General features: G+C 71.5%; 50 protein-coding genes and 1 pseudogene (1 of these 51 only partly in view). 13 read left to right on the top strand and 38 right to left on the bottom strand.

Annotation, left to right across the window (positions count from 1 at the left end):
* The 4 genes from ABIA35_RS39830 to ABIA35_RS39815 form a co-directional block, all read right to left on the bottom strand.
* On the bottom strand, window positions 1-160 hold the 5' end (the start) of the coding sequence (locus ABIA35_RS39830; RefSeq protein WP_370361376.1) for a carbohydrate ABC transporter permease. The gene continues 803 nt to the left of window position 1, outside the view; 160 of the gene's 963 nt are visible here — the first part of the coding sequence; the start codon lies at window positions 158-160; its stop codon lies off the left edge, out of view.
* A 3-nt stretch (window positions 161-163) separates the two neighbouring features.
* The gene (locus ABIA35_RS39825; protein ID WP_370334720.1) at window positions 164-1,084 is read right to left on the bottom strand and encodes a carbohydrate ABC transporter permease; all 921 of its coding nucleotides are present in this window, start codon (window positions 1,082-1,084) and stop codon (window positions 164-166) included.
* Between the two features lie 60 nt (window positions 1,085-1,144).
* Window positions 1,145-2,335: an ROK family protein gene (locus tag ABIA35_RS39820; protein ID WP_370361375.1), complete on the bottom strand. Its 1,191-nt coding sequence runs from the start codon at window positions 2,333-2,335 to the stop codon at window positions 1,145-1,147.
* Window positions 2,336-2,518: 183 nt separating this feature from the next.
* On the bottom strand, window positions 2,519-3,562 hold the full coding sequence (locus tag ABIA35_RS39815; RefSeq protein ID WP_370361374.1) for a LacI family DNA-binding transcriptional regulator: 1,044 nt from the start codon (window positions 3,560-3,562) through the stop codon (window positions 2,519-2,521).
* Between the two features lie 135 nt (window positions 3,563-3,697).
* On the opposite strand from ABIA35_RS39815, the gene ABIA35_RS39810 reads away from it, so the two are divergent.
* Both ABIA35_RS39810 and ABIA35_RS39805 read left to right on the top strand, forming a co-directional pair.
* A complete protein-coding gene (locus ABIA35_RS39810; protein ID WP_370361373.1) occupies window positions 3,698-5,146 on the top strand; it encodes an endo-1,4-beta-xylanase in 1,449 nt (482 codons plus the stop codon).
* A 28-nt stretch (window positions 5,147-5,174) separates the two neighbouring features.
* Entirely contained in the window at window positions 5,175-8,105 is a 2,931-nt protein-coding gene (locus ABIA35_RS39805; RefSeq protein ID WP_370361372.1) for a DUF4132 domain-containing protein, read from the top strand.
* Between the two features lie 205 nt (window positions 8,106-8,310).
* Here the strand turns inward: ABIA35_RS39805 and polX are convergent, their stop codons facing one another.
* Genes polX through ABIA35_RS39790 form a run of 3 tightly spaced genes read right to left on the bottom strand, consistent with a single transcriptional unit; the run spans window position 8,311 to window position 12,328 of the window.
* Window positions 8,311-10,050, bottom strand: a complete 1,740-nt coding sequence (gene polX / locus ABIA35_RS39800) for a DNA polymerase/3'-5' exonuclease PolX (RefSeq protein WP_370361371.1) — start codon at window positions 10,048-10,050, stop codon at window positions 8,311-8,313.
* 35 nt (window positions 10,051-10,085) lie between these two features.
* Entirely contained in the window at window positions 10,086-11,042 is a 957-nt protein-coding gene (locus ABIA35_RS39795; RefSeq protein WP_370361369.1) for an NAD-dependent epimerase/dehydratase family protein, read from the bottom strand.
* Entirely contained in the window at window positions 11,039-12,328 is a 1,290-nt protein-coding gene (locus tag ABIA35_RS39790; RefSeq protein ID WP_370361368.1) for an enolase C-terminal domain-like protein, read from the bottom strand. The genes ABIA35_RS39795 and ABIA35_RS39790 overlap by 4 nt, the downstream gene beginning before the upstream one ends.
* A 150-nt stretch (window positions 12,329-12,478) precedes the next feature.
* Here ABIA35_RS39790 and ABIA35_RS39785 point away from each other — a divergent pair, with 150 nt between their 5' ends.
* A complete protein-coding gene (locus tag ABIA35_RS39785) occupies window positions 12,479-13,495 on the top strand; it encodes a LacI family DNA-binding transcriptional regulator (RefSeq protein WP_370361367.1) in 1,017 nt (338 codons plus the stop codon).
* Window positions 13,496-13,549: 54 nt separating this feature from the next.
* Here ABIA35_RS39785 and ABIA35_RS39780 read toward each other — a convergent pair whose 3' ends face one another.
* The gene (locus ABIA35_RS39780; protein ID WP_370361366.1) at window positions 13,550-13,699 is read right to left on the bottom strand and encodes a hypothetical protein; all 150 of its coding nucleotides are present in this window, start codon (window positions 13,697-13,699) and stop codon (window positions 13,550-13,552) included.
* 258 nt (window positions 13,700-13,957) lie between these two features.
* Window positions 13,958-16,168 (bottom strand): MMPL family transporter, encoded by a 2,211-nt coding sequence (locus ABIA35_RS39775; RefSeq protein ID WP_370361365.1) that lies wholly within the window; start codon window positions 16,166-16,168, stop codon window positions 13,958-13,960.
* Window positions 16,169-16,431: 263 nt separating this feature from the next.
* Between ABIA35_RS39775 and ABIA35_RS39770 the strand changes: the two genes are divergently transcribed.
* Window positions 16,432-17,886 carry a histidine kinase gene (locus ABIA35_RS39770; protein WP_370361364.1) on the top strand — a complete coding sequence of 485 codons (1,455 nt, stop codon included), beginning with the start codon at window positions 16,432-16,434 and terminating at the stop codon, window positions 17,884-17,886.
* 8 nt (window positions 17,887-17,894) lie between these two features.
* A complete protein-coding gene (locus tag ABIA35_RS39765; RefSeq protein WP_370361363.1) occupies window positions 17,895-18,569 on the top strand; it encodes a response regulator in 675 nt (224 codons plus the stop codon).
* Window positions 18,570-18,628: 59 nt separating this feature from the next.
* Here ABIA35_RS39765 and ABIA35_RS39760 read toward each other — a convergent pair whose 3' ends face one another.
* The 3 genes from ABIA35_RS39760 to ABIA35_RS39750 form a co-directional block, all read right to left on the bottom strand.
* Window positions 18,629-19,795, bottom strand: coding sequence for an alpha-hydroxy-acid oxidizing protein (locus ABIA35_RS39760; RefSeq protein ID WP_370334746.1), 1,167 nt, complete (start codon window positions 19,793-19,795; stop codon window positions 18,629-18,631).
* A 166-nt stretch (window positions 19,796-19,961) separates the two neighbouring features.
* Window positions 19,962-20,708, bottom strand: a complete 747-nt coding sequence (locus ABIA35_RS39755) for an SDR family NAD(P)-dependent oxidoreductase (RefSeq protein ID WP_370361362.1) — start codon at window positions 20,706-20,708, stop codon at window positions 19,962-19,964.
* A gap of 47 nt (window positions 20,709-20,755) precedes the next feature.
* Window positions 20,756-21,634: an SDR family NAD(P)-dependent oxidoreductase gene (locus tag ABIA35_RS39750; RefSeq protein ID WP_370361361.1), complete on the bottom strand. Its 879-nt coding sequence runs from the start codon at window positions 21,632-21,634 to the stop codon at window positions 20,756-20,758.
* Window positions 21,635-21,741: 107 nt separating this feature from the next.
* On the opposite strand from ABIA35_RS39750, the gene ABIA35_RS39745 reads away from it, so the two are divergent.
* The gene (locus ABIA35_RS39745) at window positions 21,742-22,407 is read left to right on the top strand and encodes a TetR/AcrR family transcriptional regulator (RefSeq protein ID WP_370334752.1); all 666 of its coding nucleotides are present in this window, start codon (window positions 21,742-21,744) and stop codon (window positions 22,405-22,407) included.
* A 1-nt stretch (window position 22,408) separates the two neighbouring features.
* Here the strand turns inward: ABIA35_RS39745 and ABIA35_RS39740 are convergent, their stop codons facing one another.
* Both ABIA35_RS39740 and ABIA35_RS39735 read right to left on the bottom strand, forming a co-directional pair.
* Window positions 22,409-22,645, bottom strand: coding sequence for a hypothetical protein (locus tag ABIA35_RS39740; protein WP_370334754.1), 237 nt, complete (start codon window positions 22,643-22,645; stop codon window positions 22,409-22,411).
* Between the two features lie 202 nt (window positions 22,646-22,847).
* A pseudogene (locus tag ABIA35_RS39735) lies at window positions 22,848-23,411 on the bottom strand (AAA family ATPase); the annotation flags it as partial.
* On the opposite strand from ABIA35_RS39735, the gene ABIA35_RS39730 reads away from it, so the two are divergent.
* The gene (locus ABIA35_RS39730; protein ID WP_370361404.1) at window positions 23,373-24,017 is read left to right on the top strand and encodes a MarR family transcriptional regulator; all 645 of its coding nucleotides are present in this window, start codon (window positions 23,373-23,375) and stop codon (window positions 24,015-24,017) included. The pseudogene ABIA35_RS39735 and the gene ABIA35_RS39730 overlap by 39 nt on opposite strands.
* Before the next feature lie 343 nt (window positions 24,018-24,360).
* Window positions 24,361-24,600 (top strand): hypothetical protein, encoded by a 240-nt coding sequence (locus ABIA35_RS39725; RefSeq protein ID WP_370361360.1) that lies wholly within the window; start codon window positions 24,361-24,363, stop codon window positions 24,598-24,600.
* Window positions 24,601-24,729: 129 nt separating this feature from the next.
* Here the strand turns inward: ABIA35_RS39725 and ABIA35_RS39720 are convergent, their stop codons facing one another.
* Window positions 24,730-25,128, bottom strand: a complete 399-nt coding sequence (locus ABIA35_RS39720; RefSeq protein WP_370334758.1) for a VOC family protein — start codon at window positions 25,126-25,128, stop codon at window positions 24,730-24,732.
* Window positions 25,129-25,139: 11 nt separating this feature from the next.
* Complete coding sequence (locus ABIA35_RS39715) at window positions 25,140-25,661, bottom strand: hypothetical protein (RefSeq protein WP_370334760.1); 522 nt, start codon at window positions 25,659-25,661, stop codon at window positions 25,140-25,142.
* A gap of 49 nt (window positions 25,662-25,710) precedes the next feature.
* Here ABIA35_RS39715 and ABIA35_RS39710 point away from each other — a divergent pair, with 49 nt between their 5' ends.
* Window positions 25,711-26,823 carry an AI-2E family transporter gene (locus tag ABIA35_RS39710; RefSeq protein WP_370361359.1) on the top strand — a complete coding sequence of 371 codons (1,113 nt, stop codon included), beginning with the start codon at window positions 25,711-25,713 and terminating at the stop codon, window positions 26,821-26,823.
* Window positions 26,824-26,841: 18 nt separating this feature from the next.
* Here ABIA35_RS39710 and ABIA35_RS39705 read toward each other — a convergent pair whose 3' ends face one another.
* Window positions 26,842-28,545 carry an NAD-dependent malic enzyme gene (locus ABIA35_RS39705; RefSeq protein WP_370361358.1) on the bottom strand — a complete coding sequence of 568 codons (1,704 nt, stop codon included), beginning with the start codon at window positions 28,543-28,545 and terminating at the stop codon, window positions 26,842-26,844.
* Window positions 28,546-28,647: 102 nt separating this feature from the next.
* Here ABIA35_RS39705 and ABIA35_RS39700 point away from each other — a divergent pair, with 102 nt between their 5' ends.
* A complete protein-coding gene (locus ABIA35_RS39700; RefSeq protein WP_370361357.1) occupies window positions 28,648-30,141 on the top strand; it encodes an NAD-dependent succinate-semialdehyde dehydrogenase in 1,494 nt (497 codons plus the stop codon).
* Between the two features lie 45 nt (window positions 30,142-30,186).
* Here ABIA35_RS39700 and ABIA35_RS39695 read toward each other — a convergent pair whose 3' ends face one another.
* The 15 genes from ABIA35_RS39695 to ABIA35_RS39625 form a co-directional block, all read right to left on the bottom strand.
* Window positions 30,187-30,741: a CGNR zinc finger domain-containing protein gene (locus ABIA35_RS39695; RefSeq protein ID WP_370334769.1), complete on the bottom strand. Its 555-nt coding sequence runs from the start codon at window positions 30,739-30,741 to the stop codon at window positions 30,187-30,189.
* A 21-nt stretch (window positions 30,742-30,762) separates the two neighbouring features.
* Window positions 30,763-31,062 carry an adhesin gene (locus ABIA35_RS39690; protein WP_370334771.1) on the bottom strand — a complete coding sequence of 100 codons (300 nt, stop codon included), beginning with the start codon at window positions 31,060-31,062 and terminating at the stop codon, window positions 30,763-30,765.
* Window positions 31,063-31,201: 139 nt separating this feature from the next.
* Complete coding sequence (locus ABIA35_RS39685) at window positions 31,202-32,743, bottom strand: FAD-dependent oxidoreductase (protein WP_370361356.1); 1,542 nt, start codon at window positions 32,741-32,743, stop codon at window positions 31,202-31,204.
* Window positions 32,744-32,847: 104 nt separating this feature from the next.
* Window positions 32,848-32,973: a hypothetical protein gene (locus ABIA35_RS39680; protein ID WP_370334775.1), complete on the bottom strand. Its 126-nt coding sequence runs from the start codon at window positions 32,971-32,973 to the stop codon at window positions 32,848-32,850.
* 162 nt (window positions 32,974-33,135) lie between these two features.
* Window positions 33,136-35,178, bottom strand: coding sequence for an ATP-binding protein (locus tag ABIA35_RS39675; protein ID WP_370361355.1), 2,043 nt, complete (start codon window positions 35,176-35,178; stop codon window positions 33,136-33,138).
* Window positions 35,175-35,801: a DUF4255 domain-containing protein gene (locus ABIA35_RS39670; protein ID WP_370361354.1), complete on the bottom strand. Its 627-nt coding sequence runs from the start codon at window positions 35,799-35,801 to the stop codon at window positions 35,175-35,177. Before ABIA35_RS39670 ends, ABIA35_RS39675 begins: the two co-directional genes overlap by 4 nt.
* Window positions 35,802-35,940: 139 nt before the next feature.
* Window positions 35,941-36,567 (bottom strand): LuxR C-terminal-related transcriptional regulator, encoded by a 627-nt coding sequence (locus ABIA35_RS39665; RefSeq protein WP_370334781.1) that lies wholly within the window; start codon window positions 36,565-36,567, stop codon window positions 35,941-35,943.
* A 306-nt stretch (window positions 36,568-36,873) separates the two neighbouring features.
* Entirely contained in the window at window positions 36,874-38,205 is a 1,332-nt protein-coding gene (locus ABIA35_RS39660) for a hypothetical protein (RefSeq protein WP_370361353.1), read from the bottom strand.
* A gap of 19 nt (window positions 38,206-38,224) precedes the next feature.
* A complete protein-coding gene (locus ABIA35_RS39655; RefSeq protein ID WP_370334785.1) occupies window positions 38,225-38,764 on the bottom strand; it encodes a phage tail protein in 540 nt (179 codons plus the stop codon).
* Window positions 38,761-40,731 carry a putative baseplate assembly protein gene (locus ABIA35_RS39650; protein WP_370334786.1) on the bottom strand — a complete coding sequence of 657 codons (1,971 nt, stop codon included), beginning with the start codon at window positions 40,729-40,731 and terminating at the stop codon, window positions 38,761-38,763. The genes ABIA35_RS39655 and ABIA35_RS39650 overlap by 4 nt, the downstream gene beginning before the upstream one ends.
* Window position 40,732: 1 nt before the next feature.
* Window positions 40,733-41,170, bottom strand: coding sequence for a GPW/gp25 family protein (locus ABIA35_RS39645; protein ID WP_370334788.1), 438 nt, complete (start codon window positions 41,168-41,170; stop codon window positions 40,733-40,735).
* Window positions 41,171-41,220: 50 nt separating this feature from the next.
* Window positions 41,221-43,170, bottom strand: a complete 1,950-nt coding sequence (locus ABIA35_RS39640; RefSeq protein WP_370361352.1) for a VgrG-related protein — start codon at window positions 43,168-43,170, stop codon at window positions 41,221-41,223.
* Window positions 43,171-43,174: 4 nt separating this feature from the next.
* The gene (locus tag ABIA35_RS39635; RefSeq protein ID WP_370334792.1) at window positions 43,175-43,888 is read right to left on the bottom strand and encodes a LysM peptidoglycan-binding domain-containing protein; all 714 of its coding nucleotides are present in this window, start codon (window positions 43,886-43,888) and stop codon (window positions 43,175-43,177) included.
* 6 nt (window positions 43,889-43,894) lie between these two features.
* Window positions 43,895-44,332 carry a phage tail protein gene (locus ABIA35_RS39630; protein ID WP_370334794.1) on the bottom strand — a complete coding sequence of 146 codons (438 nt, stop codon included), beginning with the start codon at window positions 44,330-44,332 and terminating at the stop codon, window positions 43,895-43,897.
* A gap of 80 nt (window positions 44,333-44,412) precedes the next feature.
* Entirely contained in the window at window positions 44,413-45,417 is a 1,005-nt protein-coding gene (locus ABIA35_RS39625) for a hypothetical protein (RefSeq protein ID WP_370361351.1), read from the bottom strand.
* 631 nt (window positions 45,418-46,048) lie between these two features.
* Between ABIA35_RS39625 and ABIA35_RS39620 the strand changes: the two genes are divergently transcribed.
* Window positions 46,049-46,777, top strand: coding sequence for a hypothetical protein (locus ABIA35_RS39620; RefSeq protein ID WP_370361350.1), 729 nt, complete (start codon window positions 46,049-46,051; stop codon window positions 46,775-46,777).
* Between the two features lie 941 nt (window positions 46,778-47,718).
* On the opposite strand, the gene ABIA35_RS39615 is transcribed toward ABIA35_RS39620, so the two are convergent.
* The 4 genes from ABIA35_RS39615 to ABIA35_RS39600 all read right to left on the bottom strand — a co-directional run bounded on the left by ABIA35_RS39615 (window position 47,719) and on the right by ABIA35_RS39600 (window position 50,608).
* Window positions 47,719-47,874, bottom strand: coding sequence for a DUF6760 family protein (locus ABIA35_RS39615; RefSeq protein ID WP_370334800.1), 156 nt, complete (start codon window positions 47,872-47,874; stop codon window positions 47,719-47,721).
* Window positions 47,871-48,416 carry a hypothetical protein gene (locus ABIA35_RS39610; protein WP_370361349.1) on the bottom strand — a complete coding sequence of 182 codons (546 nt, stop codon included), beginning with the start codon at window positions 48,414-48,416 and terminating at the stop codon, window positions 47,871-47,873. Before ABIA35_RS39610 ends, ABIA35_RS39615 begins: the two co-directional genes overlap by 4 nt.
* A complete protein-coding gene (locus tag ABIA35_RS39605) occupies window positions 48,416-48,859 on the bottom strand; it encodes a phage tail protein (protein WP_370334804.1) in 444 nt (147 codons plus the stop codon). The genes ABIA35_RS39610 and ABIA35_RS39605 overlap by 1 nt, the downstream gene beginning before the upstream one ends.
* A 117-nt stretch (window positions 48,860-48,976) precedes the next feature.
* Window positions 48,977-50,608: a phage tail sheath family protein gene (locus tag ABIA35_RS39600; protein ID WP_370334806.1), complete on the bottom strand. Its 1,632-nt coding sequence runs from the start codon at window positions 50,606-50,608 to the stop codon at window positions 48,977-48,979.
* Between the two features lie 292 nt (window positions 50,609-50,900).
* Between ABIA35_RS39600 and ABIA35_RS39595 the strand changes: the two genes are divergently transcribed.
* Window positions 50,901-52,334 (top strand): hypothetical protein, encoded by a 1,434-nt coding sequence (locus ABIA35_RS39595; protein WP_370361348.1) that lies wholly within the window; start codon window positions 50,901-50,903, stop codon window positions 52,332-52,334.
* A gap of 121 nt (window positions 52,335-52,455) precedes the next feature.
* On the opposite strand, the gene ABIA35_RS39590 is transcribed toward ABIA35_RS39595, so the two are convergent.
* Together ABIA35_RS39590 and ABIA35_RS39585 are read right to left on the bottom strand one after the other, a co-directional pair.
* Complete coding sequence (locus ABIA35_RS39590; RefSeq protein ID WP_370361347.1) at window positions 52,456-54,138, bottom strand: MFS transporter; 1,683 nt, start codon at window positions 54,136-54,138, stop codon at window positions 52,456-52,458.
* Entirely contained in the window at window positions 54,135-55,655 is a 1,521-nt protein-coding gene (locus tag ABIA35_RS39585) for a long-chain fatty acid--CoA ligase (protein ID WP_370361346.1), read from the bottom strand. Before ABIA35_RS39585 ends, ABIA35_RS39590 begins: the two co-directional genes overlap by 4 nt.
* 112 nt (window positions 55,656-55,767) lie before the next feature.
* Here ABIA35_RS39585 and ABIA35_RS39580 point away from each other — a divergent pair, with 112 nt between their 5' ends.
* Window positions 55,768-56,370 carry a TetR/AcrR family transcriptional regulator gene (locus ABIA35_RS39580; protein ID WP_370361345.1) on the top strand — a complete coding sequence of 201 codons (603 nt, stop codon included), beginning with the start codon at window positions 55,768-55,770 and terminating at the stop codon, window positions 56,368-56,370.
* Window positions 56,371-56,610 lie beyond the last annotated feature (240 nt).

Here is a 56,610-nt window from a genome sequence, read left to right as displayed (position 1 = left end):
CGCACAGCACGGTCAGCGTGAGGCTCTTGCGGCGCAGATGCGGCGCGCGCCGGGCCTTGGCCCGCAGCGGCGGCGTGGCGTTGTGGGGACTTCCCCACTTAGCGGTCCGCGTTGTCGCCCGCGCTGTTTCCCGTGCTGTGCTCAGGGGCTCTGTGGTCACGGCTCAGACCGCCTTTCGCATGCCGCGCAGCTGGACGGCGTAGGCGACGATCATCGTGGCCACGCCCATGACGATGGCGATGGTCGCGGAGTAGTTGAATTGCTGGCCGTCGAAGGAAAGCGAGTACGCGTAGTAGTTCGGTGTGTAGAACGTGGTGATCGCGTTCGGCGCCAGGTGCTTGAGGATGCTGGGCTCGTTGAACAGCTGGAAGCTGCCGATGATCGAGAAGATGGTGGCGATGACCAGCGCGGGGCGCAGGGCCGGGAGCTTGATCGACCAGATGATCCGGAACTGGCCGGCGCCCTCGATGGCCGCCGCCTCGTACAGCGAGGGGTTCACCACTCGCAGCGCCGAGTACAGGATCAGCATGTTGTAGCCGACCCACTCCCAGGTCACGATGTTGCCGATGGACGCCAGGATCAGGTGCGGGGACAACGGATCGGGCAGCGTGACGCCGAAGTGCTTGTCGATGTCGCGGACCAGGCCGAACTGGGTGCCGTACATGAAGCTCCACATGAGCGTGGCGACCACGGCGGGGACGGCGTAGGGCAGGAACACCGATATCCGGAAGAAGGCCGCCCCGTACAGCCGTCCGCTGTCGATGGCCAGGGCCAGTAGCAGCGCCAGCCCGAGCATGAGCGGCACCTGCACGACCAGGAACAGCGCGACCCGGGCGAACGAGGTCCAGAACTGGGAGTCCTGGAGGGCGTCGCTGTAGTTCTGCAGGCCGACGTACTGCGTGCCGCCGATCAGCTTGGTCTTGTACAGGCTCAGGTAGATCGAGTAGCCGATCGGGGCGAGGAAGACCAGCGCGAACAGGGCCATGAAGGGGCTGACGAACCGCCAGCCGACCAGGGACCGCCGGCGCCGCGCGGGTCGGCGCGGGCGGCCCGGGCGGGCGAGGTCCAGGGGTGGGGACGCCATGGTCTGTCTTCGCTCCTTGCTTCGCTGTGTACTAAGTACCGGAGGTAGTACGGGGACGTACTACGGCAGGACGAACGTCTCGAAGGCCAGCACCGCCATGCCCAGGGACACCGGGTTGTCGGCGATGCGGGAGGCGGCCAGGGTGACCGCGTCGTAGGGGACGGCCAGGGAGTACTGCTTGACCACCGGCTCGACCGCGGCCAGCAGCGGCGCGCCGAAGGCGGCGCTGACCCAGCCGCCGACGACCAGCAGTTCGGGGTTGAGCATGTTGACGGCGTTGGCCAGCGCCATGCCCAGCGGCCGGGCGAACCGCTCCAGGGTGGCCACGGCGACCGGGTCGGCGCGTCCGGCCGCCTCGGCCAGCCGGGCCACGGTCGCGGCCTGGTCGCCGGGGACCAGCAGCGGGCTGTCCGGTTCCACCTCCGTGAGGAGTTCCAGTAGCGCGGCGGCGCCGACGTAGGCCTCGACGCATCCGCGGCTGCCGCAGTGGCACGGCAGGCCGTCGGCGACCAGCACGGTGTGGCCCCACTCCCCCGCGGTGTTGGTCCGGCCGCGCAGCAGCCGGCCCTCGGCCACCACGCCGAGACCGACGCCGGTACCGAGGTTCACCACCACGGCGTCGTCGTGGTCCCCGGCCTCGCCGAACATCATCTCGGCCAGCGTTATCGCCTTCAGCGGGTTGTCCAGCAGCACCGGCAGGTCGCAGCGCTTCTGGAACAGGGAGGTGAACGGGACGCCGTGCCAGCCCCAGTTCGGGGCGTGGACCGAGACCCCGCCCTCGCGGTCGACCTGGCCGGGCAGGCTGACCCCGACCCCGGCGACGTCGGCGGCGCTGACCCCGTCCAGGGCGGCGATGACGCCCTGGACGCTGTCCACGACGTGCCCGACCACGGAGTCCGGGTCGTTGTCCGTCGGCGACACGGGCGTCTGGAAGTGCCCGACCCGGGTCATCGCCTGATCGAAGATCTCGGCGATGACGTAGGTCTCGGCGAGGTCGACACCGACCAGGTAGGGAGCCGAGGCCCGCATCGTCAGCTGGCTGGCCGGACGCCCGCCGCCGGAGCGCGTGCTCTGCGTCTCCGCCAGCAGCCCGGCCGCGGTCAGCTCCCCGATGATCGTCCCGGCGGTGGCGACCGACACGCCGAGCTGAGCGGCGACGTCGCCGCGGGTCAGCGTCCGGCCGCCGTAAAAGCTCCGCATGACTTCCACGCGGTTGGCACGGCGCAGGTCGCCGGACAGGCGGGGTCGCATCTCGGTGGGCTCCTAGCGATTCTCAAGGGCGTCTCACCGAGCCGCCGGGGCTCGGTGAGGCTTGAGATTACGCAGACGTGTCCCCTTCGTAAACCCCTTAGCGAAACCGTTATTAAAAGGGTTATCAAATCGAGGCGGAGCGCGGACGCCGTGTAAAGGACCGCGCAGACGGCCTGCGAACTGTCAGAGTCCCGCGTCGCGCCCTGCTGTGGAGAGCTCTGCCGTGGAAGCCCTGACCACCAGGCGGGTCGGGAGCATGATGTGGGTCCCCTCCGGTGCGGACTCCCCGCGGATCAGCCCGATCAGCAGTTCCACCGCGCGCCGCCCCATCTCCCGGATCGGCTGCTCGACCGTGGTGAGCAACGGGGTGCAGCGCGTCGCCTCGGGGATGTCGTCGAACCCGACCACCGACAGGTCCTCGGGCACCCGCAGGCCCATCCGCTGCGCGACCTCGATGGTGGCGATCGCCGACAGGTCGTTGGCGGCGAACACCGCCGTCGGCCGGCCGGAGCCGGCGAGCAGCTTGGCGGCCTGCTCGGCGGCGGTATCCGGGTCGTAGGAACCGAGCCGGATCAGGTCCGGATCGACCGCGGCGCCCGCGGCGGCCATCGCCTGCCGGAAGCCCTCTTCGCGCAGCTGCGCCGAGAGCAGATCCGGGCGGCCGGTCAGCATCGCGATCCGGCGGTGGCCCAGGCCCAGCAGGTGCTCGGCCGCGGCGCGCGCGCCGCGCAGGTTGTCCGAGTCCACGGTCGGCCGTCCGCCGGGGCCGGTGTGCGGATCGACCGCGACCACCGGCGCGCCGTACCGCAGGTCCACCACGGTCGGGGTGACCAGGACGGCCCCGTCCACCAGCGTCCCGGACAGCCGCGACAGGTAACGGCGCTCCCAGCCCACCTGGTCGCGGGCCCGGCCGCCGGCGGAGTAGACGACGAGCTCGAAACCCGATCCGCGGATCGCGTCGCCGGCGCCCTTGAGCAGTTCGGCGCTGAAAGGTTCAAGGTCGGCCACCAGGATCCCGATGACGTTGGTCTGGTGGTTGCGCAGGCTCTGCGCCACCAGGCTCGCCTCGTATCCGAGCTCGTCTATAACGGCCTTGACACGGGCCGTGGTGTCCGCGGACACGCCGTAGCGGTCGTTGAGGACCTTGGAGACCGTCGCGACCGAGACACCGGCCTGCCGGGCGACATCGCGGATGGTCACGCGCGGGGGAATCGGATCGATCGGCACGCGGCCCAGGATACCGGCCGTCGAAAACGATATCGATAACGATTGACACGAGGTTTCGGCGGACGCAGACTCGGACCGTTTCGCAGCACTCTGCGGAGGCAGCCCGGTATCACTCCCCCGGAAGGAGCACGCCCCATGCACCTCACGCACAACCGCAGACTGGCCGCCGCGTTGGCGGTCGTCGCCAGCGCCGCGTTGGCCGGCAGCCTGGCCCTGGTCAGACCGGCATCGGCGGACACCTCGCTCAAGCAGCTGGCCGAGGCCAAGAGCAAGTACTTCGGCACCGCGCTGGTCCAGTCGAACCTGAGCAACTCCGCGCTGGTCGGGGTCGCCACGTCGCAGTTCGACATGATGACGCCCGGCAACGAGATGAAGTGGGACACCACCGAGCCCTCGAACGGGACGTTCAACTTCGGCCCCGGCGACGCGCTGGTCGCCTTCGCGCAGGCGCACTCGATGCGGGTGCGCGGGCACAACCTCGTCTGGCACAGCCAGCTGCCCTCCTGGGTGTCCAGCCTGCCGGCCAACCAGGTGCAGGCGGCGATGGAGACCCACATCACCACCGAGGCCACGCACTACAAGGGCGAGGTCTACTCCTGGGACGTGGTCAACGAGCCCTTCAACGACGACGGCACGCTGCGCCAGGACGCCTTCTACAACGCCATGGGCACCGGGTACATCGCCGACGCCCTGCGCACGGCCCACGCCGCCGACCCGAACGCCAAGCTCTACCTGAACGACTACAACATCGAGGGCGAGAACACCAAGAGCAACGCGATGTACTCCCTGGTGCAGTCGCTGCTGTCCCAGGGCGTGCCGATCAACGGGATCGGCCTGGAGAGCCACTTCATCCTGGGCCAGGTGCCCTCCACGATGCAGGCGAACATGGCCAGGTTCGCCGCGCTCGGTCTGGACGTGGCGGTGACAGAGCTCGACGACCGGATCCAGCTGCCGGCCAGCAGCGCGAACCTGGCCCAGCAGGCGAGCGACTACTCGACAGTCGTTTCGGACTGCCTGGCCGTCACGCGCTGCGTCGGGGTGTCGCAGTGGGGCGTGGGCGACGCGGACTCCTGGATCCCCGGCACCTTCTCCGGCTACGGCGCCGCGACGATGTACGACCAGAACTACCAGCCCAAGCCGGCGTACAACGCGGCGGTCAGCGCGCTGGGCGGGGGTGTGACCTCGAGTTCGTCCTCGCCGACCACACCGGCTTCGTCCACCTCACCCACTTCGCCGACATCGTCGAGCTCCTCGCCGGGCGGCGGTGCGGCGTGCAAGGTGAGCGACACCGTGGACGCCTGGAACACCGGACTGACGGAGAACATCACCATCAGCAACACCGGATCGGCGGCGGTCAACGGCTGGAACCTGGCGTTCACCCTCGCATCGGGACAGAGCGTCACCAACGCCTGGAACGCGACGATCAGCCCGTCCTCCGGCTCGGTGACGGCCACGAATCTGAGCTATGACGCGGCGATCGCGCCGGGTGGTTCGGTGAGTTTCGGCTTGCAGGCCACGCATACCGGGAACGCGTCCGCGCCGCCCTCGTTCAGTCTCAACGGTCAGGCCTGCGCCACCGGCTGAGCCGCGCCGCACTCGTTAGGCTCGGGGCATGAGCATCGATCCCGAAGACCGGTTCGAACTGCCTCGCAAGTTCCAGCACGGAGTCATCCGCCGGGACCGCTGCGACCGGGCCGATCTCGAGCCGTTCTCGGCGACCGGCTCGGTGGATCCTCAGGGCTTTGCGACGTGGCGCAGCATCGACCGCATCGTCGCGGCGGACGGTCCCGCCGCGGCGGTGCGCTCGTTCGCCGCGTCCAGCGCCGAGGACAAGAACTTCTCCGGCCACAACTGGGGCCGGAGAAGCTTCTACGACAGCCACCTGCCCGACCGCCGCTGGCCTTTGCTGCTGCGGCTGCTGGACCTGGTGCGCTCGGCCACGGACGAGGAGTACTTCGAGGCCGTCGCCGTGGCGGAGAAGATGCGCGACGAGTACCCGGTCCCGGCCTCCCGCGCCGCGATGGCGGTGCTCGCCCCGGAGCGGCCGGAGTGGTGTTCGGCGGACATCGCCGACTACGCCGCGCAGACCGACGTGGACAACTACGTCGCCAGGCTCCTGATGCTCGCCTGCACGACCCGGGAGCAGGCGCGGGAACTGGGCCGGAAGATCAAGGACTGGAACTGGGTCAACGACGACCGGCGCGCCGAGGGCACGTTCCTGGCCGCGATCGACGCCGGCGCCGACGAGTTCCTCATCGGCTGCCTGGAGCGCGACCGCTGGCACGCGCTCAACCTGCTGCCGAAGCTGCCCAGCGACCTGGCCGTCAGCACCCTGATCGGCGAGCTGGGCCCGAAGGACGCACAGGCCGCCCTGCTCGAGGCCGCGAAGCGCTTCCCCCGCCGGGTGCTGCGGCTGCTGGCCGAGGCCGAGCCGGCCACGCAGGTGGACTACGTACTGCGGCTCCATGTCGCGGCCGGGCCCGAAGTCGCACGGGAGCAACTGCTGCGGCTCTCGGAGGTCGGACGGGAGCGAGTGCAGGCCCTGCTGAATCGCATCGACGGATCCGGCAGCGGCGCCCCGAGCGGCGAGGACCCGATCTCCATCGCCGCGGAGGCCGACCTGCCGCACGTCCTGGTGGTACCTCCGTGGGCGGATCGCAAGGCGGGCAAACCGATCGCGCTGAAGAACCTGCCGGCGCCGGCTCCCTTCTTCCGCTGGCCGGCCCAGGAGACGTCCGGCCCGGCCGCCATCCCCGAGCCGGCACCCACGCCGGCCGAAGCCGGGAACCAGAACAAGATCGTGCAGACCATGGCGGAGTGGCTGCACTCGGAGTACGCGCCGTACGCCGAGGCCGCCGACGTCTTCTTCCGGCGCTATCCCGAGGAGGCGGTGCGTCAGCTGCTGGTCTGCGCTCTCGGGCCGGCCGGCCCCGAGCGCCGGACGGCCGAGGCCGTGGTGCGGTTCGCGGCGCGCGAGGGCTTGGCGGACGTCGTGGCGCTGGCTGGCGAGACCAGCCCGGAGGCGGCGGTCGCGACGCAGGCGGTGCTGGATCGGCGCGGGCTGGACACGTTCCCCAAGTCCATGCCGGCAGTGCCGTTGTGGGCCGATCCGGCGTCGCTGCCGAGGATTCTGCTGGCCGGCAGCACCGCGGTGCTGCCGACGTCCGCGGTGCGGTTCGTCGTCCAGATGCTGACCATCTCATCGCACCGGGACGTCGGTCCGTACGGCGGGATCGAGATCGTGCAAGAGGCCTGCGACACCGACTCGCTCGCGGAGTTCGCCTGGGGCCTGTTCGAGAACTGGGCCGGGGCGGGGTACCCGACCAAGAAGCTGGGCTGGGCCTTCGACACCCTGCTGTGGTTCGGCAACGAGGAGACCGCGCGACGGCTCGCGCCGCTGGTGCGCGCCTGGCCCGGCGAGGGCGGCTCGGCCCGGGCGGCTGCCGGTCTGGACGTGCTGATCGCCGTGGGCGGCGAGGCGGGGCTGCGCGAGGTCTACGACATATCGCAGCGCTCTCCTTTCACCGCCCTGCGCGCCGAGGCCTCCCGGCGGGTGGCCAAGGCGGCCGGGGCCCGGGGGCTGAGCGCGGACCAGTTGGAGGACCGACTCGTCCTGGACCTGGGCGCCGGGCCGGATGGCACGCTGACGCTGGAGTACGGCGCGCGCCGCTTCGTCGTCGGGTTCGACGAGTACTTGGCGCCGTATGTCGCCGACGGGACCGGCAAGCGCCGCGCCGCACTGCCGAAACCGACGGCCAAGGACGACGGGACACTGGCAGCCGAGGCGCAGCGGCGCTTCACCGCGCTGAAGAAGGACGCGAAGACGTTCGCGGTGCGGCAGGCGGCGCGGTTGGAGCAGGCGATGGTGTCCGGGCGCCGGTGGTCGGAAGACGAGTTCCGGTCGGTGTTCGTCGAGCACCCGTTGCTGCGGTTGGTGGGGCGGCGTGTGGTCTGGGGCGAGTTCGACGGGGACGGGGCGCTGCGTGCGGCGTTCCGGATCGCGGAGGACGGGACGTTCGCGGACGTCGCCGACGAGTGTCACGTGCTCGGCTCGGGGGCCATCGGCGTGGTGCACCCGGTGCATCTGGCCGCCGAGCTCACACGGTGGGCCGAGATCTGCCACGACTACGAGATCATCCAGCCCTTCCCGCAAGTGGGCCGGCCCACCTTCGCCCTGACCTCGACCGAATGCGAGGCCACCCGCCTGGACCGCTTCTGCGACGCGCAACTGCCCACGGACCGCTTCCTGGCTCTGCATCGCACGCCTGGCTGGGGCGGCGCGGCTCTGTGGGACTCCGGCAGCACCGTGGCGACCGGCCGGCGGCTTCCGGGACACCGGATCCTGATCGTGCGCGTCAACCCGGGCTACCGCGAAGGGCGCCTGGCCGACACGCCGCAGCAGACCATCACCGACATCTGGCTCAGTCCCACCGACAGCCACGGCCGGCGCGGGGCGCGCAGCGAGGCGCTGCGGCTGGGCGGGATCGAGGCGGTGGCGGCCAGCGAGATTCTCGCGGATCTGGCGGCCGCGGTGGGGGGTTGAGGGCGGGCGCCGGTCGCTGCCGCTGTCGTTGCTGCCGCTGTCGTTGCTGACGCTGGCGCTGCTGACGCTGGCGCTGCGTTGCTGGCGCTGCGTTGCTGGCGCTGCGTTGCTGGCGCTGCGTTGCTGGCGCTGCGTTGCTGGCGCTGCGTTGCTGCCGCAGCCGCAGCCGCAGCCGCAGCCGCAGCCATCGTCGTCGTCGCAGCCGTCAGCCGGTTGTCCCGCGCACCGCGGTCTTCCGGAGGAAGCTGCGGAGCCGCGTCAGGCTCCAGGTGTTGATCACGTCGTCCTTCGTCAGCCAGCCCCGCTGTGCGGTCGCTATGCCGAAGCGCTGATTCTCCAACGCCGGGGTGGAGTGGGCGTCGCTGTCGATCGCGAACTTCACTCCGTGGCGCTTGGCGGCCATGACCTGCTCGTCGTTCAGGTCAAGGCGCTGCGGAGAGGCGTTGATCTCCATGGCGGTGCCGGTGCGCGCGGCCGCGGCGAAGACGGCGTCCAGGTCGACGTCGATGGCCGGGCGGCGGTCCAGCAGGCGGGTCGTGGGGTGGCCGATGATGTTCACGTAAGGGTTCTCGCAGGCGCGGATCAGGCGTTTGGTCTGTGCTGCCCGGTCCAGGCCGAAGGAGGAGTGGATCGAGGCCACGCACAGGTCGAAGCCGGCCAGGAAGTCGGCGGGCCAGTCCACGTCGCCGGCGGCGTCGATGTTGAGTTCGGTGCCGTGCAGGACGCGCATGCCGTTGTAGGCGCGGTCCAGTTCTCTGGCCCGGGCGCGCTGGGCGAGCATCTTGTCGTCGGTCATGCGCTGCATCACCAGGTCGGGCGCGTGGTCGGTGACGGCGTAGTAGGCGTAGCCGAGGCCGGCGGCGGTCTGGAGCATCACCTCCAGCGGGGCCAGGCCGTCGGTCAGGTCGGTGTGGGTGTGCAGGTCGCCGCGCAGGTCCTTGAGCTGGACCAGGTCCGGCAGCGTACCGTCGGCGGCAGCCTCGATCTCGCCGCGGTCCTCGCGCAGCGTCGGCGGGATCCACGGCAGGCCCAGGGCCTTGTAGACCTCCTTCTCGGTGCGCGAGGCGAGCTTCTTCCCGGACTCGACATCGAAGAGCCCGTATTCGGAGAGCTTCAGCCCGTCCTTCACCGCGCGTCCGCGCAGCTTGATGTTGTGCGCACGCGAGCCGGTGAAGTAGACCAGCGCGGCGCCCCAGTCCGCGGGCGGGACGACGCGCAGGTCCACCTGTAGGCCCTTATCGGTGCGGATGGAGGTCTTGGTCGTCCCGCTGCCGATCACCTGCGCGACCTCCGGCCGGGCGACCAGCGCGGCCATCAAGGGGGCGGAGTCGGTCGCGGTGGCCAGGATGTCGATGTCGCCGACGGTCTCGCGCATCCGGCGCAGCGATCCGGCGTAGTCGCACTTCTTGCACCCGGGCACCGCGCCGATCGCGGCGACCAGGTCCTCGGCCAGGTCCAGGGCGACGTTCAGCAGGGTGCGGCCGGAGGTCTGGCTCAGTTGCTCGATGCCCAGCCGGATGTTCTCGACGGTCTTCGCCCCGAGCCCGGGCAGGCCCTTGAGCTTGCCCGCGTCGACGGCTTCGCGCAGCTCGTCGACGGACTTGATGCCGAGCTTCTGATAGAGCAGCACGGCCGTCTTGGGCCCGACGCCGGGAATGTGCGTGACCTCGCGGACGCCGCCCGGGATCTTGGCGCGCAGCTTCTCCAGCGCCTCGATGCGGCCGGTGGCCAGGTACTCGCTGATCTTCTCGGCGGTCGAGTCGCCGACCGCGGGGATCTCCCGCAGCCCGGCCTCGTCCAGATGCGCGAGGTCCCCCGGATAGCCCCCGACGGAGCGCGCCGCCTTCTCGTAGGAACGTGCCCGGAAAGCGTTGCCGCCACTGAGCAGGATGAGGTCGGCGTACTCCCGGAGCAGCGCGCCGACTTCGTCGTTGAGACGCGCCATGGGGCCAGTTTAGGAAGTGGGCGGGGAGCGGCAACTCAGCCGGTTGTCTGCGGCAACGGCCCCGGCCCCGGCCCCGGCGCCGGCAGCGGCAGCGGCATCGGCATCGGCATCGGCTCCACATCGATCAGATGCCGCGCCTGGAACCCCAGCAGCCGCTGCGCCGCGCGCAGGTCCAGTGGCGCGGCGCGGCCGGGCAACGGGGTGCGCACCTCGGTGTCGGGGTGGTAGGCCGCGAGCAAATCAGCGGTCGGATACGGCACGAGGGTGTCCGGGGCTGCTACGAACAGCTTGTGGAACCCTTGCAGGGGAACGGTCAGGGCCAGCCATGCCGCCTCCGCCGCGTCGCGCACGTCCAGATACGTCCACAGCTCGGGTGCGCCGTTCGCCGGGTCGGCGGTGAGGAGTGGGAGGCGCCAGGCGGCGCGTTGGGCGTCGCTGATGAAGGGGAAGCGGAGGGCGACCACGTCCATGCCGTGGCGGCGTGCCATCATCTGCGCGGTGGCCTCGTCCACCTGCTTGGACAGGCCGTAAGGGTCCTCGATCTGGAGCGGGGCGTCCTCGTCGACGGGTACGTACGCCGGGTGGAGTGTGCGGCGGGCCCAGGGCAGGCCGAGGATCGAGAGGCTGCTGGCGATCACCGCTCGGCGTACGCCCTGGCTACCGGCCTCCTCCAGCACGGTGAAGGTGGCTTGGGTGTTGCCGCCGAACACCTCCAGCGCGGTGCCGTGGTTGGGGGTGGGCAGCGCGGCCAGGTGCATCACGGCGTCGACGTCGGCCAGGGCTCGGCGGACCGGGGCCGGGTCGGCCGCGTCGCCGACGACGACCCGGTCGGCGCCGAGCTCTGCCAGGTCGCCGGGGTCGTCCAGGACCAGGGCGGTGACCGCGGCGCCGTGGTCGGCGAAGGCGCGGGTGACGACCCGGCCGACCAGGCCCGCGGCCCCGGTCACCAGGATCCGCCGGGGCGCGGGCGGCTCCGGGGCTTCCGCGCTCACGGGGCCTCCAGCCCGCCATCGGGACGTCGCACCCCGGCCGACCAACGCTCGTGCAGGAACTTCACCGGCGGATGCTCGGCGGCCGCGCGCTCGTCGATCTCGATGCCCCAGCCCGGCTTCTCGGAGGGGTACATGTAGCCCTCGCGCACGACCGGCGTGCCCGGGAAGACCTCGTGGGTGGCGTCGTTGTACGTATGAGACTCCTGATATCCGAAAGCCGGGGTGCTGATGTCCACGGCCAGGTTCGCCGCGACGCCGATCGGGGAGACGTCCGCCGGGGAATGGAACGCGGTGCGCACGCCGAGCAGTTCGCACAGTGCGACGATCTTGCGGGTCGGGGTCAGGCCGCCGACCGAGGAGGTGTGCAGGCGCAGCAGGTCGACGCCGCCGTCGCGGACCAGCCGGACCGCGTCGGGCACGGAGCCGAGCTGTTCGCCCACTGCGATCGGGACCGGGGACGCTGCGCGCACCTCGGGCAGGCGGTCGTAGAGCTCGGGGGCGATGACGTCCTCCAGGAACGACAGCCGGTAGGGCTCCAGGGCGCGCGCCAGGACCACGGCCTGCTTGGGGGTCAGGCGGCTGTGGACGTCGTGCATCAGGTTGACGTCGTCGCCGAGGCGGTCGCGGGCCGCGGCGAACAGGCGCGGGGCGTCGCGCAGGTACTGCTCGACGGCCCAGCCGTCCGGGTGCGGCGAGCGCGGGTAGCCGCCGCGGGTGCCGGGCGCGCCATAGGTGCCCAGGCCCGGGCCGCCGACCTGGAGGCGCACGTTGCGATAGCCCTCGGACAGCAGCTGCTCGGCCTCGTCGAGGGCGTCCTGGATGCTGCCGCCGGCGGCGTGGGAGTAGACCTCGACGGCCGAGCGGCTGCGACCGCCGAGCAGTTCGTACACCGGCATGCCGGCGCGCTTGCCGGCGATGTCCCACAGCGCCTGGTCCAGGCCGGACAGGGCGTTGTTGAGGACCGGCCCGTTGCGCCAGTACGAGGAGTAGTGGATCAGGCGGGTGACGTCCTCGATGTCGGCCGGGTGCCGGCCCACGGCCAGCGGTCCGACGTGCTCGTCGACCGCGGCGGCCACCGCGGCGTAGCGCTGGGTGAAGGTGGCGCAGCCCAGGCCGTACAGGCCGTCCTCGGAGGTGTCGACGCGCACCACCACCAGCGGCTGGCCCTCGGGCGCGGTGACGACGGCCCGGACGCGGGTGATCCGCAGGGCGTCGCGGGCCGGCCACGGGGGCTGGGCCTGAGGGAGGGCTCCGGAGGGGTCGAGCAGGCGGTTCGGATCGTTCACGGTGGGCCTTGGTCCTTTCGCGGGGGGGACCGACGCTTGCGTGCGTTCGCTTGCGCGCTGTGGCTTGCGCGCTGTGCAAAACGTTTTGTAACCTGGCGCCAGTAGGATCGCACCGGTCTGCGAACGTGTCAACGAAGATCGGAGGGCCCAGTGCCGCAGCAGGGCCGCAAACGGCACGTCAGCATCACCGACGTCGCCGCCCGGGCGGGGGTCAGCATCACCACGGTCTCGCACGTGCTGTCCGGGCAGCGGCCGGTGTCGGCGGCGACCACCGCGAAGGTCAAGCAGGTGATCGCAGAGCTCGGCTACGAGCCGAACCGGCTTGCCCGCGGCCTGCGGCTGCGGCGCACCGACACCGTGGCCCTGGTGATCCCCGACATCACGAACCCGTTCTACCCGCAGATCGCACGCGGGCTGCAGAACGTCCTGGGCCCGGCGGGCGTGCAGGTCCTGGTCACCAGTACCGACGCCGACCCGGCGGCCGAGGAGGCGGCGGTCCAGCAGATGATCACCCGCCGCGTCGACGGCCTGGCCTTCGCCGGCTACCAGACCGACCACCGCCGGGTCGCCGCCGCGGCCGAGGTCGGCATCCCGGTGGTCCTGCTCGGCGGCCGCACGACACGCCCCGGCATCGACGTGGTCAGCTCCGACGACGTGGCCGGCGGCGAGATAGCGGCCGAGTACCTCCTGGGCCGCGGCTACACCCGCGTCGCGTTCATCACCGGCGCCGAGCGTGTCGGCGCCCCCGCCAACCGCGTCCTGGGCTACCGCCACGCGCTGCGCGAGGCGGGCATGACGTTCGCGCCCTCGCTGGTGGTCCGCGAGGAGATCAGCCGCGACGGCGGGGCCCGCGCGATGCGGCAGCTGCTGGCGCTGCGCCGGCCGCCGGACGCGGTGCTGTGCACGAACGACATGGTCGCTCTCGGCGCCCTCGACGGCGCGAAGGCGCAAGGGCTGCGAGTACCTCAGGACGTGGCGGTGATGGGCTTCGACGACATCGAGATCGCCGCACTGACCACGCCGGCGCTGACCACGGTGTCGATCCGGCCCCTGGAGCAGGGCGAGGCGATCGGGCGGCTGCTGCTGGGGCGGCTGGACGGATCGGCGCCCCGGGGAGCACAGCGGATCCTGTTCGATCCAGCGGTGGTGCACCGGGATTCGGCGTGAGACCTGCCGACCGCGGGCCGACGGAGCGATGACGGAGCGATGCCGATACGGCTCCTAGAGCGCGAACACGATCAGGAAGAGCAGAGACGCCACCAGCCAGGAGATCACCAGCAGCGGCACCACCGCGGTGACGGCGATGATGGCGGCGAACAGCGGCAAGGACCACCAGTCGGTGCCCAGCCCACCCGACACGCCGGCCGGCACCGCACCGCGGATACTCCGGTTCGGCTCTGATGTTGCGTGTTGCCCCGGATCGGCAGCTACTACCGGGGACCGTTTTCGCCGGGCGAAAGCAGACGAGTCCCGTGGCGGTACACAGCCGCCACGGGACTCACCACATCGGTTGATGCCGGCACTCGGGGGGTGTGTGCCGTCAACCTATGCGAGATAGTAGCAGTGTTCGAAGATGGCGCGGAGGCGGCGATTTGAGTGATGCCACGGCGATCGCCGCCGCCGGCGCCCTCAGCGTCGCGAGGTCGCCCCCGCCGCCCCGTACTCCGGCTCTCCGGCTGCGCCGGGGGCGGCCGGGGTGCGTACCGCGTCGGCGCGGCCGGGCCACCAGGCGGCGTGGCCGACCAGGGCGGTGATGGCCGGGGTGAAGAACATCGACATCACGAAGGCGGCGATCGCGATGCCCGCCGAGATCGCGAAGCCCATCTGGGTCAGCGTCGACTGGCCGGCCAGCATCAGCGAGGCGAAGGAGCCGGCCAGGATCAGGCCCGCCGCGCCGATGGTCGGGCCGGCGTGGCGTACGGCTTCGGCGGCTGCCGCCCGGGGGTCGCGGCCGGCGCGGGCTTCTTCGCGCAGGCGGGTGATCATCAGGATGTTGTAGTCCGTGCCCAGGGCCACCACGAACATGTACATGATGACCGGGAGCATGAAGATCAGGCCGTTGTTGCCGCCGGAGTTCTGGAACAGGAGCACGGTCGCGCCGAGGGTGGCGCCGAAGCCCAGGCCGACCGAGGCCATCAGATACAGCGGTGCCACCATCGAGCGCAGGACCAGGCCGAGAATCAGGGTGATGATGATCGCCGCGACCGGGAACACGACCGCGTAGTCGTGGTTCACCGCCTTGTTGATGTCGACGAAGACCGCCGTGGTCCCGCCGACCAACGCCGAGGTGCCGGCCGGCGCGGCCTGGTGCGCGGTGGTGCGCAGCGGGCCCTTGACCGTGGCGATCGCGGCGGAGGAGGACGGGTCGTGGTTCAGGGTCACCGAGTACAGCGCCACGGTGCCGGTGCCGTTCGGGTACGGCGTGGACACCTGGGCCACGCCCGGGACCTTGGCCAGGGTGCCCTGGTAGGAGTCCAGCTCGGCCTGGGTGAGCTTGGCACCGTCGGTCGACTGGAGCATCACCTGGCTGGGCATGGTGGCGCCGGCCGAGGAGGCGTCCTGCAGGTTCTTCTGCCACACCGTGGACTCCGAGCTCTTGGCGGTGGAACCGCTGGAGAGGTCGAAGGTCGGACGGAAGCTGAAGGCGGCGATCGCCAGGGCGGCCATGACGATGCCGGAGACCGCGGCGAAGCGGGCGGGGTGCCGTCCCATGGCGCCGCCGATCGCCTTGAAGCGCGCGCCGCGCGGCTCGACCTTCCAGGCCTTGGACGGCCAGAAGACGCGGGTGCCCAGCAGCGACACCACCGAGGGGATCAGGGTCAGGCCGGCGACCAGGGTGACCGCGACGGCGATGGCCAGGGCCGGGCCCAGGGAGCGGAACAGGCCCAGGGTGGACAGGGTGAGGGCCATGAAGGAGACGATCACCGCGCCGCCGGCGGAGACGATCGCCTCGCCGGCCCGGGTGACCGCGCCGGCCACGGCCTGCTTCGGGGTGTCCCCGGCCCGCAGGCGTTCGCGGTAGCGGAACATGAAGAACAGGATGTAGTCGGTGCCGACGCCGAACAGCACCACGATCAGCATCGAGGTGACCGAGCTGTCGGTCTTCAGGTCGAAGGCCTTGCTGGCCCAGGCGATCAGGCCGTCGGCGATCTGGGAGACCACGCCGATGGTGATGATCGGCAGCAGCGCGACCACCGGGCTGCGGAAGATGATCAGCAGCAGCACCAGGATCAGGCCGATGGTGGCCACGCCGATCAGCGCCTCGGCCTTGTTGCCGGAGGACTGGGAGTCCAGGGTCTGCGCGGCGGTGCCGGTGATGCCGCCCTTCAGGCTGGTGCCGCCCAGGTCCGACTGCAACTGGACGCGCAGCGCCTTGACCGCGTCGGTCTGCGCCTTGAGCTGCGGGTCGTTGTCGGTGGGCATCTGCACGCCGATGGTCTGCAGCGCCTTGTTCGGCGCGGGCTGGCCGACCTGCAGCGCCGTGACGTCGGGGATGTGCGCGGCCTGGAGCTTGGCGCCCAGGGCGGTGATCGCCGCGGAGTCGGCGTCGGTGAGCGCGGCGCCGTCGGCGCGTTCCAGCACGATCATCGCGGCCGGCGCGGCGGCCTGCGGGAAGGCCGATTCCTGCAGGTTCAAGGCCTGCACCGACTCGTAGTGGCTCGGCAGGAAGCTGGCCTCGTCGGTGGTGGTGGCCAGCTTCGGCGCGAAGCCGACGACCGCGACCGCGACCACCACCCACGCCGCGATCACCCGCCACGGATGGTGCGCGACCCAGCGGCCCAGAGCGGGGAAGAAACCCCGTTCGGCGGTCCCGCCGCCCTCCAGCACAGCTTCCTTCATCGTCCTTGTTTCCTCTCCACGCCAGGCGCCGGGACGCGGCTCCGTATAGCCGCTGGGAGCCGACGCATGCGGCCGGGCCCGGGATTCGAGCCTAGGGAGGGGGAAAGCGCCGATCGCCGTCCCCGAGTGCCGGATTCGCCCGGACGTGTGGCACCGCGGTACCGGGGCCGGCCCATCCTCAAGGCGGACGACGCCTGCTCGCGGGTTCGACTATCGTCGTGCTTCGGGCCAGCTCATCGGCCATCCGGAGGTGACGGAGAACCATGGCGGACCTCCTGGTGAGGCACGACAGCGCGACGATCGCGGCGACAGCGACAGTAGCGACCGCGACGACAGCAGCGACGACAGCGAGCGTGACGGCGGCGACAGGCACGCCGGTCGCGGCGGCCGATCCGGTGCTGGACCCCTCAGCGGCGCCCAGGCCGGCCGGATCGGCGGGACCCGTGGGATCGGCAGGACCGATCGGATCCGCCGGACCGATCGGCCCCGGCTTCGAATGGCCGCGGGCGGCGCGCCGGGTCCAGGCCGCCTTCCGCGGGCACCCCTACCGGCAGGACGTGGTCCTGGCCCTGGGGATCTTCCTGCTCACGCTGCTGCCGACGCAGGCCGGCCAGGGCTCGGAGCTCCTGCACGCCTCCCCGCTGCTGGTCGTCACCTCCGTGGTGTCGGCCGCGGCGCTGATCTGGCGGCGTCCGGCGCCGGTGGCCATGTACTCGGTGGTGCTCGTCTCCTGCACCGTGGAGTGGGCCGCCGCCCTGAGCTCGGCCAGCGACATCAGCTGGATGGTCTGCCTGTACACGGTGGCCAGATACCGCTCGATGACCATCCTGCGGGTGGCGCTGGCGGCGATCGTGCCGAGCCTGGTGGTGCTGGTGTGGCGGATGGCGCCGGTGCAGGGCCCGATCCTGGTCTCGCTGTTCTTCCTGGCCACCGGGATCGTGGCCAGCGCGGCGCTGGGCCTGATGGCCCGGGAGCGGCAGGCGCAGCTGGCGGCGCTGGCCGAGCGCGCGATCCACGCCGAGCAGCAGCGCGAGCAGCGGGCCCGGCTGGCCGTGCTGGCCGAGCGGGCCCGGTTCTCCCGGGAGACACACGACATCGTCGGGCACAGCCTGGCGGTGATCATCGGGCTGTCCGACGGCGGCGCGCGCCAGGTCCAGGCGCATCCGGACCGGGGCCGGGAGGTGTTCGAGCTGATCGCGGAGACCAGCCGGCAGTCGCTGGCCGACCTGCGGCGCACGCTGGGTGCGCTGCGTGAGGACCGCAGCCTCGACGAGGAGGCGTTCGCTCCGCAGCCCGGGGTGGCCGACATCTCGGATCTGCTGGAGCGCACGCGTTCGGCCGGGCCCCGGGTGTCGTGCCGGGTCACCGGGGAGACCGCGGCCCTGCCGCGCAGTCTTCAGTCGGCGATCTATCGGATCGTGCAGGAGTCGCTGACCAACAGCCTCAAGCACGCCGGGCCCGACACCAGCGTCGACGTGGTGATCGAGGCGGATGCGGAGGCGTTGCGGATGAGTGTGGCCGACAGCGGTCCGGCAAGGTCGGCGGGTCATGCGGGTCATGCGGGGCATGCGGGCCCGGCGCGGTCTGGCGGGCAGGGCCTGACCGGAGTGCGGGAGCGCGCGGCACTGGCCGGCGGCCGGGCCGAGGCCGGCCCGAACGAGGCCGGCGGCTGGACGGTCGCCGCCCGGTTCCCGCTGGTGCCGGCCGGGCAGGCGTGAGCGCGGCGATGACCAGTGTCCTGATCGTCGACGACCAGCCGTTGCAGCGCATGGGTTTCCGCATGGTGCTGGAGACCGAGCCCGGCGTGAGCGTGGCCGGGGAGGCCGAGAACGGGATCGAGGCCGTGCGCCGCACCGCGGAGCTGTCCCCGGACGTGGTCCTGATGGACATCCGCATGCCGGGCATGGACGGGATCGAGGCGACGCGGCGGATCACGGCCTCCGGCGGACGCTCGCGGGTCCTGGTGCTCACCACGTTCGACCTCGACGAGTACGTCTACGCCGCGTTGCAGGCCGGGGCCAGCGGATTCCTGCTGAAGGACGCCCGCCCGGACGAGCTGCTGGCCGGGATCCGGGCGGTCGCGGTCGGCGACGCGGTGGTGGCCCCGGCGCTGACCCGGCGGCTGCTGGCCAGTTTCGCCAAGGCGATGCCCGGGGCCGCCGGGGCCGGGCGCCAGGCCGCCGACGACCCGCGGCTGAGCGCCCTGACCGAGCGGGAGCTGGAAGTGCTGCGGGTGGTGGCGGCCGGGCTGACGAACACCGAGATCGCGCAGAAGCTGCATCTGTCCGAGTCCACGGTGAAGACGCACGTCAGCCGGGCCATGGCGAAGATCGGCGCGCGCGACCGGGTGCAGGCGGTGATCATCGCCTACGACGTCGGGCTGGTGGATCCGCGCGGCTGAGGCGGCGCCGGGCTGCCCGATGGCTGGGCTACCCGATAGCTGGCCACCCGACAGCCGGCCTACCCGGCAACCGTGCGCAGCGCCTCGGGCGTCAGGTCGGCCAGGCGCGGGTAGCCGTCGACGGCCATCAACAGGTCCGCCTCGGCCAGCAGGGCGCGCAGCACGTGCACCAGCCCGTCGAGGCCGCCGAGCGCCAGGCCGTACAGGTAGGGGCGGCCGACCGCGACCGCGCTGGCGCCCAGGGCCAGGGCCTTGACGACGTCCGTCCCGCTGCGCACGCCGGAGTCGAAGATCACCGGCAGCCCGTCGGCGGCGGCGACCACCTCGGGCAGCGCGTCCAGGGCGGCCAGGCCGCCGTTGGCCTGCCGGCCGCCGTGGTTGGAGCAGTAGACGCCGTCCACTCCCCCGTCGCGCGCCCGCCGCACGTCCTCCGGGTGGCACAGACCCTTGACGATCAGCGGCAGCGTGGTGAGCGAGCGCAGCCAGGGCAAGTCGTCCCAGGTCAGAGGATTGCCGAAGACCCCGGCCCAGTGGAACACGGCCCCGCCCGGATCCTCCTCCGGCGTCTTGGCCAGCGCGGCCCGGAAGACGGGATCGCCGGTGTAGTTGGCCAGACAGTGCCCGCGCAGCTGCGGGAAGTTGGACGTGGACAGGTCCCGCGGCCGCCAGCCGGTGACCCAGGTGTCCAGCGTGACCACGATCCCCTTGAACCCGGCGGCCTCGGCCCGGCTCACCAGGCTCGCGGCCAGGTCCCGGTCGGTGGGCGTGTAGAGCTGGAAGAACCCGGGCGTCTCGCCGAACTCGGCGGCGACCTGCTCCATCGGATCCACCGACAGCGTCGAGGCGATCATCGGCACGCCGGTCTTCGCGGCGGCCCGCGCCGCCACCAGGTCGCCGTGCCCGTCCTGGCAACACAGGCCGAGCACCCCGACCGGCGCCATCATCAGCGGCGAGGGCAGCGTCAGGCCGAACATCGAGACCGACAGGTCACGCTGTGCGGCGCCGACGAACATCCGCGGGACGAGCGCGTGGCGCAGGAAGGCGGTGACGTTGGCCCGCTGGGTGTGCTCGTCCCCGGCCCCGCCTGCGACGTAGGACCACACCGACGGAGCCATCGCGGCTTGCGCGCCGGCTTCCCAGCCCTCGTAGGTCATCGGGAAGCGCGGCACCACCCCTCGGAGTCCGTCGAAGTAGATCTCGTACTGATACGCGCCGAAGTCCGGCATCCGCTGTCAGCCTTCTTCCTGGTTGTCCGTGTCCTACGCAGGTATGCCCGCCGGTGAATTCGGCAGGCATCCTACGACCGTAGGCCTGGCGGCGCGCGGAGGTGAGGGTCGGAATGACGACTTGCTTCGGGTGGCGCGGGTCCGTGTGGCGCCGAGTGCCGGGCGCTCAGGCCAGGAACCCGCCGTCGACGGCCAGATGGCTGCCGTTGATGTAGGAAGCATCGTCGGAGAGCAGGAACGCGACCGCGGTGGCGATCTCGCGGCCGGTGCCCATCCGCCGCAGCGGGATGCCGGTGTCCGCGACCTTCTGGGCGCCCTCGGGGTTGCCCTGGGTCATCTCGGTGTCGATGACGCCCGGCTGGAGTTCGTTGACCCGGATGCCCCGGGGGCCGAACTCGATCGCGGCGGATCGGGTCAGGCCGCGGATCCCGTGCTTGGCGCTGGAGTACTCGGGAGTGGGGCCGCCGCGGTCGGCGAAGACGCTGGAGATGTTGACGACGGCGCCGCCGCCGGACTCCAGGATCGCCGGGGTCTCGTACTTGAGGCCGTAGAACAGGCTGTTGAGGTCGATGTCGATGGTGCGGTGCCACTGCTCGACGGTCATCTCGGGCAGGGGGACGAAGTGGCCGGAGACCCCGGCGTTGTTCACGGCGCAGTGCAGGCCGCCGAACGCCTCGACGGTGCGGGCGACCGCGCGCTCGACGTCCTCGGGGCGGCTGACGTCGCCGGGGACCGCCAGGGCCCGGCCGCCGGCGGCGGTGATCTCGGCGACGACCTCGTCGAGCTTGGCCGCGCGCCGTCCCACGACCGTGACGGCGGCGCCCCGTTCGGCGAGCAGGATCGCGGTGGCGCGCCCCATGCCCGAGCCCGCGCCGGTGACGAGGGCGACCTTGTCGGTGAACTGCTGCTGCATGTCCTTCTCCTCAGTTCTTGTCCATCAGCCCTGTTCGTCGATCGCTGTTACCGCTGCGCCCCGGGCAGGTCCACCGGATACTCGGCGCCGGCGTCCGCCGAACTCGACACGCCCTGCCACGCGCCGGCCTCGGCGATCTGGGCCCGGGAGTAGTCCAGGGCCAGCTGCACCGCCCCGGCCCCCAGCACGAGGTGGCTGGGCACGTTGCCGGCGTGCGCGATGCGCACCAGGATCGCGGCGGCGCGGTCCGGGTCGCCGACCTGCGTGGTGCCGCCGCGCAGCCGGTCCGACATCTTCCCGACGGTGTCGAGGTACTCCTGGGGGATCTCGGCGCCGCCCATCGAGGATACGGCCCAGTCGGTCGCGAACCCGCCGGGCTCGACCGTCAGGTAGCGGATGCCGAACGGCGCGGTCTCGGTGGCCAGGACCCGGGTCAGGCCGTCGACGGCGAACTTGGCCGCCTGGTACGAGCCGAGCCCGGGGGTGCCGCCGACCCGGCCGCCGACAGAGGAGAACTGGATCACCAGGCCCGAGCCCTGCTTCCTCAGCAGCGGGAGCGCGGCCTTCGAGACGTTGTAGACGCCCCAGAAGTTGGTGTCGAACTGGCGCCGGAAGTCGGCTTCGGCGGTGGTCTCCACCGGCGAGAGGTCGGCGTATCCGGCGTTGTTGACGACGACGTCGATCCGCCCGAACCGCTCGGCACCGGCGGCCAGCGCGGCCTGCGCGGCGGCCGGGTCGGTGACGTCGAGCGCCACCGGGAGGACCCGGTCGCCGTACTCGGCGACCAGTTCGGCGAGCTGTTCGGGCTTGCGGGCGGTGGCCACGACGCGGTCGCCGGCCTTCAGCGCGGCGGCGGCCAGAGCGCGGCCGAAGCCGCGGGAGGAGCCGGTGATGAGCCAGGTGCTGGGGTTCGTCTGCGTGTTCATGGCTCTACTACAACACGGTTTCGTTATTAGTGCAACCTCGTTGCACTAGCCCTCGCCCTGACCGCCCGGCGGCGCTACCTGGTTGCGCAAGGGCGTAAACTGGAGCCGTGACCGATTTCGAGTTCGAACGGGCCCGGACCCCCGAGGCCAAGCGCGCGCGGCAGCAGGCGATCATGGACACCGCCGCCCGGCTCGCCGCCGAGCAGGGCGTGCGGGAGGTCACGATGAGCGCCATCGCCGACGCCGTCGGCATGCACAAGTCGGCGATCCTGCGGTACTTCGAGACGCGCGAGGACGTGTTCCTCCAACTCGCCGCCGACGCCTGGACCGAGTGGCTGGCCGCGGTGCACGAGCTGTTCGACAAGCCCGCCCCCGACGGCGGCGGAGCGTGGAACGCGCAGGAGATCGCCGCCACCCTCGCCCGCTCGCTCACCGACCGGCCGCTGTTCTGCGACCTGCTCGCGCACACCCCGCTCAACCTGGAACGCAACGTCTCGACCGAGCGGATCCGGGAGTTCAAGACCGTCGCCACGGGCGCGACCACGCAGGTCGGCGTTCTCCTGTGCACCCTCACGCCGCTGCGGCTGGACCAGGCGCGCAGCGTGGTGACGGTCGCGACGGCGATGGCCGGGGCGCTGTGGCAGATGGCCGCGCCGACCACGAACCTCCGCGCGTTCTACGAGTCCGACCCCGCCCTGTCCCACTCGGTGGTGGACGTCGAGCCGCGGCTGACGGACATCATCAGCGCACTGATCACGGGCTACGCCGCCTGACTCACCCCACCAGACCGCCGGCCAGCCACACGGCTGGCCGCTCGCCGACGTAGATGAAGACGACGCACGCCGGATACTCCTCGTCGGGGTCGCCGGTCGGCACGTAGGTGTAGATCCAACCGTCGACCTCGCGCTCGATCCCGTCCCGCAGCGCCCTCACGGTGAGCCTCTCGCCGTCGAGCGGACCGCCCCTCAGGACGGCGTTCGGCTGGTCGTTTCCCCGCTGATCAGAGGCCATGGGTCAAGTGTCGCCCAGCAGGTGGGAATGCGCCTCAGCTCATGTCCATGGCGACGGCGATGGCGGTGCCCTGAGCGGCGCCGGCGATGGTGGTGGCCAGGATGCCGGGGGTGAGGTAGGCGAGGTAGGCGAGGTAGGCGGCGCGGTTGCCGCCGAGGCCGGCGCTCAGGGTGCCGCCGAGGACGTAGACGAACGTGGCGGTGGTGTCGGTGTCGGTCAGGGTGAGGAAGACGTCGTCGAGGTCGGGGGTGTGCACCATGAGCCCGGCGACGTCAGCACCCTGCGCGTCGAGGCGGTCCAGCAGGGTCCTGAGCGTCCGGACGACGCCGGCCTCGGAGATCTGGACAGTCAGCGCGTCCTGGTCGGCGAAGCTCACCGTGATGTGGCCGCCGGGGATCAGGTGCTTGAGTTCCTCCGGGGTGCCCTCGGCGACCAGCGTGCCCCGGCTCAGCAGCGCGACGCGGTCGGCGAGTTGGTCGGCGTCCTCCAGGTACTGCGTGGTCAGCAAGACGGTGACGCCGTCGTTCGCGACCAGGTCCTTCACCGTCCGCCACAGGTCGCGGCGGCTGCGGGGGTCCAGGCCTGCGGTGGGTTCGTCCAGGAAGATCAGGCGGGGCCCGCCGACCATCGTCATGGCCAGGTCCAGGCGGCGGCGCAGTCCTCCGGAGTAGGCGGCGGCGGGTTTGCGGGCGACGTCGGCCAGGTCGAAGGGCTCTCCTATGCCGAGATCGCCCGGCGCCTGGGCCGGACCACGTCGACCGTCAGCCGGGAGATCGGCCGCAACGGCGGTCCGGCCGGGTACCGGGCCGAGCTCGCGCACCGCGCGACGGAGCGGCGTGCACGGCGCCGGACCCCGACCGCCGCCAGCGCAGCCGCCGCCAACGCCACCGCCGGAGCCGGAGCCAGGACCGGACTCGGCGAGGCCGAAGCCAGGGCCGCCCAGGACGGCACCGTGGAGATGGCCGTCGGCATGGGCCTGCCGAAGATGATGGCCAGGGTCCTGATCGCGCTGTGGCTCAGCGCGGACGGCCGGCTCGCCGCCGCGGAGCTGACCCGGGAGTTGGGGGTCAGTCCCGCGTCCGTCTCGGCGGCGGTCGGGTATCTGACCGCTCAACGGCTGATCCGGCGCGAGGCTCAGGGGCGCCGGGACGTGTACGTGGTCGACGCCGACGCCTGGTACCACTCGATCGTCGCCGGCGCGGAGCAGACGCTGCACGCGGCGCGGGTCGCGAAGGAGTCCGCCGAACAGCTCGGGCCCGACACGCCGGTGGGGGTCCGGCTGGCCAAGGGCGGGGCGTTCCTGGAGCGGACCAGCCTGGACGCTTTGGAGTCGGCGGAGCGGTGGCGCGGCCTGCTGGCGGACGTCGCCTGAATGGCCGAACAGCCGGCGGCGCGGCCGGAGCCGGCCCGGCTCCGGGACCCGCGCCCGGCGCCGAGCCGCGGGTGTCGGCGCTGCCAGCCCGAGATCCCGGCCGGGACGGCCGCGCGCGCCGGCGTTTTCACTGGTCCCCCTTGTGTCGCAGTTGTCACCGAACGTTCTTCCGGTGGCGGCGCGGGCGTTTACGTCGCAGAATCCGGGGCATCCGGTCGCGATCAGTTCTGTGTCGCCCATGGCCAGTGTGACGAGGCGGTGGTGGATGATGTTCGGCCCGGCAACGTGGCGCCGTTATCGTGCGGCGAGGCAGAAGGCGGCTTGTGAGCGCCTGCTGCAGGAGTTGAGCGGTCGGGCGCTGGTCCGCGAAGCCGAGGACCTCGTCGAGACGGTGTGGATCGAGGGGCTGGACCGGGCCGAGCACGCCGACCCGACCGTGCGCCTGATCCTGGAGCGCGAGCGGGCCGCCTTCGTGCGCGCCGCGCGCCGTCGCGCGACCGAGGCGGACAAGGACCAGCAGCGGATGGCGGCGGCCACCGCGGAGATGGTCCTGCTGACCCGGACCGGTTCGCAGGGTGAATGAGTCCTCGGCCGCGGGTGCGGACGCGGCCGAAGGCTGAGATCAGGGCTGGATCATTCCGACGATCATCGGATCACTGGATCAATCGCTGGATCGCTGGATCGCTGGATCGCTGCTGGATCGGTCCGCCGATCAGACGTCGGACTCCAGGGCGAAGGTGTTTCCGTCCGGATCCCGGAACCAGGCGATCCGTCCTCCCCCGGCCCGTCCGGTGATGCCCCGCTCGTCGTGCTCGAACTGCTCGTAGCGGGTGAACTCGACTCCGGAGGCGGTGAGCTCGCCGACGATCGTGTCCAGGTCGTCCACGTACCAGACCGCCAGCGTGGCCTCGGTGGTCCCGGCAGTGGAGGACTGGTAGACGTTCAGCGCTGGCCCGCCCGCGGAGCCGTAGATGCGGCTGCCGTCGGTGATGTGGGCGCTGGGCGCGGACCGGATGAGCGGGAGCCCCAGCTTGCCCTCGTAGAACGCCGCTGCCCGGCGGATGTCGGAGACGGCGACCGAGGTGCGGAGTTCGTACGCGCTCAGAGGCATGGATCACCTTCTCACAGGACGAAGTCCGTGACGTGGTCCTTGGTCAGCAACACGTCCAGGCCGGCGAAGCCCAGGCCCGCGACGTAGTCCACCGGCACGGCGACGTGCTTGCGGTGCCAGAAGTGGCCGGCGGCCAGCAGGACGTGCGTGACCGCCTCGTCCTCGGTGCGCACCACCAGCCCCAGGACGCGGCCGGCGTCGCCGTCCAGCGCGGAGATGTGGTCGCCGCGCCGGATCCTGGTCTGGGCGTCGGGCACGGCGCGCATCACCGCCGGGCGTGTCGCGCCGCGCACCGGCGTGGCGGGCAGCTGGTCGAAGGAGGCCTTGTCGCAGTCCAGCACGATGTTGCCGTAGGCCGTGAGGCCGGCCAGCTCCGGCGGGACCAGGCGCGCGGCGCCGTCGGCCAGAGAACAGACGACCAGGCTGGTCAGGCGCGGAAGGTCCGGCTCGACGACGAATTGCAGCAACTCTCCGCAATCGGCATCGGAGCAGTAGACCTTGCTGCCGAATTCGTAGCTCGCGGTTACGCTCATTTCGGGCACTCCTAGCCCCACCTCCGAATATACGGGCCGGTGGACCTTGGTGAAACGCATTCGGCCCTCGCAGGCCACCATGGTCCGGTCCCGGGCCGTGGCGGGGTCGCGCGGCGCGAGAGGCCGGGACGCGGAGGCGTCCCGGTCCTGGGTGCGCGTCGGCTTCGGGCTGGGCGTGGGCCTTCTGATGGCCTACGCGCTGGGGCAGGCGCTGCTGCAATCGGCGCAGATCCTGACGCTGGTACTGCTGGCCCTGTTCGCGGCGGTCAGCCTGGATCCGGTCGTGGCCGCACTCCAGCGGGTGCGGGTGCCGCGCGGGCTGGCCGTGGTGGTGGTCGTGCTGAGCGTGGCGGCGCTGGCCGCGCTGTTCGTGGCGCTGGTGATCCCCCCGGTGAGCCGGGAGATCGACCAGCTCACCAAACAGATCCCGATCTGGCTGCAGGACCTGCACAACCACAACTCCGCCCTGGGCCGGATCGAGGACCGCTACCACGTGGTGGAGAAGGTCAAGCAGCAGCTGGCCTCCGGGGGCCTGGGCGCCAAGCTCGCCTCCGGCGTGCTCGGGGCCGGCAAGATCCTGCTCGGCCTGCTGACCGGCGCCGTCATCGTGATCACCCTGACCATCTACTTCATGATCGGACTGCCCTCGATCGAGGACTTCGGGCTGCGCATGGTGGCGGCCAGCCGGCGCGCGCGGACCCGGGACCTGACCGACCAGATCATGCGCCAGGTCGGGCGCTTCATGCTGGCGAACCTGGCGACCTCGGCGATCGCCGGCCTCGCCACCTCGGCGTGGTGCTGGGCACTGGGCATCCCCTACGGGGCCCTGCTGGGCTTCTTCGTGGCGATCATGGACCTGATCCCGATCATCGGCTCGACGATCGGCGGGGTGGTGGTCTCGCTGGTGGCGCTGAGCGTGTCGCTGCCGGCGGCGATCGCCACGGCCCTGTTCTACACCGGGTTCCGGTTCCTGGAGGACCACCTGACCACGCCGCTGACCATGAAGTACGTGGTGCGCCTGCACCCGGTCGCGACGCTGATCGCGGTGCTGATCGGCGGGACGCTGCTGGGGATCGTGGGCGCGCTGGTGGCGGTGCCCGCGGCGGCGGCGGTGGGCTTGGTGCTGGACGAGGTGGTGTTTCCGGCGCGGGACCGGGCGTGAGGAAAACCTGCCCTCCGCTCAGCCCGCGACGATGTCCGGATACACCGGCTCCCACATGGCGTCCCGCACCCGCGCCTCGATGTCGTCGCCGACCTCGATCCCGGCCACACCGCCCTCGGCGGCGGCCCGCGCCACCGCGACGGCGACCGCGACGGAGGTCTCGCGCAGCCGCGGCACCGGCGGCAGGATCGGCGCGCCGGGCGTGTCGGTGTCCACGCGCCCGGCCACGGCGGCGGCCGCGGCGGCGAGCATGGCGTCGGTGACCCGGCCGGCGCGCGCGACGATGGCGCCCAGGCCCAGGCCCGGGAAGACCAGCGCGTTGTTCGCCTGCGCGATCTGGTAGGTGGTCCCGTCGTACTCGACCGGGTCGAAGGGGCTGCCGGTGGCGATCAGCGCCCGGCCGGCGGTCCAGGCCAGCAGGTCGGCCGGAGCGGCTTCGGCCAGGTCGGTCGGGTTGGACATCGGCAGGATGAGGGGCCGGTCGGTGTGCTCGGCCATGGCGCGCACGACCTGCTCGGTGAAGGCCCCGCCGCGCCCGGAGGTGCCGATCAGGATGGTCGGGTGGACCCGCTCCACGACCTCGGCCAGGCTCACCCCGCCCCGGTCGGCGTCGTGGGCCCAGTCCGCGCTCTCGGCGGCGGGCCGGGCATAGCGGGTCTGGAAGTCCCGCAGCGAGTCCTGGTCGTCGGTCAGCAGGCCGTAGCGGTCCACGCACCAGATGCGCGCCGTCGCGTCCTGCTGCGACAGGCCGTCCGAGCACAGGGCGGCGCGCAGGTCGTCGGCGATGCCGATGCCGGCACTGCCCGCGCCGAAGACCACGATGCGGTGCTCGCGCAGCGGCCGGCCGCCGGCCTTCACCCCGGCCAGGACCGCCGCCAGGGTCACCGCCCCGGTGCCCTGGATGTCGTCGTTGAAGGTGAAGACCTTGTCGCGGTAGCGGTCCAGGATGCGGTGGGCGTTCGCCGTGCCGAAGTCCTCCCAGTGCAGCAGCGCGTGCGGGAAGAGCCGGCCGGCGGTCTGGACGTAGGCGTCGATGAAGGCGTCGTAGGTCTCGGTGTCCACGCGCGGATGCCGGTTGCCCAGGTAGCCGGGATCGTCCAGCAGCGTCTGGCGGTTGGTGCCGACGTCGAGCATGACCGGCAGCACGCGCGCCGGGTCGATGCCGGCGGCCGCGGTGTAGACGACCAGCTTGCCGACCGCGATGTCGACGCCGCCCACGCCCCAGTCGCCGATGCCCAGGATCGCCTCCCCGTCGGTGGCCACGATCAGGTCCACGTCCTCGGGGCCCAGGCCCGCGGCGGACAGCGAGCGCTCGATGTCCTGCGGGGCGTTCACGTTCAGATAGACGCCGTGCGGCCGCCGGTACTCGGCGTTGTAGTGCTCGATCGCGGTGCCCACGGTCGGGGTGTAGACGATCGGCAGGATCTCGGCCAGATGATCGGTGACCAGGCGGTAGAACAGGACTTCGTTGCGGTCGCGCAGGCTGCTCAGGGAGACGTACTTCTCCAGATTCGTCGGCGAGGACCGGAACTGCTCATAGACGCGCGCGGCCTGCTGGTCCTGGGTGACGACCGCCTGCGGCAGCAGCCCGATCAGGCCCAGGACCTGGCGCTCGGCGAGGGTGAAGGCGGTGCCGCGGTTCAGGCGCGCGTCGGTCAGGACGGCGCGGCCGCGGGCCGTGGTGCGTACGGTCGGGCCGGTCGGGCCGGTCGGGTTCGTCACCGTCCCAGGATCGGCCCGGCGCCGTGCGCAGTGCAACGTCCTGGGACGCCGTTCGGGCCCACGGGGGTTGTGGGGCGCGGGCAAGCGTGGTCGGCTGGCAGGGTGACTGCGACGATCTCCCCGGACCAGGAACGCCGGCTTCTGGACTCCGTGCCCACCGGACTGCTCATCGACGGCCAATGGCGCCCCGCCTCCGACGGCGGCACCCTCGACGTCCACGACCCCTCCACCGGCGAGCTGCTGCTGACGATCGCCAGCGCGTCGGCCGACGACGGACAGGCCGCGCTCGGCGCGGCGCACGCCGCCCAGGCCTCCTGGGCGCGGTCGGCGCCGCGCGAGCGGGCGGAGATCCTGCGCAAGGCGTTCGAACTGGTCACGGCGCGAACCGAGGACTTCGCGCTGCTGATGACCCTGGAGATGGGCAAGCCCCTGACCGACTCCCGCGCCGAGGTCGCCTACGGCGCGGAGTTCCTGCGCTGGTTCTCGGAGCAGACCAACCGCGTGGCCGGCCGCTACCAGACGGCACCGGACGGCAAGTCGCGCCTGCTGGTCGCCAAGCGGCCGGTCGGTCCCAGTCTGCTGATCACCCCGTGGAACTTCCCCCTGGCCATGGGCACCCGCAAGATCGGCCCCGCACTGGCCGCGGGCTGCACGATCGTGTTCAAGCCCGCCGCCCTCACGCCCCTGACATCGCTGCTGCTGGCCCAGACCCTGATCGAGGCCGGCGTCCCCGACGGCGTGATCAACGTGATCCCGACCCGCCACGCCGGCGCCGTCACCGGCCCCCTGATCCGCGACCCCCGCCTGCGCAAGCTCTCCTTCACCGGCTCCACCGAAGTCGGACGCCGCCTCATCGCGGACTCCGCCGAGCAGGTCCTGCGCGTGTCGATGGAACTCGGCGGCAACGCCCCGCTGATCGTCTTCGCCGACGCCGACCTGGACCGCGCCGTCGACGGCGCCATGCTCGCCAAGCTCCGCAACGGCGGCGAGGCCTGCACGGCGGCCAACCGCATCCTGGTCGAAAGCCCCGTCGCCGAAGCCTTCGCCGACCGACTCACCAGCCGCTTCCGCGAACACACCCTCGGCCGCGGCACCCTGCCGGACGTCAAGATCGGCCCCCTGGTCGACGAGGAGACCCGCACCAAGGTCGAACGCCTGGTCGAGGCGGCAGTGGACAGCGGCGCCAAGGTCCGCACCGGCGGCCGCAAGGTCCCCGGCGCGGGCTACTTCTACGAGCCGACAGTCTTGACCGACATCCCCGCCGACGCCGAGATCCTGCGCGAGGAGATCTTCGGCCCGGTCGCCCCCATCATCACCTTCGACACCGAGGACGAGGCCGTCGAGCTGGCGAACGCGACGGAGTACGGCCTGGTCGCCTACGCCTTCACGAAGGACCTGAACCGAGGCCTGCGCCTGGTGGAACGCCTCGACGCCGGCATGATCGGACTGAACACGGGCATCGTGTCGAACCCGGCGGCGCCCTTTGGCGGCGTGAAGCAGTCGGGGATCGGACGCGAGGGCGGGCTGGAGGGGATCGAGGAGTATTTGGAGACGCGGTACGTGGGGATCGCGGATCCGTTCGCCGACGGGGCTTAGGGCCCCGACCCCGCGGCGGGGGTCTGTTCCGGGTCCCCCGCCGCCCTAGACGTCCCCCCGCCGACGCGCCCGATACGCCGCCACATTCGCCCGCGTGGCACACCGGTCCGAGCAGTACCGCCGCGAACTGTTCGTCGTCGTGTCCACGAACACCGCCCGGCACGGCAGCGCGTCGCACAGCCCCAGCCGCTCCGGCCCGCGCTCGGCGATCGTGTACGCCAGCCCGAACGCCGCGCCGGTCACGTAGGAGCGCGCCGGGCCGTGCGGCTCCGCGGTCTCCTCGGTGAGGTGCAGGTGCCAGTCGCCTTCGGTGTGGTCGCTGATGGCGGCCGAGACGGGGAAGTCGGACAGCAGCTTGTTCAGGGCGTCGGTGGCGCGCTCGGGGCTGCCGGTGGCCGCGAGTTCGAACACGCGCCGCAGCCGGGGCCGGGCCTCGCGCAGTTCCTCCAGGCCCGCCTCGGCCACGGTGGAGGACACGTGCCAGCCCTGCGGGAGCAGGCGGCAGACGTCGTCGCCGCACTGGAGGCGGTCGTGGCCGGTCCCGTGGTCGTCCGTGTTCACCAGGGCCACGGCCCGGTCGGCGTAGGTGAGGAGCTTCATGCCGCTGTCCCCCGGGCCCCCTTAGATCCCCGGCCCCACCACGAACTTCACACTCCCGTCCACATCCACCGTCGCGTCCAGCTCCCGCCCGTCCAGCACCGTGGCGGCCGTGCTCTCCAAGAAGATCCGCGCCGGCCCGGACTCCACGACCTGGTCCCCGGCGTCGGGCCCGGTGGCCAGCACCGCCGAGAACTGGTCCTGGTTGCCGTTCAGGCTCGGGTCGGCCGCGACGATGCGCAGCCCGGCGGTCTCCGATGGCAGCTCGGAGTTCGATGTCAGGACCTGAATGGCCGCCGCGGCCCGATCGGTGAGAGACAACACGACATCCTCCAGGTGCTGGACGGGAAACGCTCCATGGATCCATGGGTTTCCCCTTGGTTACCCGATCACAGGCAGCCAAACGTCCGCGCGAGGAGTTACGTGCGTGGCATTCAATACCCGTGTGGCAGTCAGGGAACCATCACTCCGCAGCCGCCATCGCCAGATAGGCCCGCGCCGGCGCCAAAGGCTCGGCCGCCGGCCCCTGCAACAACGCCCCGTCTGTGGCGAACCGCGAACCGTGGCACGGGCACTCCCACGTCTTCTCCGCATCGTTGAACCCCACAGTGCATCCCGAATGCGGACACAGCGCCGACACCATGTGCAGCAACCCGCTGTCGTCCCGGAACGCGGCACAATGCTCGCCGCCGACGTCCACCACCGCGCCGTCACCCGGCCGGATCGCGTCGAGCGCGTCCCGCTCGTCCGGCTCGATGCGGTGCCGCACCACCGAGCGCGCCGGACCGCTCCAGGCCCCTTCCGGCCGCGGCCTCCGGTCCAGCCGCTCCGGGGCGAAGGCGGCCGTCCACGGCGCGGGCCGCGTGCCCCGGATCCCGGCGGTGATCAGCCGCCCGGCCAGCACCGCGGCCGTCGCGTCCCATCCCGCCGAGCCGGTCGCGATCCACAGGCACTGCCGCCCCGGGGTCGCCGAGGCGCGCCCGATCAGCGGCAGGTGGTCGTCTGTCTCGTAGTCCTGGGCCGACCAGCGGTACTCGGCCTCGCCGAGCCCGACGTTCGCCGCGGCCCACGCCGCCAGCCGCGCGAAGCGCTCCCGGACACCGCCGGAGCCGGCCTCGTACCGCTCCCCGGACACCATCACCAGCCGCCGCTCACCGTCCAACGGCGCGCTGCGGACCGACATCCCGGACTCCCCCACCGCCGCGTACATCCCCTGCGGCGCCCGCTCGGCCGGCACCGCCCCGGCCAGCAGCAGCTCGCGCCGGGGCCGCAGCGCGCGCCGCACCGCGTCGGAGGCGGTGATCGGGTACCCGGTGGCGACGACGACGTGCTCGGCGGCGACCGAGGCGCCGCTGTCGGTCATGACGACGCAGGGATCGCCCACGTCCACGGTCACGACCCGGCTGTGTTCGTACACCGCCGAGCCGAGCCGCAGGAGGTCCTGGGCGATGGCCGTGAGCAGCTGGTACGGGTGGAACTGGATCTGCTCGTCGACATACAGCGCGCCGGCCGCCGCGAACAGCGGGCGCGCGCCGGTTCCGACGCCGGTCCCGTACACGGCCGGCACCCCGGCGCCGTGTGCGGCGGCCAGTTCCTCGTGCAGCGTGGGCAGGCTGTGTTCGTCGGCGGCGTACAGGTACGCGGTGCGCCGTTCCAGTCCGCAGTCGACGCCGAGCAGCTCGGCCGCCTGGGCGATGCGTTCCACCGCCTGCGTCTGGGCCTCGGCGTAGGAGCGCGCGGCTTCGGCGCCGGCGACGTCGGTGATCCGGCTGTGGGCCAGCGCCTGGAGCACCGAGCCACGGCCGGCGCCGCCGCCCTTGGCCGCCTCGGCGACCCGGCCGGCTTCCAGCAGGGCCACGCGGCGGCCGGTCCGCGCCAGCTCCCACGCCGTCCACAACCCGGCGGCCCCGCCGCCGATGACCGCCACGTCGGCGCGGCCCCGGCCGTCCAGGTTCGGGTAGCCGGTCGTGCCGCCGCTCATCGTCCAGTAAGCCTCGTCGGTCATTGACGCCGGGTAACCGGCGTGAAGAGCTTGAAACGCCCTTCACCCACATAGCGCCAACCCTCCGCCGACCGTCCGCCAACCGTCCGGCGGAGGGCCGGGGACGCTCAGCGGCGCCGCAGAGCGTCCACGCTCACGACCATGAGCAGGAGCGTGATGATGACGAGCATGGCGTTGCCGGCCTGGATGGCCCCCACCATGAGCAGTCCACCGGCGATGAAAACCATTACCATGAGGCCCGAGGGTCGTCCTCTTGACGCTGCCACGGCGGCCTCCTTCCGGTCGAGACCGACAGGTGCACATCCTGTCGAGTACGACCCTAACCGCGGAGCGTTCGAAGCACTGTTCGTCTGTTGCCAAGCCCGGATCCGGCTGAGGTAAGGCTGTCCTCAATCTCAGAACTCGAGCCCCACCAGGTCCTCCTCCGAGAGCCGCCCCATCTTCCGGTACTCCCGCCGCGCGCCGGCGAGCAGGTCCTCGGCGCCCACCGGCCGGCCCCCGGCCGCGGCCAGGTAGGCCGCGGTGGTGGCGGCGGCCCGGATGGCGCCGCCGGCCAGCTCGAAGCGGTCGGCGACCGGGTCCAGGGCCGTGCCGTCGGCGACGTCGGGGTCCACCGGGACGGGCCCGGCCAGGCAGCGCCGCCACAGGGCCTTGCGCAGCGCGGCATCCGGGAACGGGAAGTCGACGATCAGGTCGAAGCGGCGGGTGAAGGCGTCGTCGATGTTGGCCCGCAGGTTGGTGGTCAGCAGGGCGACGCCGTTGAAGGATTCCAGGCGCTGCAACAGATACGCGCTCTCCATGTTGGCGTAGCGGTCGTGCGCGTCCTTGGTCTCCGAGCGTTTGCCGAACACCGCGTCGGCCTCGTCGAACAGGATGACCGCGTCCACCCGGTCGGCCTCGGCGAACAGCCGCTCCAGGTTCTTCTCGGTCTCCCCGACGTACTTGTCCACCAGGGCACTGAGTTCGACCACGTACAAGTCCAGGCCCAGCTCGCCGGCGACCACCTCGGCCGCGAGCGTCTTGCCGGTCCCGGACTCCCCCGCGAACAGCGCCGCGACCCCGCGGCCCCGGCCGCCGCCCGGGCGCAGGCCCCAGGCGCCCAGGACCCGGTCGCGGTTGCGGACCCGGTCCACCAGCTCGCGCAGCCGCTCGCCCTCGGTCTCGGGCAGGACCAGGTCCGGCCAGCCGACGGCGGGCTCCACATGCCGCACCCCCGGGCCCATGCCGCGGGCGTTCTCCTGCCGGGCGGCGCGGCGGATGTGGTTCGCGTCCGGCTGCCGGCCTTCCAGCGCGGCCAGTGCCCGGGCCGTCCCGGCGGCGCGGGCGATCCCGGTGGCGGTCAGCCGGAACGGGGCGATCGTCGCCTCCAGGTCGGTGTCCGGAGCGATCGGGCCGAGCTCGGCACGCCAGCGCGCGCTCCACTCCGGCGAGCCGCCGGCCGGGGACTGCACGTCCACCACCAGCGGACGCACCGGCCAGCCGCCGGATTCCCGCCGCACCTCGCCGACCAGCAGGACCGGGATCCGGTCGGTGCACAGCGGTCCGGGGTCGGCCGGCTCGGGCAGGAACACCACCAGCCCGGCGCCGCGCAGCCGGGCCTCACGGACCAGCGCGGGCACGATCTCCGCGGCGCGGGAAAGGATCTGCTCGGTCAGCGTGATCCGCAGCGCCGGACGGCCGGCCGCGGCGAACAGCGCCAGCGCGACCGCGTCGGCGCTGCCTTTGCGGTGCTCGCGCAGCTGGATCAGCGCCGGGCCGGCGCGCAGCAGCTCCACCAGGCCCGGGCGGCGTTCGAGCTCGGCGCGCGTGGCGGCATCCGGTTCGGCCGCGGTGAGGTCGTCAACAGTCTGAATCAGTCCGTGCAGGACGTCGTCAGGCGTGTCATCGCCCAGCAGATGGGCCACGACGCGATCCGGCACGCGCAACGCCCGCGACAACAACGGACGCTCGGCGTCTTCCAGCTCCAGCAGTCCGCCCTCGATCAGCGGTGCCCCGCTGCCGAACCGGGCTCGCGCCGCCGGATCCCAAGCGGTGTAGCCGCACAGCTCCAGCGCCAGACCGACCGTGGCGCGCCGCCGGGTCACGTCGTCGTTCAGATAGCCGTAGCAGGACTCGAAGACCCGATCCAGATCCGGAGCCAGGGCCAGGACCAATACCGCGACATCGAACTCCGACAGCGCGAAGATCTCGGCGAGTCCGGCCAGCCGCGGCCATCGCCCCGCTTCGACCGCGACGGCTGCCTGGCCGGAATCAGTACCCAGACTCCCGGCTTCCAGCAGCCAGCCGATGTGGTCCTCCGACAGCCGCAGGCCGCGGAACGGGTCCCCGGCGCCGGGATCGGTCGCGGACCGCTGGTCGATCAGGGCTCGTATCTGCTCGGCGAGCAGGTCCAGGCAGTTCCTGGCGGCGATCGCGTCGGGCGGCAGCGTGCCGCTCATCGCTCGATCTTCCCGTAGCGGCGCAGCCGCAGCGGCGCCTCGGCCTCCGGCTCGTCCAGCCGGTGGCTGCGAAGCCCTGCGCCCTCGGTGACGGCCGGCCCGACCGGGAGCTCCGGTCCCACCGGGTACGGCGCGGTGATCACCAGGTCCAGGGAGGGCTTGAGGTCGCCGCCGAGGGCCGACCAGATGTCGGCCAGGGAGCGGGTCTCGGTCGGCGGGACGGCCGCCGTCATCGGGATCTGCAGACCCAGGGCCGCCAGTTGGCCGGAGCCCTCGGGGATGGGCAGCGTGTCCCGCCCGAGCAGACATCCCAGGACCACGGCCAGCAGCCGGTGTTCGTCCTCAGCCCGCTTCGTCCAGGCGGTGACCAGATAGGACAAGCGGAAGTAGCGCGGGGGGTGGCGGCGGCGTACGACGATGCCGCGCTCGTCCCGGACCGAGAACACGCCGCGTTCACGGCGCGTGAGGTCCTCGCGGATGTCGTAGAGGTAGGCGTCGACCGTGGGGCTGTTCCGGCGCGCGGCCCAGTCCCGGGTGGGCGCGTCGAAGGCGATCTCCACGCCCTTGTCGGGCAGGGAGGAACGCAGCAGGCTGCGCAGCGCCTCGTCGATTTCGGGGATCAAGCTCGGTTCTCTTCCACTGTCGCTGGCGTACCTACACGTCGCCACCTCATCGTCGTGCCCTTATCGCGGCCCCTGCCAGGTGCGCCGGTACGGCATGGCGGGCACGGCGCGATGTCCGCACGGGCAGCGCGGGCCGCCCTCAGGTCCAGCGCAGGTAGCCCTCGCGGGCGGCGTGCGCGACGACGTGGGCCCGGTTGCGCAACTCCAGCCGCGTCATCACGTCGTGCAGCACGCCTTTGATGGTGCGCTCGGAATAGCAGAGCTTCGCGGCGATCTCCTTGGTCTCCATGCCCTCGGACACCAGACGGATGACGTCCACCTCGCGGCTGGACAGCCCCATCGGCAGCGCCTCGGTGCCCGACCCGCGCGCCCGCCGGGCCCGGCCGACCTCGCCGAGCAGTCCGCCGAGCAGGTCCGCCGGCAGGTCCCCGGCGCCGCGGTCGACCAGCTGTACCGCGCGCACCAGGCGGTCGGCGGTGGCCTCGCGGCGCCAGACCACGGCGGTCACGCCGAGCTCGACCACCTCCAGCAGCTGCGCCTTGTTCATCCGGCTCACCACCAGCACGGTGTACGCGGGCTTGGGCGCGGCCTGGGGCCCGGCGTCCAGCAGCTCGCCGGCGTCGTCGGCGCACATCACGATCAGCGGGTCGCAGCCCGGGCCGTCCTCGGCCAGCAGCTCGATCTCGCTGCGGTGGTCGAGCAGGTTCACGATGCCGGCGCGCAGCACCGGATCGGCGGCCATCACCACGGTCTGGACACGGCGCACAGGTCCGTCCCCCCTCAGCCTCGCCGGCCGGGGTGTTCTGGGTGTTCTCAAGGGCCGGGGCGGCGGCGCCGCCGCCAAAAGAACATCACGGCATCGGGGAGGAAACCAACGGACCTCAACGGAAAACCACGCGAGCGTCCACGCGGACATCCGCCCATTGATCGAAAACGACCAGGCGAGGGGGGAATTCGGCGGAAGTCCGCCGGACGCTGAGAATGCTGAGGTTGACGCCGACGGGACTGGGTCCCCGGGCCCGTCGGCCGTGAATGCCAGGGTTCTTCGATCGGGGACCCTCCCCCGCGCGTATCAGTGGCGGGTATAGAACTCCAACTCCGTCAGCGCCGTCTCCACAGCCTTGGCCGGATCGGCGGCGGTGGGCGGGTAGGAGGAGGTGATGGTGAAGACCACCTGGCGGATGTCGTCGCCGCGCAGTTGAAACTTCTGGAAGCCGGGCTGGTCGTCCAAGGTGATGGTCTTCTTGGTCGGAGCGCCCTTGCCCGGGATCGGGATCAGCTCGACGTCGATGGTCTCCGGCGAGCCCTGGGCCCCGAAGGTGTCCGTCGCGGTTCCGGCGCCCGGCGTGATGCCCACGTCCAGCAGGTTCTCCGGCTGGGAGAAGGTCGCGGTCACGCTGATGCCGTTGGTGTTCTGCGGCGAGAACCCGCTGCCCCACCAGGTGTCGGAGTAGGTGTCGTGCAGCAGCTTCGGCGGGTGGTCCGGGTCCTGGTGCGAGGCCGTGATGGTCCAGTTGGAGACCTCGTTCGGCTTGGCGAAGTGGTCCCGGACGTTGGTGGAGACCGGCGAGTACTCCTTGACCACGACGACGACCACCACGACCACCACGACGACCCACACCACCGGCCGGATCGCCTGCCCCGGCCCGCGCCGCAGCCGGGGACGCTGGCCGGCGAACGGCAGCGGCCGGTTGCGCCAGAAGAAGATCAGGCGGCGCCACCACGACGGGCGCTTGGCCTCCACCGGAGCGTACGCCAGGCGCTGGCCGCACTTGCGGCAGAAGTGCCGCTCGGGCGGGTTGCGCGTGGCGCACCACTGACACTCGATGCCCGCGTCGAGGGCTTCGAGCCCCTCGGCGTCCTTGCGCTGCGGGACGATCGGGTCGGGCACGCCCGGCAGCACCGGTGCGATCCGCTCCGAGGCCGTCGGGTCGGCCACCGGTACGAGCAGGGCACGGGCCCGTTCGGACCGTTCGGCCTGCTTGGCCCGTTCAGCAAGCTCGGCCAGGGCTTTCTCGCGCGCGGCACGCTCCGCCTCGCCCTGATCCGCCTGACCCTGATCTGCCGGGCCCTGATCCGCCCCGCCCTTATCAGCCTCAGCCCCGGCCGGCTCGGCGAGCGGCGCGGTGTCGGACTCCTCGGCGACCGGCTGTGGTCCGAACCCGGAACCGCGCCGGGAATCAGAGGCCTGCTTGGGGATGGAGGCGGACCTCGGCTCGGCCGCGGGTTCGGCCGACAGCGCCGTGCCGGCCGCGGGCGACTCCTCGAAGGCCGCCGCGGCGCCCGCGCCGACCGCCGCCGGCCGGGGCCGGCTCAGCGCCGCGCCGCAGCTGTCGCAGAAGGCCTCCCGCTGGTCGCGCGCGCCGCAGTCGGGGCAGGTCAGCTCACTGAGATCGGTGGACATCGGGGCGCAACGCTCCCTTTCAGGATTTCTCGACGACGATGGAAAACGGGATGTGCGCCGGCCGGATGGCGGCGACCAGCGCCCCCAGCCGGTCCAGATCGACCGAGCGGGCCTGCTCCTTGGTCAGCCGGACCTCCAGGGCCGGCTCCGGCTCGCCCGGCAGCGGCCCCAGCGGACGCCCGGACCAGGACATCCCGCCGCTCTCGTGGATCCGCGGCTGGATGCCGAACCCGAGGCGGACCGCCTCGGCCAGGCCGTGCACGGTGCCGCGGTACCGGTGCAGCGCGGCCGCCCCGGACACGGCCGCGCGCAGGTCGGGGTCGGACTCGTCCCCGGACAGCTCGGCGCCGACCCAGCCGCCGAGCCAGCCCACGAAGTCCGGGGGCGCTAGCTCGGGCCGCAGGTAGGCCGCGAGGTTGTCCAGCACCGAGAGCATCGGCGCGAACAGGTCGTCCAGGCCGGCGACGAACCGCTGCGCGAAGTCGTCGTCGGCGTAGACGCTCGGCAGCTGCTCGCCCAGCGGGAAGGGGGTGCCGAGGCCGTCGGCCGCGCCCCTCATCCGCCGACCACCTTCACGCGGTGGTCGTAGGAGAACACCAGCGCCGAGGGGTCCAGCTCGATGCGGTCCGCGGAGTCGCCGCGCTTGCCGGTCAGCGGGTCGGCCGGGTGCAGGCGCACCTCGTCGACCATCTCCACGCCCGGGACCCGCTGCAGCACCGCGTACAGCTCGCCGGAGTGCACCGCGCGGCCGAACGGCCAGCCGTCCCCGGTCGGCCCGCCGGTCAGCGGGTCGAGGTAGGAATACAGGGCGTTGACGGCGCCGGTGCGGACCTGGTCGGTCTCCACCCCGCGGAACGCGTGCAGCGTCACCGCCGCGGTGACGCCCTGGTAGAACGGCGGGCCGACGGCCAGCCGGGTGCCGATCGGGCGCCGGTCGTCCAGATAGGCGGCGATCCGGCTGAGCAGCTCGTCACCCGGGACCAGCTGCTCGAAGCGCAGGAACCCGCCGACGTCCGGGACCGCCTGCGGCACCACGAGCAGCCGGACCCCGCCGGCCCCGGCCGCCTTGCCATCGACCTTGGTCTGCTCCTCGACCGGCAGGCAGTGGATGCGTGCGGCCTCCGGGGCGGCGCGGCGGGTCAGCTCCTCGTAGTCCCGGACCGTCACCGCGCGGTCCTGGGCCCGCAGCGAGATCGGCGCGCGCACCTTGGCCTCGGCCACCGATTCGCCGTCCACGCCGCCGCGCGCGGCCTCGCGGTTCTCCACGCGGGAGACGTAGGGGATCGAGGTTCGCAGCACACTGAGAGCCCCGCGCGCGACGTTGCCGGCCCGGCCGCCGCCGATCCGGTAGGCGGTGGCCCGGATCCGCACGCCCTTGAGCGGGACCGCGCCGTACTGCCGCACGCTGCCGTCCGGCTGGCGCAGCGCCGGGCCGAAGGTGATCTCCCCGGTCACCGGGTCCAGCTGGAAGTGCCGGTCGTCGGGGCCGGAGCCGGCGAAGGTGTCGACCAGCTCCCAGCGCTGCCAGCCCTCGCCGTCAGAGGTGTCCAGTTGGAGCATCGGGTCGTCGACCGCGACCGGTCTGCGGGACACCCGGAAGCGCTGGCCCGCGACCCCGGAGGACTCCCCCAGGTCCTCGTCCCGGACGGCATCGGAGTGCAGGGCCCGCACCGTGCCGCCCATCGTCCGGGCCGAGGCGCCGCGCAGGCTCGGGCTGACGGCGTAGAACGGCTGCGCCGCGCGCGGCTCCAGCACCCGGCAGCGCAGCCACGCCGCCTCGACGCCGGCCAGCCGCGAGACGATGTGCCGGGACGGCACGTGCAGGGACACGTCCCCGGGCCGGTTCAGACCGCCGGTGTCGTCGGAGTCGACCTCGCAGGCCATCCAGCCGTCCGCGGACCACGCCTCCCACACCAGCGGCGGCTGGCGCGGGTCCACGCCGACACCGTCGACCTGGCTGCTCAGCCGCAGCACCGCCAGGCACGAGGGCACCGGCGAGGACAGGCCGAAGTACAGCGCGTCGCCGGGCTGCGGGGCCGCGGAGAAGGCGGGCACGTCCTTGCCGTCGAGGACGTCCACGGTGCGGTCGGTCGGGCTCGCGCCGTTGTTCTGCACCACCACCGCGGTCAGCTCGCACGGCACGATCCGCAGCTGCTCGGCGGAGCTGAAGACCAGCGCCTCCTCCGACTCGGTCCGCAGGGTCGCGATCTGCGAGCCGGCCGGCACCAGCACCGTGTTCGGCTGCGGCGCGGACAGGCGGAAGGTCACGTCGGCGCGCGCCGGCGCCGGCGGGAACCGGTTGATGCCCAACAGGTCCAGGAACGCCAGGTAGTTCTTGTCCGGGACCCGGTTCAGCCGGTAGACCAGCTGGTCGGCCATGTAGGCCACGGCCTCGATGAGCGTCACGCCGGGGTCGGAGACGTTGTGGTCGGTCCATTCCGGGCAGCGCTGCTGGACGTAGCGCTTGGCGTCGTCCACGAACTGCTGGAACCGGCGGTCGTCGAGGTTCGGCGAGGGCAAAGCCATGTCAGGCTGCTTCCGTATTCGTAGCGGCCGGGTCTTGCGGCCCTTCGTGGTCGGGGATGACGTAGAAGGGGAAGACCAGGGACCGCGGGTTGTTGGTGCCGCGCAGCTGGTAGTGCACGTCGATGTACAGGACGGTGGGGCGGTCGGGGTCCACGCTGACCTCGACGCCGGTGACCACGATGCGCGGCTCCCAGCGGTCCAGGCTGGTGCGCACCTCGTGCTGGATGCGGCCCACGGTCTTGTCGTTGACCGGGGCGAACACCAGGTCGTGCACGGCGCAGCCGAACTCCGGGCGCATCGGCCGCTCCCCGGGCGCGGTGGCCAGCACCAGGCGCATGGCCTCCTCGATCTCCTGGTCGTGGGAGACCAGGCCGATGCGGCCGCCGGCGTCCACGCGCATCGGGAAGCCCCAGCCGGAGCCGACGAAACGCTCACCCATGGCCGGTCAGGCCCTTCCCGGACCGGTCCTGCGGCATCAGAGCCCTCATCTCAGATCACCACGATCTGCTGCGTGTCGATCGTGCCCTCGCCGACGATGGCGACGTTGCCGGTCAGCGTGATCTCGGCGGCCTCCACCGAGAACGAGGCGCCGGTGTAGTTCAGCTCCGCGCCGACCACGTTGATCAGCGGCGCGTCCAGGGTCATCTCGGTGGCCTTCAGCGTCATCGCGACGTCGGAGGTGAGGCTGACGGCGGTGGCACCGTTGATGCTCACCGCGCCTTCCGGCGTCATGGTGATGCTGGTGCTGCCGGCGCGGATCGTGACGCCGCCGACCGGGGTCTTGCTCTCGATGGTGATCGGGCCGGTGGCGTTCTTGACCGCGATCTCGTTCTCCATCTTGTCCAGATGGACGCTCTGCTCCCCGTCGTTGGTCAGAAGCTTGACCCCGGCGTTCATGGAGTACTCGTCGTCGAGCAGCTCCAGCCGGTGGCCGCGCCGGGAGGACACGGCCAGCACGTTCGGGATGCCGTCTTTGGAGACCAGGTTGTCGACGGTGAGCTTGGTCGGCTTGTTCACGCCGTTGTACAGGCCGCCGATGACGTAGGGCTGGTCGAAGTCGCCGCGGTCGAAGGTGACCAGGACCTCGTCGTTGACGGCGTAGCCGATGAAGCCGCCGGAGCCCGGGGCGCCGGCCGGGATGTGGTCGGCGCCGGCGGCGTGCTCCAGGCCGCCGAGCGCGCTGACGCCGCCGTGCTGCACGGTGCGGGCCCAGTCGCTGGTGTACTTGTCGTCCAGCCAGGGGTAGCGCAGCTTGACCCGGCCCATGCGCAGCGGGTCGTGGATGTCGGTGACGATCGCGCTGACCACGCCGCTCATCCGGTGCCCGGTGCCCCCGGTGCCGCCGGAGGCCAGGCCGTAAAGGGAGCGGAACTGGCGGCCGGTCATCGACACCCAGGTCTCGTAGGTGCCGTGCTCGAACACGTGCTTGACGCCGGTGATCGTGTAGGCGCCGTCGAAGGGCTTGCCGGCCTTGCTCAGGGTGACCGACTTGTCCGGCAGCAGCTGCGGCGTGCCGCGGACGGCGACTTCGAGCTCGGCGAAGGAGGAGGTCACGTCGGCGGCCAGGGATGTGGCGGCGGTGTTGGCCTCGGTGTCGCTGACGTACGGGGTGCCCGTCTCCACCAGGGAGCCGCCGCCGAACCGCGCCGCCACCCCCGACGGGCTCAGGCCGGCCTCCACCTCGGGGTTCTCCACGCTCGGGGCGCGCCCGATCAGGGTCTGCTTGGCCACCATGTTCCAGCCCCGCGAGGTCACCTCGGTGACCTGGTCGGCGGCGGTGAACCCGGAACGGCAGCGCAGGGTGTTGGCACCGAACTCGAGCACGTACGGACTCTTGTCGGCGCTGACGCCGGTCAGCGGCACGGCCTTGGTCGGAGTGCGGAAGTGCAGCAGGCCCATGTTGTCGAAGTACACGACCTTGCCGGTGCGCTCGGCCAGGCCCTGGATGAAGGACCAGTCGTCGATGTTGGGCTGGGAGGTCTGGGAATCGGCCGCCGGGGGCGGCGTGGACTCGATCTTGCCGGTCGCCACCCCGTGCTCGGCGGCCACGATGCGCACGATGTCGGAGGCGGACAAGTTCGGGTACGTCTTCACGCGCCGCTTGCGCAGGAGCTTGAAGGCGTGGTCCATGCCGCGGATGACGGTGTAGAACTCACCGCCGGAGTAGTCCGCCTCGATCCCGGTGATGTTCCCGGTGATCAGCGGCTGGTCCTCGCCGATCAGCCCGGCCACGGCGAAGATGGTGATCGGCAGGCCGATCTCCAGCTGCGCGTTGGTGGACGTCAGCAGGCGCGTCTTGTCCTTGAACACGACGTGGAACGTGGAGGGCACGTTGAGGCTGGCCTCGACCCAGCAGGAGTGCAGGGAGGCCTTCAGCAGCGGGGACAGCGCGCCGCCGATCTGGACCTTGGGGACCGAGGAGAAGGAGCCGAACGTCACAAGGTCACCTCCGGACCTGGTCGGGGGCGGGGATGAGCAGCTCGGCGCCGGGACTCAGGCGCATCGGGTCGTCGATCTCGTTGGCCTCGGCGATGGTGCGCCAGGCGGTGGCGTCACCGTACTCCGACCAGGCCATGGACTGCAGCGTGTCGCCGGCGCGGACCCGGTGCGAGCGGTGCGCGGACAGCGCGCCGGAGGTGGGGTTCTGGCCCAGGGTGAGACCGGGGATCTGGGTGATCGTCAGGTCGCAGGTGGCGCGCAGCGGGACGCCGGAGGGGTCGAAGTACGTGTAGTTGGCGGAGATGTTCTGCACGTAGGCGTTGAAGCTGACCGTGGAGAAGCTGCCCCACTGGAAGAAGACCCACGGGGTGGAGGGCTGGAAGGCGGCGATCGACTGGTCGGTCACCTCACAGCACTTGAGCAGGGCCTCGACGTCGTCCTGCACCTTGGTCCCGGCCGGGGTCATCGAGGAGTCCAGGAAGAGCTGGAAGGTCAGGGTGTAGGGATCGGCGCCGCCGAAGCTGGGGATGCTGACGTACTTGAAGAACGGGAGCGGGGTGTTGCTCCAGTTGGCGCTCTTGGCCAGCGTCAGCGTCTCGGGGTTGAACTGGAAGTTGATCTCCCGCATCGTCCCCCCGGGCTCCAGCGCGGGCCCGATGGGCGGTTCCTTGATCGTGAGCGAGGCCTTGACCAGGCTGACTCCGGGCTGCGAGGACATAGCCGATCACGCTCCCGACGCGGTGAAGCCGTGGTGGGCGATGACCAGCCGCTCGGTGGCCACGGTGTTGCTGGCCGGATCCAGCGTCGGCCCGCTCCAGCTGACCGGCAGCACGTCCAACAGGCCCCACTGCACGACCTGCGACCCGTCCGCCCGCAACGCCGCGATCTGCGCCGTCGGCCGCTGGATCCCGGTCGCGATCGAGGAGATCCACGCCGCGATCTTGTTGCTGTCCGGCGTCAGCGGCCGGGTGAGCGTGATGTTGCCATGGCTGACCCGGCCGGGCAGGAAGGTGGTGTAGCCGTTGTTGCCGCCCTCCTTGTGCTGGTAGACCTCCACCTCGGCGGACAGGCCCTCGCACTGGTTGAACAGGCCGAGGTCCTGCCCGTCGATCGTCAGCTTGAAGAACAGGCTGGACCCGGGATCCAGGGTGGAAGTACTCATGTCGTTCGTCAGTCCTCTTCGTGGTGCGGATGATCGGTCCGGGGGCGGCAGGGCGGCACGGCGGCACGGAACGGGCAGGCTCAGCGTCCTGAATCGCGCAAACGCCCCATCCGTTCCCGGTCCATGCGCAACTCGGTCCGCAACAGCCGGGCCAAGGGCGCGACCAACTTCTCGGCGAGCATCTCCATCTCCTGATGCTCACCCCGGCCACGGCCCCGACTGGAGCCGCCGCGCCCACCGCCGGACCCGTACTCCGGCTCGCTACGCCGGTAGCCGAGCAGCGTCCCGGCGATGGGATTGTGCTCGGCGAACAGATCCAGGCCCCGCTGCTTCACCACGTCCTTGAACTGCGACGGATCGCGCACGAGCGCGGCGGCGTCACGGAGGTCGGCGATCTTGTCGGTGAAACTCCCGACCTGGTCATCGACGGTGTCGTTGAAGCGCTGGCGCGAATCCCGAGCCTGCGCACGAGCGGCGTCGGCGACGAAAGAGGAGACCCCGCCGGCGCGCTGGATCGGCGGCATCAGCGGCGGCGCGGCCGGCGCACGGAACGCCATCGGCAGGGGCAGCGGCGCGCTGGACGCGGGGGCGGGGCGGTGGATGGGGACGGCGCGTTGGGCACGGGGGTGGGTGGGGGTCTGAGCCTCGGCGGCGATCGCCGAGCGCTGGACGGGGGCGGTGATGGGCGAGAGGGGCGCCGAGCGCTGGATGAGGGCGAGCGCGGCGGTCGGCGAGGTAGTCGGCGAGGCGGTCGGCGAGGCGGTTGTGGCGCGCCGGATCGGGGTGGCGGCGCGCGGGGCGGTGGCCGAGCGCTGGATCGGGGTGGTGGTCGGCGAGGCAGCGGTGCCTTGGCTCGGGTTGTAGGTAGATGCGGTCGCTGGATCGCCGCCGGTGGGCATGGTCGCGGAGCGCTGGACCGGGGCGGCGGCGGGGAAGGCTGCGGTGCCTTGGCGCTGGGCGGCGGTTGACGAGGCCGCCGGATCGGTGCCTGGGGGCATGCTCGCGGAGCGCTGGATCGGCGTGGCAGCAACACCTCGGCTGGAGGTGGCGCTCGACGAGGTCGCCGAATCGGTGCCAGGCGGCATGGTCGCAGAGTGCTGCATCGGGGCGACCACAGGCGAAGTCGCGGCACCTTGGATCCCAGCGGCGGTCGGCGAGGTCGCGGCGCGCTGAACTGGTGTGGCGGTCGTCGACTGGCCCGAGCCGGTACCGGAAGTCGCTGAGCGCTGGATCGGGCCGACCGGCGGCGCAATCGCTGAACGCTGGATCGGTGCGCCACTCGTCTGCCGGCTCGAGCCGGAGTCAGAAGCCGCCGAGCGCTGAATCGGGGTGGCCGCCGGCGAAATTGCTGAACGCTGGATCGATGCGCCACTTGTCTGCTGGCTCGAGCCGGTGTCGGAAGTCGCCGAGCGCTGAATCGGGCCCGCCGCCGGCGAGGTCGCTGAGCGCTGGATCGGTGCGCCGGTCGCTGGCTGACTCGAGCCGGAGTCAGAAGCCGCTGCACGCTGGATCGGCCCGCCGGTTGTCGACTCACTCGAGCCGGTGCCGGAAGTCACCGAGCGCTGAATCGGGCCCGCCGCCGATGAGGTCGCCGAGTGCTGAATCGAGGCGCCGGTTGTCGACTGACCCGAGCCAGAATCAGAGGTTACTGAGCGCTGGATCGAGGCGGCCGTCGGCTGACTCGAGCCGGAGTCAGAGGTCGCCGAACGCTGAATCGTGCCAGCCGCCGACGCCGAGGACTGGAGCGGATCGGCGGTCGTCGGTCGGCTCGGACTATTGGTGGGCAGCCTATTGGTGGGCAGCGCGGCGGCTGACGAGATCGCGGCGCGCTGGATCGGATCGGCGTTTGCCGCGCGTCGGATCGGGACGGCGGCGGGCGCGGTAGCTGAGCGCTGCATCGGCGCGGCAGGTGCGATGTTGCCGGTGTCGGGTGTGGCGGCCGGACGGTGCGTCGAGGCGGGCATCGAGCTGCGGACGGCGGGCGGCGTGTGCTGTGTCGGAACGTTGCTCGGTGGGGTTGGCGCTGAGCGCTGGACCGATGGTCCCGCAGGCGTCGCCACGCTGTTGAAGACAGGTCGCACCGGCTCGGGTCGGCTTGTGCGCTGTGCAGAGGCTTCTGCCACATCGCCGACGATCGTGCGCGTCACCTCCCGGCCGCCGAGCAGGGGCCTGGTCGAGGTCGGGGGCTTCGGGGCCGGGGATCGCGGCGTGTTCAGCCGAACGGGTGCGGTCTGGCGGGTCGATCGTGTGCTGGACGCGGGCTTGCGCTGCACGGTGGCTGGCGCAGGCGGTGTGGCTGGAGAAACCGCAGCCGGAGTAGGCGCGGTCGTCGGCGATTGCGGTGCGGCAGGCACCTCACGCGCAGGGTTGGCCGCCGGTACCGCGCCACGACGCTGGACCGCGCGGATGGGCATGGCCTGCGGCGTGGACGGAACAGAACGCTGAACCCTCGGCAGGTTGAACGCTTCGCCGGAAGTCGCTGCCGTTGAGCGCTGAACGCTCGCGGAGCCAGAAGTAGAGCTAGGTGCCGACCCCGATTCCGACTGTCGCACCATCGGCTCGCCCAAGCCCGCACGCCCGCTACCAGACGCCTGAGTCTCCGAAGCCGAAGCCGAAGCCGAAGCAGATGCGGATGCGGATGCGGATGCGGATGGTGAAGCCGCCGCCGATCCCGATGACGCGGCCGCCGCCGATGCCGTGCTCGTCGGTGTCCCCGACTGCGAGCGCTGAACCACTGCCGAAGCCGAAGCCGCCCGCTGAACCGGCGCCACCGGCCGCACCCGAGGCGCTACCGCAGCCTCCGTCAAGCGCGGCCGAGCGGTACGCGCCGGGTTGGGACGCGCCGCGGGCTTCGGCGTGCGAATCGTCGACTGGCGCACGACCGGCGGTTGCGGAGCCTCGGCGGCGACCGTCGGCTCAGCCGCCTCGGCACTCCGCTGAACCGGCGTCGTGAGCGGCAGGTTCAGCGCCGGGAGCGCGAGCGGGGAGGGCGTGCCGGTCCGGGAGATCGCTCGCGCGACCAGGCGGCCTGCCGGTGCCTCGGTGCGGACCTGGCGGCGCGGCTCGTGGTGGAACGAAGGGTTCTGCCACGTCGCGAGGCGCGCGCCGAAGTCCGACGACGACACCCCGCCCGCACTCGAGCTGCTGACGCCACGCATCCGCGGCACCGCAGCCCACTCACGCCGCCGCGCCGGAACGCCGCCCGATGAGCCGGCTCCAGCTGAACCAGCCGAGCCCGCATCAGCAGAGCTCATGCCAAGCACCGGACCGGACGCCGCCTCACCCAAGTAGTCCGAGCCGCCCGAGCCCGCACCACCGGCCCCGGACTCAGGCCCAGCTCCCGCCTCGTCCCGCCCTCGCCGCGAAAAAATCCCCATCCGCTCAGCTCACCCCTCCGCGGCGCGTGCGTTCAGGCCGGCGATGCCGGTCACGAAGCCGCGCCGGTCGCCGTGCTCCAGGTCGAGGATCTGGTCCAGGCCCCAGTGGAAGTGGTAGGCGACGTACGCGACCTCGTCGCGGAGCTGGTCGGCCGCGTACGTCACGATTCCCCCAGGCGGCTCCCGCCGAGGTCGATCTCGAAGTCCTCCGCGCAGTTCGGGCAGGTCACCGAGGCCAGGGTGTGGCCCTCGGCGTTGATCTGCTCGTAGAAGTCCTGCAGGAAGGCCAGATCCGAGGCGAACATGTTCTCCACGATGCCGTCGTGGACCATCGGCAGGGTGCCCAGGCGGGTGATCACGCGGCCGAGCAGGACCACCGAGAGGTACGCCGGGTTCTCGCGGACGCGGACGTCGCGCAGCGGCACGAGTTCGTCGCGGGCCGTGGACAGGCGCATCGCGCCGCGGCGGTGCAGGACGCCGGTCTCGTCGACGTAGCCGCGCGGGAGTTCGAACTCGAATTCGGTGCGGAGGGTGTCGGCCCTGGTCGGCACCGGCGCCGGGGCCGGGGCGTGCGCCGGGGCGATTGCCGCGGCCGCCACGCCCGGCGCGACCAGCGTCGCCGCGCCGGCCGCCGCCCCGGGCGCCGCGCCGGCCGCGTCCGGCGTCGCCGGGGCCGCCGCCGCGGCCCCCGGGAGGGAGCGCTTCATCAGCCGATCTTCATCTCTTCGAAGGTGATGGTGACCTGCTCGTTGAGCACCTGGGCCTCGCCGGCCTTGGTGCCGGCCGTCTCGACCTTGCAGCACCAGGCGTTGCGCAGGTCGTACCGCTTGATCGGGTTGTTCTGGTAGTCCATGTAGATGATCGTCGCGTTCTTGCGCGCCGAGCCCATGTTCCCGGCCAGCGACTCGTTGATCCAGTCGGTGAAGGACGAGCTCTGGGTCTGGCCGCGGGTCACCGAGACGGTGCCGCCCTTGGAGATGCCGGGCATCATGCTGATCTTGGGGGTGCCCTGCTGGTTGTTCTGCACGTGCGAGATCACGTCCTGCTCCAGCTGGAGCGGGCCGACCTCGGCCAGGTACTCGACCTGGACGCCGTCGATCTGGAGGGCGAAGTTGTGCGCGGCGGCGGAGTCGCCGTTCATGAAAGCCATGGTGTTCCGATCCTTCAGTGCGCTGCTGCGGTGGATGAGAGGTCAGATGAGGTCACGAGGAGGCCGCGCGTCCCGGCCGCATGCGAGAAAGGGCGGCCGGGACGCGCGGGGCTTGGGCTATTCCTCCAGTTCGCTGCCGCCGCCGGAGATCTGCGCCAGCCGGAACACCACGAACTCCGCGGGCTTGACCGGGGCGATGCCGATCTCGCAGATCACGCGGCCGACGTCCACCGACTCCGGCGGGTTGGTCTCCTCGTCGCACTTGACGAAGAAGGAGTCGTCGGCGCGGGCGCCGAACAGCGCGCCGCCGCGCCACTCGTTGGTCAGGAACGCCGAGATGTTGCGGCGCACCCGGGCCCACAGCGCCTGGTCGTTCGGCTCGAACACCACCCACTGGGTCCCGGTGAGGATCGACTCCTCCAGGTAGTTGAAGTAGCGGCGCACGTTCAGGTAGCGCCACGCCGGGTCCGAGGACAGGGTGCGCGCGCCCCAGACCCGGATGCCGCGGCCGGGGAAGGCGCGGATGCAGTTCACGCCGATCGGGTTGAGCAGGTCCTGCTCGCCCTTGGTGATCTGCAGCTCCAGGTCCACCGCGCCGCGCACGACCTCGTTGGCCGGGGCCTTGTGGACGCCGCGCTCGGCGTCGTTGCGGGCCCAGACGCCGGCCATGTGGCCGCTGGGCGGGACCGCGATCGACTTGCCGGCCGCCGGGTCGAAGACCCGGATCCAGGGGTAGTACATGGCCGCGTAGTGCGAGTCGTAGCCGGCTCCGGTCTGGCGCCAGGCGCGGATCTGCTGGGCGTTGAGGTTCGGCAGCGGGTCGATGATCGCGACCCGGTCGCCCATCAGCTCGCAGTGCCCGATCAGCGCGATCTGGACCGCCTTCACCTCCTCCTCGGAGATGGAGCCCTGCTGGTAGGCGGACATCAGGTCCGGGACGGCGACCATGGTGATCTCGTCGATCGCCTCCAGGCCGCCGAAGCCGGTGCGGTCGGCGGAGTCGCCGATGTAGGAACCGGTGGACACCGGTTCGGCGGGCTCGACCGCGGCCGAGCCGCCGCCGGCCGGGGCCCCGGTGGGCACCTGCACGGTCTGGTTGTCCGGACGGGCCAGCGTGCCGCTGCCGGCTTCCTCAACGATGATGAACTTCGAGCGCTCGCGCACCTGGGTGGTGACGTACGAGCGGCCGGCCTTCTTGTTGGCCGAGACGTCGAAGGTCTCGGCGACCTTGTCGTCGACCGAGACGACCAGCCGGAAGCGGTCCGCCGCCTCGCCGGACTTCTCGCCCTCGCCGGCCGGGACGTCGGTGACCTCCACGGAGACCCGGCCGGTGGCACCGGGGGCGGCGCCGACCTTGAAGCCGCCCAGGGCGACCGGCTCGCCGGCGGTCAGGGCCGCGCGCTCCGAGCCCGTGACCACGCCGCGGTGCCCGGCGCTGACCGCCTTGCCGTTGGTGCCGCCGCCGGGGCCGGCCAGGCCGCCCTCGGTGCCGCCGACGCGCACGACGTAGGCGACGGTCCCGCCGTTGTTGAAGAACCCGTACACGGCGTGCGCCAGGTAGTAGCCCTCGGTGAACTCACCGAACTCGGCGACGTACTGGGTCCAGTTGGTGACCAGCGTCGGCGCGTTCAGGGCGCCCCGCGGCGCGAGGCCGACAAAGGCCGCGACCGACGTGCCCACGCCCTCGATCGGCCGCGAGCCGCTGGCGACCTCTTCCACGTAGACGCCCGGCGACAGATATGTCGGCATGGTCGATGTCTCCTCGAAAACCGTACTCGGGCCGGAACCCGCCGGAACCCGTACTCGGGCAAAAAAGTTCAGCCGCCACACTGACCGATGCGGCGCCAGTGCCGGTAGGTCCACAGGGACGGACGCGAGGGCACTGCCCGCTGCCCGTACGGGCGGCGGCGGCAGGCCCCTGCGTCCGGGAATCCCGTCAGCGGCCGCCACCGCCCCTGACCGGCCCTTAAGGTGTTCGGACAAGGCGCTCGCAACCATTCGTGCGGGCGCAAGGGCTTTGCTTTGCAGGGAGCAGCGATTCGTGTGGGTTGACCTGAATCCGGTGACGGCGGATGTCGAACCGGGCGCCGAGACCACGGTGGCCGTCACCGTGCGCAACACCGGCGACATCGTCGAGGAATACCACCTGCAGGCCACCGGCGACCCCGGACAATGGGCCGCCATCGAACCCCAGACCCTGCGCCTGTACCCCGGCACCACCGGCACCGCACAACTGACCTTCACCCCACCGCGCAGCGCCGAAGCCCAAGCCGGACCCCAGCCCTACGCGGTCAAGGTCACCCCCCGCGAAGACCGCGAGAACATCCACGCCATCGAAGGCCTCCTGCGCGTCGCGGAATTCGCCGACCTGCGCGCGGAGCTCTTGCCGGCGCAAACCCGAGGCTGGCACCGCGGCCGCGTCAAACTCGCCGTCGACAACTACAGCAACGTCGCCACCAGCGCCGCCGTCGCCACCACCACCACCAACTCCAACCTCCAAGTCGACATCCGCACCCCGGCCCTGCGCCTGCAACCCGGACGCGCCCAATTCAGCAAATTCACCATCAGGCCCGGGCGCCTTCTGTGGTTCGGCGTGAAGGCCAGGCATCAGTACAACGTGACGGTGACGCCTTCAGGGCTCGGACAGCCGGTCAGCTTGCAGGGCACGTATATGCAGTCGGCACTGCTGCCGCGCTGGCTTCAGCGACTGCTGATGTTCCTGTCCGTCGCGGCCGTGGCCATCCTGGCGCTGTGGTTCGGCATCCACCCCTCGTTCGCCACCAGCGCCCAGGGCTCGCCGCAGCCGGCCGCGAACACCGCACCGCAGGTGATCGTCATGCAGCCGACGCCGCCGCCGGCCTCCAGCAGCCCTCCGCCGAAGCCGACGACGAGCCAGGCGCCGCCGCCGTCGACGTCCAGCGCCGCGCCGCCGCCGGCCTCCACGTCCAAGGCCGCTCCCCCGCCGCCGGCGTCGACGTCCAAGGCCGCTCCCCCGCCGAAGCCCACGCAGACCAAGACGACGAACATCCTCAACTACGCCGCCAACGCCTCCGTCGACCTGAACATGGACCAGTTCAACGACGGTCAGAAGGTGGACATCTGGCCCACCAACCACAACCCTTCCCAGACCTGGACGATCTGGCAGTACGCCGACGGCAGCATCGTCATCCAGTCCAACGACAAGCCGGAGAGCGCCGGTACGAAGGTCCTGCAGGTGGACCAGAACAACGACCCCACCAACACCGACGTCGACATCTCCGACGACTGGAACGGGGTCGCGGGCCTGCAGGCGCACCTGACGGTCGACTTCCAGCAGTGGACGCTGACCAGCATCCCGGGGAACACCAACTACGGGGTGCTGAAGAACAAGAAGACCGGGACCTGCCTGGCCGGCACCGGTGCCAAGGGATGGCTCACCATGGCGCCGTGCAACACCGGGGACCAGAGCCAGTGGTTCTGGCTGTTCGGCGTCTGATTTCGCAGTCTGATTCCGATCTCCGGCAAGCACTCGACCCGCCGTCGCAGAACCTTGCGACGGCGGGTCGTTCATGTGCGCGCGTGCATCGCGCCTACTGGGCCTACTGCGCCTACTGCGCCTACTGCGCCGCAGCCTCCTGCAGCTTGGCCAACTCCCGGGCGACCGCCTGCTCGTGCGCCTCGGCGTCCTCGCGGGCCTTGCGCGGACTCCACCGGCCGCGCATGGTCGCGGCGAAGGGCAGGAATACGATCTGCCCGGCCAGGGCCACCCACCACCAGGTCTGCCACTGGTGCGGGCCGTCCTTGACCGCCTTGGCGACCTCGGTGCCGTGCGCCTGAAGGATCGCGAGCTCCGGCTGCGCCTGCTGGACCGTCTGCAGATCGGCCATGCCGACCTGCGCCACCGCCTGGGCCAGCACGGCCGGCGGGATCGCGGCCGGATTCGCCGACGGGTACTTGGACAGCTCGGCGAACACCGCCGGGTGCTGGGCCATGATCGCCAGTGCCGGTCCGGCCTTGGCCTGCGCGGCGGCCACCTCGGCGCCGTGGTCCACGACCGGGGTCACCGAGGTCACCACCACCGGGACGAACGCCGCGGACACCGCGACCACGATGCGCAGGATCCAGCCCCACACCGCCAGGCCCGTCGCGGTGGCCGCCGGGTTGCGCTCCTCGACGGTCTCGGTGAACGCGGCCATCCACGGCGCGTAGGTCACGCCGGCCAGCGCCCCGCCGATCAGGAACACCACGGCGAAGGTGTAGTAACCGGTGTGCGCGTGGGTGGCCAGCGTGGCGAAGACCGCGGTGGTGGCGATGGTGCCGACGCAGCCCACCATCATCAGGGGTTTGCGAACCTTCAGCCGGTCCGAGATCAGCCCGGCCACCACCAGGGACACCGCGTTGGCGGCCCAGTACCAGTTCGCCACGGCGTTGGCGCGCTGCTCGCTGTAGCCGTAGACCGCGGAGAAGTAGATGACCAGGTTGCCGACCAGCGCGTAGTACAGCAGCAGGTACACGCTGACCGCGAAAGCGGGCCCCGCGATGCCCGGGCGCAGCATCTGCCGCCAGTGCCCGGCCAGTTCCTGCTCCGGGTCGATGCCCCGGGCCCGCGCCTCGACCAGCGCCCGGTCGCGCATGCTGACCATGATCTGGTCGCGCAGCCGCGGCGAGAGCTCGCGCAGCGCGAACAGCGCGATGACGAAGACGATCAGGGAGCTGATACCGGAGTAGTGCAGTTCGTCCTGCCAGGTCGAGCTGTCCAGGGTGTGGCTGGTCACCGTGGTCACCACCAGGGAGCCGACCACCGGGCCGATCGCCCAGAACCCCATCGCCGTGGCCCGCCCCAGCTGCGGGGAGAAGTCGCGGATCAGCGCCGGGGTGGCGACCAGGATGATGCCCTCGACGAAGAACAGCACGGCGAACAGCGCCAGGAACGCGCCCTTGCTGGAGGTGCTGGGCAGGATCATCACCAGGACCCCGGCCAGCAGCAGCCCGTAGACCACCAGGTTGGCCCGGCCCCAGCGGTCGGCCAGGCCCGCCAGCAGCGAGGAGCCGGCGCCGACGGCGTTGCCGATCACCGACATCCAGACGAAGTACGTGAACGTCATGTGGTAGTGGGTGATGATCGACGTGGCCACCGCATACTGGATGTAGAGCAGGTAGTACAGCACGATCGTGGTCAGCACGACTATCGCCAGATAGGCGTAGCGGCGTGCGGACTCCGGATAGGCGGCCAGATCTCGGCGCCAGAAGCGGGTCAGGACGCCCGGGGAGGCGCCCACTGCGATGCTCGAAGAACTCACGTCCGCAACTCCTTCTTGAGGATCTTGCCGGTCGGCCCCACTGGCAGGGCACTGAGAAACTTCACTTCACGCGGGTACTTGTACGGCGCCATGCGTTCTCGGCAGAACGCGATGACCTCCTGCTCCTCGGCCTGCGCCCCGGCCTTGAGCGCCACGTACGCCACCACCTCCTCCCCCAGCCGCTCGTCGGCGCGCCCGATCACCGCGGCCTCGGCGATCGCCGGATGGGTGTACAGGACCTCCTCGACCTCCCGCGGGTAGACGTTGAACCCGCCGCGGATCACCAGGTCCTTCTTGCGGTCCACGACGTAGAAGTAGCCGTCCTCGTCGGCGTAGCCGAGGTCGCCGGTGTGGAACCAGCCGTCGCGGAACACCTCGGCGGTGGCCTCGGGGTTGTTCCAGTAGCCCTTCATCATGTTGTGGCCGCGGATGACGATCTCGCCGACGTTCTCCGGTCCCGGCGGCAGCGTCCGGTCCTGGTCGTCGACCACCCGCGTCTGCACGCCCCACACCGGCTTGCCGATGGAGCCGACCTTGCGCTGCTCGGCGTTGATGTTGAAGGTCGTCGTGCTCGCCGACTCCGACAGGCCGTAGCCCTCCAGGATCACCACGCCGGAGAACTTCTCCTCGAAGGCCCGGATCACCTCGCCGGGGATCGCGGCGCCGCCGGAGCAGCCGACGCGCAGCGCGCTCAGGTCACGGCCGGCGGTGTCGGCGTGCAGGAGCGCGAAGAACATCGTCGGGACGCCGGAGAAGATGGTGCAGCGGTGCTTCTCCATCGCGTCCAGGACCGGCTCGATCTCGAAGCGCGGCACCAGCGCCATCGTGCCGGCGAAGCGGACCACGACGTTCAGGACGCTGGAGAGCCCGAAGACGTGGAACAGCGGCAGGACCGCCAGGATCGCGTCGTCGGGCTGGATGCCGAACAGGTCCCCGGAGACCGAGCAGTTCATGTAGAGCTGGAAGTGGGTCAGCTCGGCGCCCTTGGGCTTGCCGGTGGTGCCGCTGGTGTACAGGACCACGGCGGTGTCGTCGGCGTTGGTCGGGACGATGTCGCCGGTGTCCTCGGCGGCCAGCAGATCGGTGAAGGGCTTGGTCCCTTCCGGGATCTGGTCGTAGCCGGGCAGGGTCACGACGTAGACCTCGGTCCCGCCGGCTTCCTCGGCACCCGCGACCGCCTCGGCGGCCAGCAGACTGAAGGCCACCAGCATCTTCGAGCCGGAGTCCGCCAGGTGGTAGGCGATCTCGCGGCCCTTCAGCAGCGGGTTCAGCGGGACCATGATCAGCCCGGCCTTGAGGATCCCGAAGTAGCACAGCAGGAACTCCGGCAGGTTCGGCAGCTGCACCGCGACCCGGTCTCCGCGTTCCAGGCCCAGGGCGAGCAGCGCGGCGGCCACCCGGCCCGAGGCCTCGTCGACCTGCTCGTAGCTGAGCGTCCGGTCCTGGCTGTGGCACAGCGGCTTGCCCGGAGAGGCGTACCGCGACTCGCGGAGGATCGTCGCGAGGTTGAAGCTCATCGATGTTCCCACTTCCCGGTCACAGACCGACCGCCCGGTATGTTTGGCGCTTAGTATCGTCTTGAAATCCCCGGTGTCAATGGGTCGGATCAGAGCCCTGACGAGGAGTGACATGGCGGAGCAGGATCGGACGAGGGTGCCCCGCGGCGAAGCCAGGGACCGGATCGTCGCCGCGGCCACGGACTTGTTCGCCCGAGCCGGATACGAGGCCACCACCACGCGCCAGATCGTCGAGGCCGCGCAGGTCACCAAGGGCGCGCTGTACCACTGGTTCAGCTCCAAGGAGGAGCTGCTCACCAGCATCTACCGCGAACTGCTCGCTGAACAGACCACGCGCCTGGAGACCATAGCCGCAGGTGAGGACCCGGCCGACGTCCGGCTGCACCAAGCGGTCACCGACCTGTTCGCGCACATGGACGACCACGCCGAGGCGCTGACCGTGTGGGCCCGCTCGATGCACCTGGTGGCCGGCGAGCACGCGGCGGCGGTGCGCGCCGAACGGCGCCGGTACCAGCACCTGTTCCAGGACCTGGTCGAGGAGGGCCAGAAGACCGGGGTGTTCCGCGCGGACGTGGGGGCCAGCGTCATCACGAACACGTTCCTGAGCAGCGTCGTGCAGATCCACCGGTGGTTCCGGGCCGAGGGACCGCTGACGCGCCGGGAGCTCGGGACGCAGATGGTGGCGCTGTTCCTGGACGGTGTGCGGGTCGGGTAGGGATCCGGCGGACTTCTTCCGGCGCGCCTGACTTGTGTGGGGGTGGGTGTGGGTGGGTGTAGGTGGGTGTAGGTGGGTGGGTGTGGCTGGTTGCGGTTTGTTTGTGGGCTGACAGGCGCAGGCGTTTCTTGACGGCCTCGCGCATGGTTTACGGGATCCGCTGGTGGCGCGGGTCGGGGGTGGTGCTGGTTTCGCGGGGCGGCGGTGGTGTGGGTAGGTGGTCGGCTCTACTGCGACAGT

The sequence above is a fragment of the Catenulispora sp. MAP12-49 genome, assembly GCF_041262705.1.
Classification (GTDB): Bacteria; Actinomycetota; Actinomycetes; order Streptomycetales; family Catenulisporaceae; genus Catenulispora.
Note: the sequence above shows the minus strand (reverse complement) of the source record. Positions and strands in the feature narration are given on the sequence as shown.

What these genes read in the sequence shown, in the direction of transcription:
- ABIA35_RS39825 (WP_370334720.1), bottom strand. Translation starts at nt 1,084, where the DNA reads ATGGCGTCCCCACCCCTGGACCTCGCCCGCCCGGGCCGCCCGCGCCGA.
- ABIA35_RS39820 (WP_370361375.1), bottom strand. Translation starts at nt 2,335, where the DNA reads ATGCGACCCCGCCTGTCCGGCGACCTGCGCCGTGCCAACCGCGTGGAA.
- ABIA35_RS39810 (WP_370361373.1), top strand. Translation starts at nt 3,698, where the DNA reads ATGCACCTCACGCACAACCGCAGACTGGCCGCCGCGTTGGCGGTCGTC.
- ABIA35_RS39805 (WP_370361372.1), top strand. Translation starts at nt 5,175, where the DNA reads ATGAGCATCGATCCCGAAGACCGGTTCGAACTGCCTCGCAAGTTCCAG.
- polX (WP_370361371.1), bottom strand. Translation starts at nt 10,050, where the DNA reads ATGGCGCGTCTCAACGACGAAGTCGGCGCGCTGCTCCGGGAGTACGCC.
- ABIA35_RS39775 (WP_370361365.1), bottom strand. Translation starts at nt 16,168, where the DNA reads ATGAAGGAAGCTGTGCTGGAGGGCGGCGGGACCGCCGAACGGGGTTTC.
- ABIA35_RS39770 (WP_370361364.1), top strand. Translation starts at nt 16,432, where the DNA reads ATGGCGGACCTCCTGGTGAGGCACGACAGCGCGACGATCGCGGCGACA.
- ABIA35_RS39765 (WP_370361363.1), top strand. Translation starts at nt 17,895, where the DNA reads ATGACCAGTGTCCTGATCGTCGACGACCAGCCGTTGCAGCGCATGGGT.
- ABIA35_RS39760 (WP_370334746.1), bottom strand. Translation starts at nt 19,795, where the DNA reads ATGCCGGACTTCGGCGCGTATCAGTACGAGATCTACTTCGACGGACTC.
- ABIA35_RS39755 (WP_370361362.1), bottom strand. Translation starts at nt 20,708, where the DNA reads ATGCAGCAGCAGTTCACCGACAAGGTCGCCCTCGTCACCGGCGCGGGC.
- ABIA35_RS39750 (WP_370361361.1), bottom strand. Translation starts at nt 21,634, where the DNA reads ATGAACACGCAGACGAACCCCAGCACCTGGCTCATCACCGGCTCCTCC.
- ABIA35_RS39740 (WP_370334754.1), bottom strand. Translation starts at nt 22,645, where the DNA reads ATGGCCTCTGATCAGCGGGGAAACGACCAGCCGAACGCCGTCCTGAGG.
- ABIA35_RS39720 (WP_370334758.1), bottom strand. Translation starts at nt 25,128, where the DNA reads ATGCCTCTGAGCGCGTACGAACTCCGCACCTCGGTCGCCGTCTCCGAC.
- ABIA35_RS39715 (WP_370334760.1), bottom strand. Translation starts at nt 25,661, where the DNA reads ATGAGCGTAACCGCGAGCTACGAATTCGGCAGCAAGGTCTACTGCTCC.
- ABIA35_RS39695 (WP_370334769.1), bottom strand. Translation starts at nt 30,741, where the DNA reads ATGAAGCTCCTCACCTACGCCGACCGGGCCGTGGCCCTGGTGAACACG.
- ABIA35_RS39685 (WP_370361356.1), bottom strand. Translation starts at nt 32,743, where the DNA reads ATGACCGACGAGGCTTACTGGACGATGAGCGGCGGCACGACCGGCTAC.
- ABIA35_RS39680 (WP_370334775.1), bottom strand. Translation starts at nt 32,973, where the DNA reads ATGGTAATGGTTTTCATCGCCGGTGGACTGCTCATGGTGGGGGCCATC.
- ABIA35_RS39675 (WP_370361355.1), bottom strand. Translation starts at nt 35,178, where the DNA reads ATGAGCGGCACGCTGCCGCCCGACGCGATCGCCGCCAGGAACTGCCTG.
- ABIA35_RS39660 (WP_370361353.1), bottom strand. Translation starts at nt 38,205, where the DNA reads ATGTCCACCGATCTCAGTGAGCTGACCTGCCCCGACTGCGGCGCGCGC.
- ABIA35_RS39655 (WP_370334785.1), bottom strand. Translation starts at nt 38,764, where the DNA reads ATGAGGGGCGCGGCCGACGGCCTCGGCACCCCCTTCCCGCTGGGCGAG.
- ABIA35_RS39650 (WP_370334786.1), bottom strand. Translation starts at nt 40,731, where the DNA reads ATGGCTTTGCCCTCGCCGAACCTCGACGACCGCCGGTTCCAGCAGTTC.
- ABIA35_RS39645 (WP_370334788.1), bottom strand. Translation starts at nt 41,170, where the DNA reads ATGGGTGAGCGTTTCGTCGGCTCCGGCTGGGGCTTCCCGATGCGCGTG.
- ABIA35_RS39635 (WP_370334792.1), bottom strand. Translation starts at nt 43,888, where the DNA reads ATGTCCTCGCAGCCCGGAGTCAGCCTGGTCAAGGCCTCGCTCACGATC.
- ABIA35_RS39630 (WP_370334794.1), bottom strand. Translation starts at nt 44,332, where the DNA reads ATGAGTACTTCCACCCTGGATCCCGGGTCCAGCCTGTTCTTCAAGCTG.
- ABIA35_RS39625 (WP_370361351.1), bottom strand. Translation starts at nt 45,417, where the DNA reads ATGCCGCCTGGCACCGATTCGGCGACCTCGTCGAGCGCCACCTCCAGC.
- ABIA35_RS39610 (WP_370361349.1), bottom strand. Translation starts at nt 48,416, where the DNA reads ATGAAGCGCTCCCTCCCGGGGGCCGCGGCGGCGGCCCCGGCGACGCCG.
- ABIA35_RS39605 (WP_370334804.1), bottom strand. Translation starts at nt 48,859, where the DNA reads ATGGCTTTCATGAACGGCGACTCCGCCGCCGCGCACAACTTCGCCCTC.
- ABIA35_RS39600 (WP_370334806.1), bottom strand. Translation starts at nt 50,608, where the DNA reads ATGCCGACATATCTGTCGCCGGGCGTCTACGTGGAAGAGGTCGCCAGC.
- ABIA35_RS39585 (WP_370361346.1), bottom strand. Translation starts at nt 55,655, where the DNA reads ATGAGCTTCAACCTCGCGACGATCCTCCGCGAGTCGCGGTACGCCTCT.
- ABIA35_RS39580 (WP_370361345.1), top strand. Translation starts at nt 55,768, where the DNA reads ATGGCGGAGCAGGATCGGACGAGGGTGCCCCGCGGCGAAGCCAGGGAC.